The sequence below is a fragment of the Bradyrhizobium diazoefficiens genome (assembly GCF_016616235.1).
In the GTDB taxonomy this organism is placed as follows: domain Bacteria; phylum Pseudomonadota; class Alphaproteobacteria; order Rhizobiales; family Xanthobacteraceae; genus Bradyrhizobium; species Bradyrhizobium diazoefficiens_H.
This window is the reverse complement of sequence record NZ_CP067100.1, coordinates 1022485-1078467: the sequence shown is the minus strand read 5'-3', so window position 1 is coordinate 1078467 and position 55983 is coordinate 1022485. Positions and strand designations below refer to the sequence as shown.

Annotated in this window: 55 protein-coding genes, 1 tRNA gene and 1 pseudogene (2 of these 57 cut by a window edge); 25 read left to right on the top strand and 32 right to left on the bottom strand. The window is 64.1% G+C overall.

From position 1 onward, the window contains the following. Together JJB99_RS05100 and JJB99_RS05095 are read right to left on the bottom strand one after the other, a co-directional pair. Positions 1-581 carry the 5' portion of a hypothetical protein gene (locus JJB99_RS05100; protein ID WP_200497699.1) on the bottom strand. The gene continues 190 nt to the left of window position 1, outside the view, so 581 of the gene's 771 nt are visible here — the first part of the coding sequence; it begins with the start codon at positions 579-581; the stop codon falls past the left edge of the window. A 215-nt stretch (positions 582-796) separates the two neighbouring features. Next, positions 797-2374, bottom strand: coding sequence for a cation:proton antiporter (locus tag JJB99_RS05095; RefSeq protein WP_200497698.1), 1578 nt, complete (start codon positions 2372-2374; stop codon positions 797-799). Positions 2375-2442: 68 nt separating this feature from the next. On the opposite strand from JJB99_RS05095, the gene JJB99_RS05090 reads away from it, so the two are divergent. The 4 genes from JJB99_RS05090 to JJB99_RS05075 all read left to right on the top strand — a co-directional run bounded on the left by JJB99_RS05090 (position 2443) and on the right by JJB99_RS05075 (position 7538). Next, positions 2443-3207 (top strand): tetratricopeptide repeat protein, encoded by a 765-nt coding sequence (locus tag JJB99_RS05090; protein WP_200497697.1) that lies wholly within the window; start codon positions 2443-2445, stop codon positions 3205-3207. A gap of 244 nt (positions 3208-3451) precedes the next feature. Beyond that, positions 3452-4834 (top strand): tetratricopeptide repeat protein, encoded by a 1383-nt coding sequence (locus JJB99_RS05085; RefSeq protein ID WP_200497696.1) that lies wholly within the window; start codon positions 3452-3454, stop codon positions 4832-4834. 292 nt (positions 4835-5126) lie between these two features. Beyond that, positions 5127-7037: a propionyl-CoA synthetase gene (locus JJB99_RS05080; RefSeq protein ID WP_200497695.1), complete on the top strand. Its 1911-nt coding sequence runs from the start codon at positions 5127-5129 to the stop codon at positions 7035-7037. A 231-nt stretch (positions 7038-7268) separates the two neighbouring features. After that, positions 7269-7538: a hypothetical protein gene (locus JJB99_RS05075; protein ID WP_200497694.1), complete on the top strand. Its 270-nt coding sequence runs from the start codon at positions 7269-7271 to the stop codon at positions 7536-7538. Between the two features lie 222 nt (positions 7539-7760). Here JJB99_RS05075 and JJB99_RS05070 read toward each other — a convergent pair whose 3' ends face one another. Beyond that, positions 7761-8456: a DUF1013 domain-containing protein gene (locus tag JJB99_RS05070; protein ID WP_200497693.1), complete on the bottom strand. Its 696-nt coding sequence runs from the start codon at positions 8454-8456 to the stop codon at positions 7761-7763. Between the two features lie 255 nt (positions 8457-8711). Between JJB99_RS05070 and ispH the strand changes: the two genes are divergently transcribed. Genes ispH through rnhA form a run of 3 tightly spaced genes read left to right on the top strand, consistent with a single transcriptional unit; the run spans position 8712 to position 11143 of the window. After that, a complete protein-coding gene (ispH, locus tag JJB99_RS05065) occupies positions 8712-9680 on the top strand; it encodes a 4-hydroxy-3-methylbut-2-enyl diphosphate reductase (RefSeq protein WP_200497692.1) in 969 nt (322 codons plus the stop codon). A 6-nt stretch (positions 9681-9686) separates the two neighbouring features. Continuing rightward, a complete protein-coding gene (locus JJB99_RS05060; RefSeq protein ID WP_200497691.1) occupies positions 9687-10682 on the top strand; it encodes a homoserine kinase in 996 nt (331 codons plus the stop codon). Further along, positions 10679-11143 carry a ribonuclease HI gene (gene rnhA / locus JJB99_RS05055; protein WP_200497690.1) on the top strand — a complete coding sequence of 155 codons (465 nt, stop codon included), beginning with the start codon at positions 10679-10681 and terminating at the stop codon, positions 11141-11143. The genes JJB99_RS05060 and rnhA overlap by 4 nt, the downstream gene beginning before the upstream one ends. 178 nt (positions 11144-11321) lie before the next feature. On the opposite strand, the gene JJB99_RS05050 is transcribed toward rnhA, so the two are convergent. The 6 genes from JJB99_RS05050 to JJB99_RS05025 all read right to left on the bottom strand — a co-directional run bounded on the left by JJB99_RS05050 (position 11322) and on the right by JJB99_RS05025 (position 18965). Then, the gene (locus tag JJB99_RS05050; protein WP_200497689.1) at positions 11322-11807 is read right to left on the bottom strand and encodes a peroxiredoxin; all 486 of its coding nucleotides are present in this window, start codon (positions 11805-11807) and stop codon (positions 11322-11324) included. A gap of 108 nt (positions 11808-11915) precedes the next feature. Further along, the gene (locus JJB99_RS05045; RefSeq protein ID WP_200497688.1) at positions 11916-12470 is read right to left on the bottom strand and encodes a DUF924 family protein; all 555 of its coding nucleotides are present in this window, start codon (positions 12468-12470) and stop codon (positions 11916-11918) included. 12 nt (positions 12471-12482) lie between these two features. After that, on the bottom strand, positions 12483-14168 hold the full coding sequence (locus JJB99_RS05040; protein WP_200497687.1) for a long-chain fatty acid--CoA ligase: 1686 nt from the start codon (positions 14166-14168) through the stop codon (positions 12483-12485). Between the two features lie 192 nt (positions 14169-14360). Beyond that, complete coding sequence (locus JJB99_RS05035; protein WP_200497686.1) at positions 14361-15845, bottom strand: D-alanyl-D-alanine carboxypeptidase family protein; 1485 nt, start codon at positions 15843-15845, stop codon at positions 14361-14363. Between the two features lie 176 nt (positions 15846-16021). Then, the gene (locus JJB99_RS05030) at positions 16022-17818 is read right to left on the bottom strand and encodes a glucan ABC transporter ATP-binding protein/ permease (RefSeq protein ID WP_200497685.1); all 1797 of its coding nucleotides are present in this window, start codon (positions 17816-17818) and stop codon (positions 16022-16024) included. Between the two features lie 85 nt (positions 17819-17903). Continuing rightward, positions 17904-18965, bottom strand: a complete 1062-nt coding sequence (locus JJB99_RS05025) for an ABC transporter substrate-binding protein (RefSeq protein WP_200497684.1) — start codon at positions 18963-18965, stop codon at positions 17904-17906. A gap of 227 nt (positions 18966-19192) precedes the next feature. Here JJB99_RS05025 and JJB99_RS05020 point away from each other — a divergent pair, with 227 nt between their 5' ends. The 10 genes from JJB99_RS05020 (at position 19193) to JJB99_RS04975 (ending at position 27213) form a co-directional block, all read left to right on the top strand. Next, positions 19193-19564, top strand: a complete 372-nt coding sequence (locus tag JJB99_RS05020) for a hypothetical protein (RefSeq protein WP_200497683.1) — start codon at positions 19193-19195, stop codon at positions 19562-19564. Between the two features lie 128 nt (positions 19565-19692). Next, positions 19693-20097 carry a phosphoribosyl-ATP diphosphatase gene (hisE, locus tag JJB99_RS05015; protein ID WP_200497682.1) on the top strand — a complete coding sequence of 135 codons (405 nt, stop codon included), beginning with the start codon at positions 19693-19695 and terminating at the stop codon, positions 20095-20097. Between the two features lie 45 nt (positions 20098-20142). Next, a complete protein-coding gene (locus JJB99_RS05010; protein WP_200497681.1) occupies positions 20143-20745 on the top strand; it encodes a YqaA family protein in 603 nt (200 codons plus the stop codon). Between the two features lie 53 nt (positions 20746-20798). After that, positions 20799-21338, top strand: a complete 540-nt coding sequence (locus JJB99_RS05005; RefSeq protein WP_200497680.1) for a hypothetical protein — start codon at positions 20799-20801, stop codon at positions 21336-21338. A 28-nt stretch (positions 21339-21366) separates the two neighbouring features. Beyond that, positions 21367-22767, top strand: a complete 1401-nt coding sequence (locus JJB99_RS05000) for an aspartate ammonia-lyase (protein WP_200497679.1) — start codon at positions 21367-21369, stop codon at positions 22765-22767. Between the two features lie 256 nt (positions 22768-23023). Beyond that, positions 23024-23992 carry an NAD(P)H-dependent flavin oxidoreductase gene (locus JJB99_RS04995; RefSeq protein ID WP_200497678.1) on the top strand — a complete coding sequence of 323 codons (969 nt, stop codon included), beginning with the start codon at positions 23024-23026 and terminating at the stop codon, positions 23990-23992. An 11-nt stretch (positions 23993-24003) separates the two neighbouring features. Next, positions 24004-24777, top strand: coding sequence for a thioesterase family protein (locus JJB99_RS04990; RefSeq protein ID WP_200497677.1), 774 nt, complete (start codon positions 24004-24006; stop codon positions 24775-24777). Positions 24778-25314: 537 nt separating this feature from the next. Then, on the top strand, positions 25315-25563 hold the full coding sequence (locus JJB99_RS04985) for a hypothetical protein (protein WP_200497676.1): 249 nt from the start codon (positions 25315-25317) through the stop codon (positions 25561-25563). A 133-nt stretch (positions 25564-25696) separates the two neighbouring features. After that, positions 25697-26416: a hypothetical protein gene (locus tag JJB99_RS04980; protein WP_200497675.1), complete on the top strand. Its 720-nt coding sequence runs from the start codon at positions 25697-25699 to the stop codon at positions 26414-26416. 74 nt (positions 26417-26490) lie between these two features. Next, positions 26491-27213, top strand: a complete 723-nt coding sequence (locus JJB99_RS04975; RefSeq protein ID WP_200497674.1) for a hypothetical protein — start codon at positions 26491-26493, stop codon at positions 27211-27213. 168 nt (positions 27214-27381) lie between these two features. Here the strand turns inward: JJB99_RS04975 and JJB99_RS04970 are convergent, their stop codons facing one another. Further along, the gene (locus tag JJB99_RS04970) at positions 27382-27606 is read right to left on the bottom strand and encodes a cysteine rich repeat-containing protein (RefSeq protein ID WP_200497673.1); all 225 of its coding nucleotides are present in this window, start codon (positions 27604-27606) and stop codon (positions 27382-27384) included. 235 nt (positions 27607-27841) lie between these two features. On the opposite strand from JJB99_RS04970, the gene JJB99_RS04965 reads away from it, so the two are divergent. Next, positions 27842-28132: a hypothetical protein gene (locus tag JJB99_RS04965; protein WP_200497672.1), complete on the top strand. Its 291-nt coding sequence runs from the start codon at positions 27842-27844 to the stop codon at positions 28130-28132. Positions 28133-28267: 135 nt separating this feature from the next. Here the strand turns inward: JJB99_RS04965 and JJB99_RS04960 are convergent, their stop codons facing one another. From JJB99_RS04960 to JJB99_RS04940, 5 genes are all read right to left on the bottom strand, one after another. Then, positions 28268-30193 carry a sensor histidine kinase gene (locus JJB99_RS04960; RefSeq protein WP_200497671.1) on the bottom strand — a complete coding sequence of 642 codons (1926 nt, stop codon included), beginning with the start codon at positions 30191-30193 and terminating at the stop codon, positions 28268-28270. Next, positions 30190-30873, bottom strand: a complete 684-nt coding sequence (locus JJB99_RS04955; protein WP_200497670.1) for a response regulator transcription factor — start codon at positions 30871-30873, stop codon at positions 30190-30192. The genes JJB99_RS04960 and JJB99_RS04955 overlap by 4 nt, the downstream gene beginning before the upstream one ends. A 105-nt stretch (positions 30874-30978) precedes the next feature. After that, a complete protein-coding gene (locus JJB99_RS04950) occupies positions 30979-31212 on the bottom strand; it encodes a hypothetical protein (protein ID WP_200497669.1) in 234 nt (77 codons plus the stop codon). A 159-nt stretch (positions 31213-31371) separates the two neighbouring features. Then, positions 31372-31674, bottom strand: coding sequence for a hypothetical protein (locus tag JJB99_RS04945; protein ID WP_200497668.1), 303 nt, complete (start codon positions 31672-31674; stop codon positions 31372-31374). Between the two features lie 169 nt (positions 31675-31843). Beyond that, positions 31844-31928: transfer RNA gene (locus tag JJB99_RS04940), tRNA-Leu, on the bottom strand. A gap of 158 nt (positions 31929-32086) precedes the next feature. Here JJB99_RS04940 and JJB99_RS04935 point away from each other — a divergent pair. The 3 genes and pseudogenes from JJB99_RS04935 to JJB99_RS04930 all read left to right on the top strand — a co-directional run bounded on the left by JJB99_RS04935 (position 32087) and on the right by JJB99_RS04930 (position 33183). Continuing rightward, entirely contained in the window at positions 32087-32692 is a 606-nt protein-coding gene (locus tag JJB99_RS04935) for a disulfide bond formation protein B (RefSeq protein WP_246775145.1), read from the top strand. After that, positions 32620-32775, top strand: a pseudogene (locus JJB99_RS36065) (cysteine hydrolase); the annotation flags it as partial. The gene JJB99_RS04935 and the pseudogene JJB99_RS36065, both read left to right, overlap by 73 nt. A 93-nt stretch (positions 32776-32868) precedes the next feature. Next, positions 32869-33183 carry a hypothetical protein gene (locus JJB99_RS04930; protein WP_200497667.1) on the top strand — a complete coding sequence of 105 codons (315 nt, stop codon included), beginning with the start codon at positions 32869-32871 and terminating at the stop codon, positions 33181-33183. A gap of 33 nt (positions 33184-33216) precedes the next feature. Here the strand turns inward: JJB99_RS04930 and JJB99_RS04925 are convergent, their stop codons facing one another. The 17 genes from JJB99_RS04925 to JJB99_RS04845 form a co-directional block, all read right to left on the bottom strand. Further along, positions 33217-34488 (bottom strand): flavin monoamine oxidase family protein, encoded by a 1272-nt coding sequence (locus tag JJB99_RS04925; protein WP_200497666.1) that lies wholly within the window; start codon positions 34486-34488, stop codon positions 33217-33219. Between the two features lie 9 nt (positions 34489-34497). Continuing rightward, complete coding sequence (locus JJB99_RS04920; protein WP_200497665.1) at positions 34498-35220, bottom strand: RibD family protein; 723 nt, start codon at positions 35218-35220, stop codon at positions 34498-34500. A gap of 22 nt (positions 35221-35242) precedes the next feature. Further along, positions 35243-35902 (bottom strand): FABP family protein, encoded by a 660-nt coding sequence (locus tag JJB99_RS04915; RefSeq protein ID WP_200497664.1) that lies wholly within the window; start codon positions 35900-35902, stop codon positions 35243-35245. Positions 35903-36086: 184 nt separating this feature from the next. Further along, a complete protein-coding gene (locus JJB99_RS04910) occupies positions 36087-36767 on the bottom strand; it encodes a hypothetical protein (protein WP_200497663.1) in 681 nt (226 codons plus the stop codon). Beyond that, entirely contained in the window at positions 36764-37639 is an 876-nt protein-coding gene (locus JJB99_RS04905) for a hypothetical protein (protein WP_200497662.1), read from the bottom strand. Before JJB99_RS04905 ends, JJB99_RS04910 begins: the two co-directional genes overlap by 4 nt. A gap of 13 nt (positions 37640-37652) precedes the next feature. After that, positions 37653-40568: a patatin-like phospholipase family protein gene (locus JJB99_RS04900; protein ID WP_200497661.1), complete on the bottom strand. Its 2916-nt coding sequence runs from the start codon at positions 40566-40568 to the stop codon at positions 37653-37655. 297 nt (positions 40569-40865) lie between these two features. Further along, positions 40866-41114, bottom strand: coding sequence for a hypothetical protein (locus JJB99_RS04895; RefSeq protein ID WP_200497660.1), 249 nt, complete (start codon positions 41112-41114; stop codon positions 40866-40868). A 363-nt stretch (positions 41115-41477) separates the two neighbouring features. Continuing rightward, positions 41478-44081, bottom strand: a complete 2604-nt coding sequence (locus JJB99_RS04890) for a bifunctional diguanylate cyclase/phosphodiesterase (RefSeq protein WP_200497659.1) — start codon at positions 44079-44081, stop codon at positions 41478-41480. Positions 44082-44393: 312 nt separating this feature from the next. Beyond that, positions 44394-45173: a DUF2182 domain-containing protein gene (locus JJB99_RS04885; RefSeq protein WP_200497658.1), complete on the bottom strand. Its 780-nt coding sequence runs from the start codon at positions 45171-45173 to the stop codon at positions 44394-44396. A 51-nt stretch (positions 45174-45224) separates the two neighbouring features. Further along, positions 45225-45857: a DUF1326 domain-containing protein gene (locus tag JJB99_RS04880; RefSeq protein ID WP_200497657.1), complete on the bottom strand. Its 633-nt coding sequence runs from the start codon at positions 45855-45857 to the stop codon at positions 45225-45227. A gap of 455 nt (positions 45858-46312) precedes the next feature. Next, positions 46313-46852 carry a DUF4863 family protein gene (locus JJB99_RS04875; RefSeq protein ID WP_200497656.1) on the bottom strand — a complete coding sequence of 180 codons (540 nt, stop codon included), beginning with the start codon at positions 46850-46852 and terminating at the stop codon, positions 46313-46315. Positions 46853-46876: 24 nt separating this feature from the next. Beyond that, positions 46877-47626 carry a nitroreductase gene (locus JJB99_RS04870; RefSeq protein WP_200497655.1) on the bottom strand — a complete coding sequence of 250 codons (750 nt, stop codon included), beginning with the start codon at positions 47624-47626 and terminating at the stop codon, positions 46877-46879. A gap of 26 nt (positions 47627-47652) precedes the next feature. Further along, complete coding sequence (locus JJB99_RS04865) at positions 47653-48294, bottom strand: HD domain-containing protein (protein WP_200497654.1); 642 nt, start codon at positions 48292-48294, stop codon at positions 47653-47655. A gap of 186 nt (positions 48295-48480) precedes the next feature. Beyond that, on the bottom strand, positions 48481-49455 hold the full coding sequence (locus JJB99_RS04860; RefSeq protein WP_200497653.1) for a GlxA family transcriptional regulator: 975 nt from the start codon (positions 49453-49455) through the stop codon (positions 48481-48483). Positions 49456-49648: 193 nt separating this feature from the next. Then, a complete protein-coding gene (locus JJB99_RS04855; protein ID WP_246775287.1) occupies positions 49649-50047 on the bottom strand; it encodes a cupin domain-containing protein in 399 nt (132 codons plus the stop codon). A 131-nt stretch (positions 50048-50178) separates the two neighbouring features. Continuing rightward, positions 50179-50832 carry an HD domain-containing protein gene (locus tag JJB99_RS04850; protein ID WP_200497651.1) on the bottom strand — a complete coding sequence of 218 codons (654 nt, stop codon included), beginning with the start codon at positions 50830-50832 and terminating at the stop codon, positions 50179-50181. A 74-nt stretch (positions 50833-50906) separates the two neighbouring features. Continuing rightward, the gene (locus JJB99_RS04845; protein ID WP_200497650.1) at positions 50907-51896 is read right to left on the bottom strand and encodes an NADP-dependent oxidoreductase; all 990 of its coding nucleotides are present in this window, start codon (positions 51894-51896) and stop codon (positions 50907-50909) included. A gap of 823 nt (positions 51897-52719) precedes the next feature. Between JJB99_RS04845 and JJB99_RS04840 the strand changes: the two genes are divergently transcribed. From JJB99_RS04840 to JJB99_RS04825, 4 genes are all read left to right on the top strand, one after another. Then, the gene (locus JJB99_RS04840; protein WP_200497649.1) at positions 52720-54918 is read left to right on the top strand and encodes an ATP-binding protein; all 2199 of its coding nucleotides are present in this window, start codon (positions 52720-52722) and stop codon (positions 54916-54918) included. A 66-nt stretch (positions 54919-54984) separates the two neighbouring features. Further along, on the top strand, positions 54985-55650 hold the full coding sequence (locus JJB99_RS04835) for a PAS domain-containing protein (RefSeq protein WP_246775144.1): 666 nt from the start codon (positions 54985-54987) through the stop codon (positions 55648-55650). 28 nt (positions 55651-55678) lie between these two features. Then, positions 55679-55882, top strand: coding sequence for an ATPase domain-containing protein (locus JJB99_RS04830; protein WP_200497647.1), 204 nt, complete (start codon positions 55679-55681; stop codon positions 55880-55882). Further along, positions 55867-55983, top strand: partial view of a response regulator gene (locus JJB99_RS04825; protein WP_200497646.1) — the 5' end (the start) only. It continues 153 nt past the right edge of the window; 117 of the gene's 270 nt are visible here — the first part of the coding sequence; it begins with the start codon at positions 55867-55869; its stop codon lies off the right edge, out of view. Before JJB99_RS04830 ends, JJB99_RS04825 begins: the two co-directional genes overlap by 16 nt.

The window sequence follows — 55983 nt, the reverse complement described above, 5'->3', positions numbered from 1 at the left end:
GCGATCGTCACCGGAACCGGCGGCGGGCCGGGCGGTCCGGGAGGGGCGAGGAAGGTGAGGAACCAGCGCGCGATCGCGGCGTCGAGAATCGAAACGGCGGCGAGCAGCATCAGGCGCTTGTGAAGCTCGGGCCTGCGCGTATTGATGATCGCGAGCACGAAGACGATGGCGAAGAACGCGATGCCGCTCATCGGCACGATCGCGAAGGCGATGCCGGCATCCTTCTGTCCGAGGGCTGTGGAATGCTGCATCACATGCACGGAGGCGAGGAAGCCGAAGATCGTCATCGCGGTCGCAAGCGACACGCCGGCGATGCCGAGCGAGCGGTGATTGACCACGCGGCCCGAGGCCGCGAGCCAGGTCTGGAGCACGAAATAAAGCGTCCAGGTAAAGAACAAAAGTCCGTGAAAATGAATCACGGGGCTTGCGGAAAATGTCCGGTTGGCGAGCGGCACCCAATAGGTCGGTGCGAAGCCGAGGAATGCGGTGGCCGCACAGGCCAGCGCCATGTGGAGATAAAAATATCGTGCAGGCGACGCATCACGCGCGCGTACACGACGGTCGTCCATCAAGGTTGTCATCTGGGATGAGTCTGGAGAGATGGCGTTTGGTTCAATGCAGCGGTCGCACTCCCTCTCCCCGTTCTCACGGCGCCGCGACGAGCTTCGCTCGCGCTGCGAGGGTTGGGGTGAGGGCCTGTCTCCTCAAAAGTCGGCGGCAGTCGGATCCGCTGAAGCTCCCCCTCACCCGAATTCGACCTCTTCCCGCAAGGGGGCGAGGTGAGGTGAAGAAAGCATCATCCCCCCGCGCTCAATTCTGCGCGATCGAGCTCTTCCTCGAGCCGGTGAAACGCATCGTCGCCGATCACTTCGGTGGCGCGGAGGTCGAAGAGCGACTTGCGGGCGGCCGCGATGGCGCGGCGGCGCAGCGGATCGGCGGGCAGCTCGCCATTGGCGATGCCACCGTACGGGTCGTCGTCGGCCTGCATCAGGATGGCGCGATATTCGAGCCGCAGGATTTCCGCCTCCTCCGACGGATCGTCCTCGATCGCATCGAGCGCCGCGCGATAGGCAACCGCGCGGGCACGCGCGACCTCGGTGCCGACGGGATCGTCGTCCCTGAGGCCGAAGGCCAGGATCAGCGGCCGCAGCGTCAGGCCCTGGATCACCAGCGTGCCGAGCACGACCGCGAATGCCGAGAACACGATGAAGTCGCGATGGGGAAAGTTTTCCGGCAGGGCAAAGGCGGTCGCGAGCGTGACGAGGCCGCGCATGCCGCACCAGGAAATGATGAAGCCGCCCTTGGGAGAGGCGACGGCTTTCGGATCCTTCGGATGATAGACCCCGTAAGCGACGAGCACGCGCAGTGAGGTGCGGTAGAACGTCACCCAGGCGAGTCGCACCAGCACCACTGTGAGCAGGATCCAGGCCGCTGCCAGGCAATATTCCCAGCGCACGTCCGCATCGAGCCGGGTCCAGATCGGCCGCACCTGCAGGCCGATCAGCATGAAGGCGAGCACGTTGAGCACGAACACCGTCGTCTCCCACACCGCATAGGACGGCACCCGCAGCCGCGCCGGCATGCGCAGCCCCGCCCCGCGCGCCATCGTCATGGCATAGACGACGATGGTGAGGATGCCGGACAGCCCGAGATGCTCGGCGGCGATCCAGATCATGAAAGTGGTGGCGAACTGGACGATGATGGCGCTCGGCGCTTCGGTCACCCGCTCCATGATCGGCGGGATGAGGCGGGCTGCCAGAAGGCCGGCGACGACGCTGCCGATCAGCGCCAGCGCCATCGTCGGCGCGACCTGGCTCCAGGTCAGGTGCTCGGTGGCAACCGCGCCCACGGCGATGCGATAGATCAGCAGCGCGCTGGCGTCGTTGAGCAGGCTCTCGCCCTCCAGCACCTTGACCATGCGGTAGGGCAGCTTGACCTGGCTCAGGATCGCCACCGCCGCGGCGGCGTCCGGCGGCGCGACGATGGCGCCCAGCGCAACCGCGGCGGCCCAGGGCATGTCGGGCATCAGCCGGTGCGCGACATAGGCGACGCCGGCCGTGGTCAGGCCGACCGCGGCGACGACCAGGGTCGAGACCGGAACCCAGTTGTTGCGTAGATCCCGCAGCGAGGTGTCGAAGGCGGCATCCAGCAGCACCGGTGCGACAAAAAGCGCCAAGGCCAGGCCGGGGTCGAGCGTCCAGGACGGGCTGTTCGGCACCAAAGCGACCAGCGCGCCGCCAATGGCAAGAAAGGTCGGGTAGGGGACCTTGATCCGCCGCGCCAGCGCCGATAAGGCAACGGCGCCGAGCAGCAGCGCGATGATCCATTCGAATGTCGACACGAGGCTCCCCAAAACCGATTTGAGCGGCGCCATAGGCTAGCACCAATCCGGCCGTATGATGGATAGTACGGCCAAGGCAAGACCTTCCGACTGCAACAAGCATGCGTTTTCAAAAACTCATTCAACTGTCAGGCGCCGTTGTACTCTCCGCGTTCACGCTCGCCGCGGCCCATGCCGCGACCGGCGGCGAGCCGGCTGCGGTGCCGCAGGTCGATGTCGCGCCATGCCTTGCGGCGGCTGCGGCCGACGACATCGACAAGGCAGCCTCCGCCTGTACCGCCGTCATCGACGACGAGAAGTCGGCGAAGGCGGACCTGGTCAAGGCGCTGATCGCACGCGGCGCGCTCTATGCGCGGCACGACCAGATCGAGCGCGCGATCGCCGACGACAGCCGCGCGTTGCAGCTCGATCCCACGCTCGCCGACCTCTTCAATGCGCGCGGCGAGCTCTGGCTGAAGAAGGGCGACAAGCCAAAGGCGGTGCAGGATTTCGGCGCCGCGCTGAAGCTCGATCCGAACCACGAGAAGGCCAAGGCCAATCACAAGGCGATGGCGCGCGAGCTCGAGCGGATCGGTGCGCAGATGGCCGTCGCCGGCAAGCCCAGCTTCAATTGTGCGAAGGCCCGCCGCGCGGTCGAGAGAGCGATCTGCGGAAATCGCGAGCTGGCCGATCTCGATCGCGAGATTTTCGCGTCGAATGCACGCATCGTGCGGGACGCGCGCAATCCCGTGGACGCCAAGGCGCTTCAGCGCGAGCAGGACGAGTTCATCGCCCGCCGCAATGCCGGGTACGGGCGGCCGGGGTACGATCTGAAGAAGGCGATGCAGGAGCGGCTGCAGCGCATCAACGGCGTGGACGGATATTAGCGGCCTTCGCCTCTCCCCGCGTGCGGAGAGAGGCCGGAATTTGCGAAAGCAAATTCCGGATGAGGGGGCCTCTCCGCGATTCCGGCTCTCACCGTCTGCGTGGAGGCTCCCCCTCACCCCACCCTCTCCCCGTAAGCGGGGCGAGGGAGTGCGGAGGCCGGTGCGTCCCTTACCATGCCCGAATTGAACCAACCCCTCGTCCATCGCGACAATGGTGAAAACTTGATGTCACGGAGCCTTCCTGATGTGCGGCACGCCCTCTTCAGCGCAAACGTTGCCGTTTGCCAAACTCGCGCTTCGCGCCTTCCTGCTCGGCGCGGCGGTGAGCCTTGTCCTCGCAGCTCCGGCTTCGGCCGGCACCGATTGTGTGATGGGAAGCAAGGCGCCTCCAGCCGAGCTGATCGCCGCGTGCAGCACCGTCATTGACGAACCTGCGAACTCCGCCGCCGTTCGCGCCGCGGCGCTGGTGGTCCGTGCCGACGCCCGTGGACGGAGCTCCGGCGGGCAGGCCGATGCGCTCAGGGACATCGACCGCGCCATCGCGCTCGACCAGAAGAACGCGAGCGCCTGGCGGCTGCGCGGCGATCTCATGCGCCAGGCCGGCGGCGATCTCAACCGTGCCGCTGCCGATCTCAGCAAGGCGATCGAACTCGATCCACAGAGCGCGGAGGCTTTCGAGCTGCGCGGCGTCGTCTACACCAACCAGCATCGTTTCGATCGCGCCATTGCCGACTACGACCAGGCCATCAAGCTGAAGGCGGATTTCGCCCAGGCGTGGTCCGACCGCGGCGCCACCTTCTATCTGCGCGGCGACTACGACAAGGCCATCGCTGACCTCAGCGAGGCGCTGCGGCTCGATCCGAACCGGGCGCGCAGTTACACCAACCGCGGCGCCGCCTACAAGAAGCTCGGCGAGCTCGACAAGGCGATCGCTGACGACAGCGAGGCGATCCGGCTCGATCCAAAGGTGCCGGAATATTATGACAATCGCGGTCTCAGCTATGCCGCGATGAAGGAGTACGACAAGGCGATCGCCGATTACGATCAGGCGATCCGCCTCGAGCAGCGGGTCAACTTCCTGACGAACCGCGGCGATTCCTACCAGTTCAAGGGCGAGCTCGGTGCTGCGCTGTCGGACTACAACGACGCGCTGAAGCTCGATCCGAATTTCGCCAAAACCTACAACAACCGCGCCGTGCTCTACAAGAAGATGGGCGAGCGCAGGAAGGCGCTGGCGGATTACGAGGCGACCTTGCGGCTCGATCCCGGCAATGAGAACGCGCTCAGCGGCCGCCGCGCCATGATTGCCGAGATCGCAAAATTCGGCAGCGAGCCGCCCCGTGTCCTGAACGCCGCCGAGAGCGACCCGTCGTTCGACTGCGCCTCCGCCAAGCGCGAGGTCGAGAAGGTGATCTGCGCCGATCCGCAGCTCGGCGTGCTCGATCGCCAGATTGCGGAAACGTATGAGCGCGTGCTGAAATCCGCCGGCAAGCGCTCGGCGGATGCTCTGCGCAAGTCCCAGCGCGATTTCCTCGCCACCCGCGATGCCAGCTTCCGCCGCCCCGGCTATGATCTGAAGAAGGTCATGCAGGATCGCTTGCAGCGGTTGACTGCGATGGGGAGCTAGCTGCTCTTCGCCTCTCCCCGCGTGCGGGGAGAGGCCGGAATTTGCGAGAGCAATTCCGGGTGAAGGGGCTCTCCGCGAGTACAGTTGCCACCGATTTTGCGGATGCAGCCCCTCGCCCCAACCCTCTCCCCGTAAGAACGGGGCGAGGGAGCACACCGCCGGTGCGGCGAGCATGTGCCATTCCCCAAAAGGACCATCCCTTTAAGCTTGAACCGCGGCCCGTTCCCGGGACAATAGCCCTCAAACAAGGTCGGTAGTTGATCCGGCCAATACAGGGAACGGGAGCACGGGAATGAACATCCAGGGCAAGAGTCTCTATCACGAAATCCATGCGCGCTCGTTGGCCGATCCGGAGGGATTTTGGGCGGAGGCGGCCAAGGAGATCGACTGGATCGAGCCGCCGAAAAGGATCTTCGATCCGAACGAAGGCGTCTATGGGCGCTGGTTCACCGGCGGCGTCGTCAACACCTGCTACAACGCGCTCGATCGTCATGTCGAACGCGGCCGCGCCGGTCAGGTCGCGCTGATTCATGACTCGCCACTGACGAACAGCATCACCAAATTCACCTATGCCGAACTGCTTGGCGAGGTGCAGGCGCTCGCCGCCATCATGCAGGACTTCGGCGTCACCAAGGGCGACCGCGTCATCCTCTATATGCCGATGGTGGCGGAGGCCGTGGTCGCGATGCTCGCCTGCGCGCGCATCGGCGCGGTGCACTCCGTGGTGTTCGGCGGCTTTGCCGCAAAAGAGCTCGCCAGCCGCATCGACGATGCGCAGCCAAAGCTCATTCTCTCCGCGAGCTGCGGCATCGAGCCCGGCCGCATCGTCCAGTACAAGCCGCTGCTCGATGAGGCGATCAAGCTCGCGTCTTCGAAGCCGAAGGCCTGCATCGTGCTGCAACGCCCGCAGCTCACCTGCGACCTCACGCCGGGCCGCGACTATGATTGGGCGAGCCTGCGCCGCAAAGCGATCAACGATGGCAAGAAGGCCGCGTGCGTGCCCGTTGCCGCCACCGATCCGCTTTACATCCTCTACACCTCGGGCACCACAGGCATTCCCAAGGGCGTCGTGCGCGACAATGGCGGGCATCTGGTCGCGGTGAAATGGTCGATGTTCAATCTCTATGGCGTGAGGCCCGGCGAGGTCTGGTGGTGCGGCTCGGACATCGGCTGGGTGGTCGGCCACAGCTACATCGTCTACGGCCCGCTGCTGCACGGAGCGACCTCGATCATGTATGAGGGCAAGCCGGTCGGCACGCCCGATGCCGGCGCGTTCTGGCGCGTGATCTCAGAGCACAAGGCGGTCGCCTTCTTCACCGCACCGACCGCGTTTCGCGCCATCCGCAAAGAAGATCCGGATGGCAAGTTCATCCGGCAATACGACCTTTCCGGATTCCGCACGCTGTTCCTCGCCGGCGAGCGCGCCGATCCGCCGACGGTGGAATGGGCGGAGCAGCAGCTGAAGGTGCCTGTGATCGACCATTGGTGGCAGACCGAGACCGGCTGGTGCATCGCCGGCAATCCGGTCGGCCTCGGCATGCTGCCGGTGAAGCACGGCTCGCCGACGGTGCCGATGCCGGGCTACCAAGTCGACGTGGTGGATGAAGCCGCAAAGCCGGTCGGTCCCAACACCATGGGCTCGATCGTGATCAAGCTGCCGATGCCGCCTGGCTGCCTGCCGACGCTGTGGAATCAGGATGCGCGCTTCAGGGAGGCCTATCTCACCGAATTCCCCGGCTATTACAAAACCTCGGACGCCGGCTACAAGGACGAGGACGGCTATGTCTTCGTCATGGGCCGCACCGATGACATCATCAACGTCGCCGGCCACCGGCTCTCCACCGGCAGCATGGAGGAGATTCTGACGTCACACCCTGATGTTGCCGAATGCGCCGTGCTTGGCATCAAGGATGCGATCAAGGGCGAGGTGCCCTGCGGCTTCCTGGTGCTCAAGGCAGGCGTCAAGCGAGCGCCCGCCGAGATCGAGAAGGAGATCGTCGCGCTGGTGCGCGAGCGGCTCGGTCCCGTTGCGGCCTTCAAGCTCGCCATCACCGTCGGCCGCCTGCCCAAGACGCGCTCCGGAAAAATCCTGCGCGGCACCATCAAGAAGATCGCCGACGGCGAGCCCTGGACCATGCCGGCCACGATCGAGGATCCCAAGGTGCTGGACGAGATCGGCGAGTCGCTGAAGGGGCGGGTGTGAGGTTTGCTCTGCCGGTGAGGCGCGATGCCGTTGCCCCAACCTCCGCTGTCAGCACCCGCGAAAGCGGGTGATCCAGTACTCCGCGGCGCGCATTTGTTCACACGCTTCCCGCCGCGGCGTACTGGATTCCCCGCTTTCGCGGGGAATGACCGCGAGGGCGGGCAACGGTGTCCAGGGACTTACAATCTCCTCATTCCGCGCTAAACAGGGCCGGCTCACAGAGGACCTCGTATGCCACCCGCCGTCGCGCCGCGCCTGCTCGCAGCCATAGCTCTCGCCATCGCCCTCTCCGCCTGCTCCGCGCGCTACCAGACGCCGGTGGCGATGGGCGGCGACGATGACGATGCGGTGTGCCAGAGCCGCGGCTACGCGCAGGGCTCGCCCGAATACGTAGCCTGCCGCAAGGATCGCGACGTCCAGCGCAATGCCGCCACCGCCCGCGCCGACCGCCGCCAGCGCGATCTCGGCGAGTACATGCTGAACCATCCCGAGCGGCCGTAAGCGACTCCCAGCGTCGTCCCGGCGAACGCCGGGACCCATACCGCGTGATCTATCGATGGCGGGCGATAGACATACCGAACGACGAGTCTTCGCCAAACGCCTCCCTTTGGCTATGGGTCCCTGCTTTCGCAGGGATGACAGCGAGTGTGTGGATACAAAAGAAAAAACGCGGCGGGTTTCCCTGCCGCGCTTTTTGGTCGACGGTAAACGCAGAGAGGAGCGTTACTCCTCTTCGTCCTCGTGCTTCTTGCCACCGAGCGTTTTGAGCTTGGCGAACACGGCATCGACGTTGAGGTCGTCGCTTGAGCGCTCCGCCGGCTCGAACTCGTCCTTCTTGGTGGTCTCGGAGGCCGGCAGCAGGGTGGCGCCGCCATAAGCTGCGTCGATCGGCTTTTCCTTGGCCGCGCGCTGCACCTCGAAATCGAGCTCGATCTGGGAGCAGAGGCCGAGCGTGACCGGATCGATCGGGGTCAGCTGGGAGGTGTTCCAGTGGGTGCGGTCGCGCACGCTGGCGATCGTGCTCTTGGTGGTGCCGACCAGACGCATGATCTGGGCGTCCTTGAGCTCCGGATGGCTGCGCAGCAGCCAGAGGATGGCGCTCGGGCGCTCGTGGCGGCGCGACACCGGCGTGTAGCGCGGGCCCTTGCGCTTGGGCTGCGGCGGCAGCACCACCTTGCTCTCCTGGAGGCGGAGCCGGTAGTCCGGGTTCTTCTCGCCCTTCTCGATCTCCTCGCGGGTCAGCTGGCCGTTGGACAGCGGATCCATCCCCTTGATGCCCTGCGCGGCGTCGCCGTCGGCGATGGCGCGCACCTCGAGCGGGTGCATCTTGGTGAAATCGGCGACCTGGTCGAAGGTCAGCGCGGTGTTGTCGAGCAGCCAGACGGCGGTCGCCTTGGGCATCAGAGGTGCGTTGCTCATGGCAAATCTCCTTTGTGCTTCGCCCACCCCCTCAGGAGGCGAAGCCGGTGGTCATCAGCGATGACGGGAATTAACGCCTATATAAGCCGCCAGGGGGCAATGACGCAATGGTTCTGCTATAGATAGTGCCTTGACAGCGCCCGAAAGGGGGCCCAATTCCCTCCCAAGTCCCTGTCAGCCCGTGCCCCAGGCCCCATTCATCCATCGACCGCGTCCCGCCCATTTGGCGAGGTGATTCGGTCCCGAGATTGCTCAATGTCAGCCAAACCAGACCTCAAAATCGTGCTTTGTTCTCCCCGTGGCTTCTGTGCCGGGGTGGTCCGGGCGATCGACACCGTGGAACGGGCGCTCGATAAATACGGCGCCCCCGTCTATGTTCGCCATGAGATTGTGCACAACAAGTACGTCGTCGACGGGTTGAAGAAGAAGGGCGCCATCTTCGTCGAGGAGCTCGCCGAGATCCCAGAGAACACCACCGCTCCTGTCGTGTTTTCGGCCCATGGCGTGCCGAAATCGGTTCCGGCCGACGCGCAGTCGCGCAACCTGTTCTCGCTGGATGCGACCTGCCCGCTGGTGACCAAGGTGCACCGCGAGGCCGCGATTCACTTCAAGCGCGGCCGCGAGATCTTCCTGATCGGCCACTCCCACCATCCCGAAGTGGTCGGCACGCTCGGCCAGCTCCCGGCCGGCGCCGTCACGCTGATCGAGACCGCCGAGGACGCCAAGACCATCTCGCCGAAGGATCCGAACAATTTGGCCTTCGTGACCCAGACCACGCTCTCGATCGACGACACCGCGGAGATCGTTGCGCTCTTGAAGGAGCGCTTCCCGAACATCAACGGCCCGCACAAGGAAGACATCTGCTACGCCACCACCAATCGCCAACTCGCGGTGAAGAAGGTGGCACCGGTGGTCGACGCGCTCATTGTGGTCGGTGCACCCAATTCGTCGAACTCGCAGCGCCTGCGCGAGGTCGCCGAGCGCGAGGGCTGCAAGATCGCGGTGCTGGCGCAGCGTGCCGCCGACATCGACTGGACCAGGTTCGGCAACATCGCGAGCCTTGGCATCACCGCGGGCGCATCCGCGCCGGAGGTGATCGTCGAGGAGATCATGGACGCGTTCGCGGAGCGTTACACGCTGCATGTGGAGACGGTCTCGGCCGCGGAAGAGAACGAGTTCTTCCCGCTGCCGCGCTCGGTGCGCCCCGAAGCCGCCGCAGAGTAAATCTGCATGGCGGTCTATACCGACGTTGCCGCCGACGATCTTGCGGATTTCCTGAAGCAATACGATCTCGGCGAGTTGCTCTCCTACAAGGGCATTGCCGAGGGCGTCGAGAATTCCAACTTCCTGCTGCACACCAGCCAGGGGAACAAGCAAGTCTCGTTCATCCTCACGCTCTATGAGAAGCGCGTGGCGAAGAACGATCTGCCGTTCTTCCTCGCGCTGATGACGCATCTCGCCGAGCACGGCGTGAGCTGCCCGCTGCCGGTGAAGGCAAAGGACGGCGAGGCGCTGCGCGAGCTGGCGGGCCGTCCGGCCGCAATCATCACCTTCCTGGAAGGCGTCTGGCCGCGCAAGCCGAACGCCACCCATTGTGCCGGCGTTGGCGAGGCGCTTGCGAAGATGCATCTGGCCGGCGCCAATTTCGCGATCAAGCGAGCGAACGCGCTCTCGGTTGCGGGTTGGCGGCCGCTGTTCGATGCGGCGGCAGGGCGCGCCGACGAGGTGCAGCCGGGCCTGCGTGCGTTCCTCGCCACTGAACTTGACTATCTCTCGAGTGGCATCTGGCCGACCGATCTGCCCGAGGGCGTGATCCACGCCGATCTCTTCAACGACAACGTCTTCTTCCTCGGCGACAAGCTGTCCGGGATCATCGACTTCACTTTCGCCTGCAACGACATGCTGGCCTATGACGTCGCGATCTGCCTCAACGCCTGGTGCTTCGAGCCGGATCATTCCTTCAACGTCACCAAGGCGCGCGCCTTCCTCAACGCCTATGGCCGGGTGCGCAAGCTGAGCGAAGCCGAAGAGGCCGCGCTGCCGCTGCTGGCGCGCGGCGCTGCGATCCGCTTCCTGCTGACCCGGCTAGTGGACTGGCTCAACGTTCCGCCGGGGGCCCTGGTCAAGCCAAAGGATCCGCTGGAATATTTTCGCAAGCTGCGCTTCCACCAGAGCGTGTCGAGCGTGTGCGACTACGGGCTGATGCCGTCAGGACCGGTCGCGTGAGCGAAAAGCCCATCGTCACGATCTTTACCGACGGCGCGTGCTCAGGGAATCCCGGGCCCGGCGGCTGGGGTGCGATCCTCAAGTTCGGCGACAAGGAAAAAGAGCTGAACGGCGGCCAGGTGCACACCACCAACAACCAGATGGAATTGATGGCGGCGATCTCCGCGCTCGAAGCGCTGAAAAAGCCGTGCACCGTCGACCTCTACACTGATAGTCAATATGTCCGGCAGGGCATCACGGGGTGGATTCACGGCTGGAAGCGCAACGGCTGGCGCACCGCCGACAAGAAGCCGGTCAAGAATGTCGAGCTATGGCAGCGCCTCGACGCCGCGCTGAAGGCGCATGACGTGCGCTGGCACTGGGTCAAAGGCCACGCCGGTCACCCCGAGAACGAGCGCGCGGATCAGTTGGCGCGGGATGGGATTGTGAAGGCAAGACTGCAGCAAAGGGTGAGGGAGTAGCGGCGAGCGGCGTTGTTGGTGAACGCGCTGCGATGCCCTCCGCTGTCATCGCCCGGCTTGACCGGGCGATCCAGTACGCCGCAGCAGTCGTAATGAATCTCGAAGCCTCTGGAATACTGGATCGCCCGCCTTCGCGGGCGATGACAGTTGCGCGTGTGGCTGCGAGCGAGGCTGAAGCTTACAGCTGTCCCAGCAGCGTATCGCCGCCGGAGACCTCGACCTTGCCGGGCATCGCCTCAAGGTTCAGCTTCTTGACCACGCCGTCCTCGACCAGCATCGAATAGCGCTTGGAGCGGATGCCGAGGCCGTTGGCTGAGGCATCGAGCTCCATGCCGATCGCCTTGGTGAAATCGGCATTGCCGTCGGCGAGGAAGATCGCCTCGTCGCGCTGGTCGGTATCGCGCTTCCAGGCGTTCATGACAAAGGCGTCGTTGACCGAGACGATCGCGATGGTATCGACGCCCTTGTCCTTGATGGCATAGGCGTTGAGGAAGATGCTCGGCAGATGCATCTTGTGGCAGGTACCGGTGTAGGCGCCGGGCACCGCAAACAGCGCCACCTTCTTGCCCTTGAAGATGTCGTCGGTGGTCTTCACCTGCGGACCTTCCGCCGTCATCACGCGGAATTTCGCCTCGGGCAGCTTGTCGCCAATCTGGATCGCCATCGTCGTTCTCCCTGAAAATCGGTCCCGCTTTTTAGACCGTGGCGCGGGCCTGCACAATATTGCCGGCGGAGGAAGCCGCGTGGGCGGCGGCCCTTCACCGTGATGTCATCAGCCGGCGAAGCCGCCGCTGTCGAGGAAGGCCTGCTCCTCCGCGGTGGTGTCGCGGCCGAGCAGGCGGTTGCGGTGGGGAAAGCGGCCGAACCGCTGGATGATGTCGGCGTGCTCGCGCGCGTATTTCAGGTTTTCCGTATTGTCGGCGTTTTCAAACAGCGCGACGCAATGCAACTGGTCGGGCAGGTGCTCGGAATGCATGAAGGGCAGATAGAGGAATTCGAGCAGGACCGGATCGATCCTGCGATCGACGCCTCGGTCGATGGCGCGGCGGGCAACCTCGCGCGCCAGCGGATCGCTGGCGAAGGCCTCCGGCGTGCCGCGAAACATGTTGCGTGGAAACTGGTCGAGCACGATGACGAGCGCGAGCGCGCCCTCGTCGCTATCTTCCCATGGTGCCAGCTCGCCGGCGGCCGCCCTCTGCCATAGCGCCAGAAAGCGGCGCCTGATCTCCGCGTCGAACGCGTCGCTGCGCTGGTACCAGCGCTCGCGGCCGGCCGCGCGCCAGAAGGCGAGAATGCCGGCCGGGCTGATATTCCCGACGTCAGTCATGAACCAGACCGCTTACGCTGCCTCGGCTTTCTTCTCGTCACGCAGCTGCCGGCGCAGAATCTTGCCGACATTGGTCTTCGGCAGGTCGGCACGGAACTCGATATGCTTGGGCACCTTGTAGCCGGTGAGCTGCTCCTGGCAGAACTTGATGACGTCCTCGGCAGCGAGGTTCGGGTCCTTCTTCACGATGAACGCCTTCACCGCTTCGCCTGACTTGGAATCGGGAATGCCGATCACGGCGCATTCGAGCACGCCCGGATGGCTCGCGATCACTTCCTCGATCTCGTTCGGATAGACGTTGAAGCCGGAGACGAGGATCATGTCCTTCTTGCGGTCGACGATCTTGGTGTAACCCCTCTCGTCCATGATGCCGATGTCGCCGGTGCGGAAATAGCCGTCCGCGGTCATCACCTTGGCGGTTTCTTCCGGCCTGTTCCAGTAGCCCGACATCACCTGCGGACCCTTGGCGCAGATCTCGCCCGCCTGGCCGAGCGGGACTTCGTTGCCGTCATCATCGCGGATCGAGATCCAGGTCGACGGCACGGGAATGCCGATTGATCCGGAGAATTCGGTCGTGGTCGCGGGATTGCAGGTCAGCGTCGGCGAGGTCTCCGATAGGCCGTAGCCTTCGGCGATGAAGCAGCCGGTCACCGCCTTCCACTGCTCGGCGACGGGGCGCTGCACGGCCATGCCGCCGCCGTTGGAGATCTTCAGCTTGGAGAAGTCGAGCTTCTTGAAGTCGGGATGATGCATCAAGCCATTGTAGAGCGTGTTCACCGCCGGGAAGCTGTTGACCTGGTATTTCGCGAGCTCCTTAACGAAGCCCGCGATGTCGCGCGGATTGGGGATCAGGAGATTGCAGCCGCCGGCGCGCACCGCGAGCAGGTAGCAGGCCGTCAGCGCGAAGATGTGGTAGAGCGGCAGCGCGCAGACGATCAGGAGCTGGTCGATGTGCGGCGGCGCGGCGAGCGCCGGCTGCAGCCAAGCATCGTTCTGCAAGACGTTGGCGACGATGTTGCGGTGGAGCAGCGTGGCGCCCTTGGAGACGCCGGTGGTGCCGCCGGTATATTGCAGGAAGGCGACATCGCCGGGCGAGAGTTTTGGCTTGTTGAACGTCAGGCCGCGTCCGGCGGAGAGCGCGTCGTTGAAGGACACCGCGCCCGGCAGCGAGAACGCCGGCACCATCTTCTTGACGCGGCGGACGACGAGATTGACGATCATGCCCTTGAAGCCGAGCAGGTCGCCCATGCTGGCGACGATGACGTGCTTGACTTGTGTCTTGGCGATCACCTGCTCGACGGTGTGGGCAAAATTCTCCAGCACGATGATGGCTTCGGCGCCGGAATCCTTGAGCTGATGCTCAAGCTCGCGCGGGGTGTAGAGCGGGTTGACGTTGACCACAGCAAAGCCGGCGCGCAGCACGGCGGCGGTTGCGACTGGATATTGCAGCACGTTCGGCATCATGATGGAGACGCGGGCGCCGCGCTGCAGGCCGCGGCCTTGCAAGTAGGCAGCGAGCGCCAGCGACATCTGGTCGAGGTCGCGATAGCTGATCGACTTGTCCATGCAGATGAACGCCTTGCGGTCGGCGAACTTCTTGAAGCTCTCCTCCAGGAGGTCGACCAGCGATGCGTATTGCGTCGGCTCGATATCGGCGGGCACGCCGGGCGGATATTGCTTGAGCCAGATGCGCTCCATGGAAACTCCCCTCTCTTGCACCAGAGCCCGTTGTGTCTCGGGCTTGCCTCATTGCCGGCAGTATCGAGCCTGCCGGAACGGGTGGCAAGCGTCGTGGCTTAGGGCAAAGGCCGGGGAGTGGCTACCGGAATCATCGCAAACCACGCGCTGCCGCAACTGCGAAGCTGGGCGGATGTCTGATCCCGAACCGCGTTAACTGTTGTTGGCCGGCTTCGCGGGAGCTGGCTTGGTTGCGGCCTTGGGCTTGACCGGCTTTGCCGCCGCATCGCCGCTCGCCGCCGGCTTCTCGGCAGGTTTCGCCGCTGCATCCGGCTTGGCCGCGGCATGCCTGGCGCCGGCCGGTTTGGCTGCGGCCTTGCTGTCGCTGTTCGTATTTTTCTTCGCCTCGGGCTTGGCAGCATCCGGCTTCGCCGCCGCCGTCTTGGGCTCCTTCGGCTTGTCCGCCGGCTTGGCGGTTGCGTCGGGCTTCTTGGCGACGCGCGACTTCTTGCCACGCGGTTTGGGCGTAGCCTGCTGGTCGGCATCGGCCGCGACCGCCGCGATCAGAGCGGTGCCGCTGCGGGTCGGACCGGTATAGACCAGCACGGGCTCAGCCGCCGCCGGAGCCGAGGCCATCAGCTCGGAAGCCTTCATCAGCGGCGGCTGGAGGCTGGCGGTGAAGAAGGTGACCTGGGCTTCGCCGCCGGTGGCCGAGGTCGATCCGGCAGTGCCGCCATTGGTGGCGATCAGCGCATCGTCATCGTCGCTCGCCGGCCGCTTGCGGTGGCCGCCGCACATCTCCTCGCGCAGGTTCGGCGGCGAGGCATCGACCGGTACCAGCTTGTCGACGGTGCCGAGCGAGGGGCGCAGCCAGGTGAGATTGTCCTGGCTGAAGCCGCGCTCGAGCAGCTGCGCCGCCTTCACCGCACGTGCAGTGCCGGAGTTGGCGCCGAGCACGACCGCGATCAGCCGGCGGCCGTTGCGTGTGGCCGAGGCGACGAGATTGTAGCCGGAGGCGCAGATGAAGCCGGTCTTGAAACCGTCGGCGCCAGGATAGCGGCCGATCAGCTTGTTGAAGTTCGGCGTGATGCGCTTGCCGAAGCGGATCGCCGGGATGTGCACGAAGTATTCGTATTCCGGCAGGTCGCGCAGGAAGGAGCGGGCGAGAATGCCGAGGTCGCGCGCGGAGGTGATCTGGCCGTCGGCGGGCAGGCCGTTGGGATTGACGTAGCTCGTCTGCGTCATGCCGAGCCGCTGCGCGGTGTCGTTCATCATCGCGGAGAAGCCGTCGATCGAGCCGCCGACGCCCTCGGCGAGCACCACGGCCATGTCGTTCGCGGACTTGACCATCATCATCTTCAGCGCGTTGTCGACGGTGAGCTGCGTTCCCGGACGGAACCCCATCTTCGACGGCGACTGCGAGGCCGCGGTCGGCGACACCGTGAGCAGCGTGTCGAGCGTGAGCTTGCCGTCCTTGACCGCCTTCAGAGTCACATAGGCGGTCATGATCTTGGTGACGGAGGCGGGGTACCACGGGATCGTCGCGTTCTCCGCCTGCAGCACCTTGCCGCTGTCGGCTTCGATCAGCAGCAATGCTTCGGCGCTCGCCGCGCGCGGCGCAAGCAATGCAGCGCAGGCGAGCGTCGCAGCGAACAGGTTGAACAGCGATTTGCGAAGCAGCGGGCGAATGGCGTGCACTATCCGATTCCGGTCCTTGGAGACCCGCCTGATACGGACGGCTCTCGTGATCTGATGTTCGGTTCTGAAATCCGGCGCCGCCGCTTGCGGCGTCGCAAACCTATACCGGCTCGTGCGTCGGGAATAGGGGTTTCGGGCGCGTATTCCGCAATGAAATAGGCCGAATTTCGACGGTCCTATGGGGACTTGACCGCAGTCGCGGCAGCCTCGGCCGCCGTCACGCTGGCCCGCGCGTTTTCCTGAACCATGAACTGGGCCCTGGCGAGTTCGGCGAAATGGCCGCCCTTGGCGACGAGTTCATCGAAAGTTCCGCTTTCGATGACGCGGCCATGCTCGAAGACCAGGATCCGCGTGGCGTTGCGGATGGTGGACAGGCGATGGGCGATCACGAAGGTGGTGCGGCCCCTCATCACTTCATCGAGAGCGGCGTTCACCTTGGTCTCGGTGACCGCGTCGAGTGCGCTGGTCGCCTCGTCCAGGATCAGGATCGGCGGGTCCTTCAGCAGCGCGCGGGCGATCGACAGGCGCTGGCGCTCGCCGCCGGAGAGCATGCGGCCGCGCTCGCCGGCATTGGTGTCGAACCCGCCGCTGCGCTCGATGAAGTCGAGCGCCTGCGCGCGCTCGGCGGCCTTTCGCATCTCGGCCTCGGTCGCGTCCGGCTTGCCGACGCGAAGATTTTCCGCGATGGATCGGTTGAACAGCAGTGCCTCCTGGAACACGACGCCGATATTTCGCCGCAGCGAGGTCAGCGTGACGCCGCGCACGTCCATGCCGTCGATCTTGATGAAGCCGGATTGCGGATCAAAGGCGCGGTGCAAGAGCGCGATGGCCGTGGACTTGCCGGCGCCGGTCGGACCGACCAGCGCGATGGTCTGGCCGGGCAGCGCGGTGAAGGAGAGGTCCTCGACCGCCGGCCGCTTGCCGTCATAGGAGAAGGTGACGTCGTTGAACTCGACGAGGCCGGAGAGCCGTCCCGCATCGATCGCGTCTGGGCGGTCGTGCACCGCAGGCACCGCATCGAGCACGCCAAAGAATTCGCGCAGGCGCGGGGCTTCCATGAACACGTTGTTGATGAAGCTCACGACCTGCTCGAGCTTCTGGATCAGCAGCGTGGCAAAGCTCACGAACATCACGATCTCGCCGACCGAGGTCAGCCCCTGATCGTGCAGCGCGATGCCGAGCGTGAAGATCGCCAGCACCGTGATGGTGGTGGAGGCGCGCGTGATGATGGTGACGAGCGCCCACCACGACAGCACCGGCATCTGCGCGGCGAGCAGTTCGTCGGCGATGGAGCGCAATCCCTTCACTTCGGATTCGACGCGGACGAAACTCTGCACCAGCGCGACGTTGCCGAGCGCGTCCGAGGCGCGCGCGGAGAGTTCGCTATACTGCTCCTCGACCGCCATCTGCATGCCGAAGGTCTTGCGCACCACAAAGGTCGTCAGCGCGGTGAAGACGATGCAGAGCACGAACAGCAGGATCGCCAGCCGCCAGTTCAGATAGAGCGACAGCGGCAGCAGCACCACGACCGAAAGGATCGCCGCAAAGTGCTCGCGGAAGAAGCCGAGCCAGAGCCGCCACAGCGCGTCGGTGCCGTTGAGCATCACCTTCATCAGCCGGCCCGAATGAGTGCCGGAGTGGAAGGTCAGCGGCAGTTGCAGAATGTGCTCGAAATAGCTCGTCAGCACCGCCTGGCGCTGGCGATGCGAGAGCCGGTCGGCCTGCAGCGCCACCAGCGCGCTGCAGGCGATGGTGAACAGCCCGAACGCCACCCAGGCGCCCAGGAACGGCCAGGCCGAGCCGGAGCCGGCCACCGTCTTGCCGGAGAGCACGTCGACGATGCGGCCGAACAGCACGGGCTCGGCGAACTGCGAAGCTGCGAGCAGGAGATTGGCGACCGCGAGCAGCCAGCCGAGCCGCGCCTCCTTGCCGAGCAGTTCGAGAACACGGGTGTAGAGACGGAGCATCGACATGCGGGCAAGCAACTCGGGCGGCTGATGGTGCCCGCATTCTAAGCAGGGATCGCCCGCGAGATACAGCGGAAGCTTTCGGTTTTGCTCAATTGATGAGCCGGCCCGCGACCGGTGGCAGGAACTGGTCGTCGAAGATGTCGGCCGCTGCCGGGCGTTTGCGGAATTTGAAATCCTGCGCGATCTGGTCGATCGATCGCTCCAGGCGTGCCGGGTCGAGGCCACCGAGGCCGTTGCGCCTGACCTCGTCGGTCAGGATATTGTCGACGAGCACGGTCTTCAGGCGTTCTAGCTCCAGGCTGCTGTCGCCATCCTCGATGCGGCTCACGGCCTCGTCCGCCGCGCGGGCAGGCTCCTTGATTGTTGCGCGGATGCCCGCGATCAACGCGCGGACGAATCCCTTCACTGCGTCGGGCTGCGCCGCCGCGAAGGCGGGATTTGCCACTACGGCAAAGCCGTAGGCCTCGCAGCCATAGTCGGCATAGCGCAGCACGACGAGATCGCCGCCGGGCACGCCGCGGTCGCGCAGGTTGACCGCGGAGAGATAGCTGAAGCCGGCGACGGCATCGACTTGTCCTGCGGACAGGATCGGCTCGCGCACGGCTGCGCTGATCTTGTGGAATTTCACGCGCGATGCGTCGATGCTGTTCTGCTGCGCCAGCGCCGGCCACAGCCGCATCGACAGATCGCCGTCGGCAACGCCGACGGTCCTGCCGTCGAGATCGGGCAGCAGGTGGATGCCGCGGCTCCGGCGTGCGACGATCGCGTAAGGCGCGCGGTTGAACAGCACGAACACCGCCTTGACCGGCGCCGCATTGTCGTTGCCGCGAAAACGAATGAGCTCGTTGATATCGACGAGCGCGAGCTCGCTGTCGCCCTTGGCGACGCGCGCGAGCGCCTCCGGCGATCCGGCCGCGCTGTTGAAGGAGACGTTGAGGTGCTCGGCGCCGAATCCTCCGTCCTTTGCGGCCAGGAAGAACGGCGCCATGCTCGCATCGATCAGGCGATCGAATGTGAAGTGGACCGCAGTTGATGGCGTGGCCGTCTCGGCCGCCGTGACCTCGCGTGCAGGCAGCGTGACAAGCAAGATTGCGACGGCGAGCACAACGGCCGGCAGGTCGCGAAGAGCGAACGTCTTGAATCCTGACATCAGCGGCGCCGGTCCTGCATTGTTATGATTTCGTGACGCTTGCAGCGCCGGCTGGCAGCCACTCTGTCAGCGTCAACATGAACGGCCGATGAGCGGCGGTTGCGTCACGATTACGCAACCCCGTTCAGCTTGTGTTCGGGTTGGGGAACCCAACATGGGATGCGGGTGTTTGAGAGACATGAGCCTGTCTCGAGGCACCAATGAAGGTCCCAAGGAGGGTCCAGAACATGTTTGACAGATTTTCCAAGTCCGGCGGCCGCAAGGCCGTCCTTGCCACAGCCGCGGTGCTGGCGCTGACCACAGTCGCTCCGACCGCCTCTTACGCCGGCGGTCGCCACTGGCATGGTGGCGGCGGCGCGGCCTTCGCCGGCGCCGCCATTGCGGGCGCCATCGGTACCGGCCTTGCGATCGCCGCGACCCGCGATGCCTACGCCTATGACTACGGTCCGGGCTACGGCTATTACGGCGGTCCTGTCTATTACAGCGGGCCGGCCTATGGCCCCTATTACGGTCCGGGCCCGAACTACCAGTATCAGCGCTATGGCGGCTCGGCGCCGTCTGAGCTCTGCGGCCAGGGCTATTTTCAGAACTGCTACTGACCTTATACAGATCTTGGCTACCAAAGGTTGACCACAGCAGGCCGTCGCGGTTGCCGCCGCGGCCGGCTTTTTGCTTTTGCTGTCGTGCGTTAACGCGCTCGCCACCGGTTTAGGGTAGCTTCGCGTACATGAGTGATTCGCTTGAGCGGCTATATCTGGCTGTGCTCGCGGCCAGAGACCTTGATCCGGCAACATCGCGCACCGCGCGCCTGTTTCAGCGCGGCCCCTCCAAGATGGCGAAGAAGCTGGCCGAAGAGGCTATCGAAGTCGTGATCGACGCGGTCAACGGCGATAGCGAAGCCGTGGTCCGGGAAAGCGCCGATCTGCTCTACAATCTCACCGTGCTCTGGGCCTCGGCCGGCGTGCGCCCAGAGGACGTCTGGCGCGAGATGGCGCGGCGGGAAGACATGCTCGGCATCGCCGAGAAGCTGCCGAAGTCGCCGACGAAGCTGCCCAAAGTCGCCTCACCGCGCATCGCCGCCCGGCGGCCAATTGTCGCGCTGGAAGGGCGCGGCGCGCGCAAGCGCCACTAAATCACGCCGAATCGTCACAAAACTCGCGATGGACAAATCCGTCCCATGGTGCTTCATCGCGGCGCCATGCTGAAACGTATCTACGACTGGTGCATCGACGCCGCCCACAAGCCCTACGCGCTCTGGATCATGGGAGCCGTGGCTTTCGCAGAAAGCTCCTTCTTTCCGGTCCCGCCGGATGTGATGCTGATCCCGATGTCGCTGGCGCGCCCGCAGCGCGCCTGGGTCTATGCGGCGATCTGCACCGCGACGTCGGTGGTCGGCGGCCTGCTGGGCTACGCCATCGGCGCGCTGCTGTTCGATTCGGTCGGCCATTGGCTGATCCAGGTCTACGGCCTCGGCGACAAGGTCGATGCCTTCCGCGCCTCCTACGCAGAGTGGGGTGCCGTCATCATCCTGCTCAAGGGCCTGACGCCGATCCCCTACAAGCTCGTCACCATCACCTCGGGCTTTGCCGGCTACAATATCGGGCTGTTCATCCTGTGCTCGATCGTGGCGCGCGGCGGACGTTTCTTCATCGTCGCCATCCTGCTCAATCGCTATGGCGACTGGATCCGGGTCAAGATCGAGAAGCATCTCGGCCTCGTGGTGGCAGTGGGTGTCATCGTGCTGGTGCTCGGCTTCGTGGTGGCGATCAAGTTGATCTGATGCTTGGATCCGGAGCGCTTTGACGCCGCGTCGGCTTCGGCTACGTTGCCGGCATGATGGTTCGATCCGGCAATCCGGCCACGCGGCTCGGGACCCTGACGTCAGCAGCGCTGCTGCTCCTGCTCGGTTGTGGCGGCGCGGGATGGACGCAATCGGCGCCGCCGGTGCTCGGCGTGCAGGAGCAGAGACCGCAGGGCGCATCACCGCCAGCGATCCCACCTCCATCGGCGCCGCCGGCGCGCGAGGACAATCCCGGGCTGATCAACGGATTGAGCAACCTGTTCGACAAGGTGCCCTCCTTCCTGCCGCCGATCAAAAGCCCTGCTGAAACCATGAACGATCTGTCGCGGCTGGCGACGCCGTCGGCCATGGCCTCGGGGCGCGTGGCATGTCCGGCCTCGTCCAACGGCGCGCCCGACTGCAAGCTCGCGGCCGACCAGCTCTGCCGGAGCAAGGGCTACAGGGAAGGCAAGAGCCTCAACGCCGACTCCGCCGAAAAATGCTCGGCCAAGGTTCTCATTCCGGAGCGGCAACGCAAACCGGACGATTGCCGCACCGATACTTTCGTGACCAGCGCGCTGTGCCAGAATTGAAGGACGTCGCGCGACCAAAGGAGCGCCCATGAGCCGCTACGAGCAGGATTTCCTCGGACAGCGTGAGATCGCCGACGACATCTATTACGGCGTCCAGACCATCCGGGGGAAGGAGAACTTCCACATCACCGGCATTCCGATGAACCAGGAGCCTTACTTCGTGAAGGCGCTTGGTTACGTGAAGAAGGCCGCGGCCATGGCCAACCGCGACCTCGGTGCGATCGATGCCAAGGTGGCCGACGCGATCATCCTCGGCTGCGACCGCGTCATCGCCGGCGACATGATGGACCAGTTCGTCACCGACTTCATCCAGGGCGGCGCCGGCACCTCCACCAACATGAACGCCAACGAGGTGATCGCCAATCTCGCGCTGGAATCGCTCGGTTTTACGAAGGGCGACTATCAGCATGTCAGCCCCAACGATCACGTCAATTACGGCCAGTCGACCAACGACACCTATCCGACTGCCTTCCGCCTTGCGCTGATCCTGCGGCTCGAGAGCTACATGACGGCGCTGCGCCAGCTCCAGGAGGCGTTCTTCACCAAGGGCCGCGAGTTCGAGCGCGTGCTGAAGATGGGCCGCACCCATTTGCAGGACGCGGTGCCGATGTCGCTCGGTGCTGAATTCCGCGGCTGGGGCACCACGATCGGCGAAGAGGTCGACCGCATCTCGGAAGCGCGCGCGCTGCTGCGCGAGATCAATCTCGGCGCCACCGCGATCGGCACCTCCGTGACGGCCGCGGTCGGCTATCCCAAGCTTGCGGTCCGGCATCTGAGCGCGCTGACAGGCGTCGACTTCATCCTCGCAGGAGACCTGGTCGAGGCGACATCGGACACGGGGGCCTATGTGCAGCTCTCCGGCGTGCTCAAGCGCACCGCGAGCAAGCTGACGAAAATCTGCAACGACATCCGCCTGCTCGCATCCGGCCCGCGCGCCGGCTTCAACGAGATCAACCTGCCGCAATTGCAGCCGGGCTCCTCGATCATGCCGGGCAAGGTCAATCCCGTGATCCCCGAGGTCGTCAACCAGACCAGCTTCCTGGTCATCGGCCTCGACACCACGGTGACGTTGGCTGCTTCCGCCGGCCAGCTCCAACTCAACGTGATGGAGCCGGTGATCTCGTTCGCGCTGTTTTTCTCGATCCGCACCATGGAGCGCGCCGTCAACAGCCTGCGCGAGAATTGCGTCGTCGGCATCACCGCCAACGCGGAGCACACCCGCAACATGGTGCTGAACTCGCTCGGCATCGTCACCGTGCTGAAGCCGCTGCTCGGCTACAAGCAATGCGCCGAGATTGCGCGCGAGGGCTACAAGAGCGGCAAGTCGCTGCACGAGATCGTCGTTGTCGAGCGCAAGCTGCTGACGCAGGAGAAATGGGACGAGATGTTCTCGTTCGAGCGGCTGATCAACCCGGATTTGATTTCCTAGCACCGTCCGCTCCTCTCGCCTTCGTCTTTGCGAGGAGAGCCCCCGCGACAAAGCAATCCAGACTGTCTCCGCGTAAGGATTCTGGATGGCTTCGCTTCGCTCGCAATGACGGAGAGCGCGGCCGGAATTCCGCGCGTTGGAATTGTAGCAACGGCATCCGCTGCGGCGGCAAAACGCAATACTTGACAGTGGAAAGATTGCCTTGTTGGTATGGCTCCCAACTTCAGTTTGACCGCCAGAAGAGGACCGTTCCGCAATGTCCATGCCTGCCTTGTTCAAGGGGCGCCTGTCGATTCCCGTGATCGGCTCGCCGCTCTTCATCATCTCGGTGCCCGATCTCGTGATCGCGCAGTGCAAGGCGGGTGTGGTCGGCTCGTTTCCGGCGCTGAATGCGCGGCCGCCGGAGCTGCTCGACGAATGGCTGGCGCGGATCACCGAAGAGCTCGCGGCCTATGACCGCGCCCATCCGGACAGGCCCTCGGCGCCATTTGCAGTCAACCAGATCGTGCACAAGTCGAACAACCGGCTCGATCACGACATGCAGCTCTGCGCCAAGTACAAGGTGCCGATGATCATCTCCTCGCTCGGCGCGCGCGAGGAGCTCAACCAGGCAGTGCACGGCTGGGGCGGCATCGTCTTCCACGACGTCATCAACCAGAAATTCGCGCGCAAGGCGATCGAGAAGGGCGCCGACGGCCTGATCCTGGTCGCGGCCGGCGCCGGCGGCCATGCCGGCACCATCTCGCCGCTCGCCTTCGTTGCCGAAACGCGAAAGTGGTTCGATGGTCCCATCGCGCTGTCGGGCGCGATTGGCAATGGCAAGGCGATCCGCGCCGCGCGCATTCTCGGCGCCGACTTCGCCTATATCGGCTCGGCCTTCATCGCCACCAAGGAAGCCAACGCGGTCGAAAAATACAAGGAGATGATCGCAGGCTCAACGGCTGACGACATCGTCTATTCCAACCTCTTCACCGGCGTGCACGGCAACTATCTGAAGCCCTCGATCCTCGCCGCCGGCATGGATCCGGACAACCTGCCGACCTCCGATCCCTCCAAGATGAACTTTGGCACCGACGCCTCCGGCGAGCGCGCCAAGCCGAAGGCCTGGAAGGAAATCTGGGGCTCGGGCCAAGGCATCGGCAGCGTCGAGGGAATCGTGCCTGCCGCCGAGATGATTGCGCGCTTCAAGAAGGAATACGAGGAAGCGATCGACCTGCCGCTGTGATGGCACTTGCAATGACCGCCATCTATCGCGTCGACGGCAACAGCGTCGTCACCAGTCCGGATGCCGCGGGGCCCTGGGACCGGCGCATGCAGCACGGCTCGGCGCCGGCCTCGCTGGTGACCTGGGCGGCCGAACGCATCGCGACGCCCGTACCCATGAACATCGCGCGCGTCACCATCGATCTGATGCGTCCGGTGCCGGTGGCGCCGCTCACGATTGCGACCGAGGTTTTGCGCGAGGGCCGCAAGATCCAGCTCTGCGAAGTGAAGCTCCTCGCCGACGGCGTGCAGGTCGTGGGCGCCACGGTGCTCAAGATCAAGACTCAGCCGCAGACATTGCCGGACGACGTCGAGGAGCTGCCAGTCACGCTGCCTTCGCCGGAGGACTCGCTGGCCGAGGACGGTCACGCCGCCAGCAGTCCGTTCGTACGATCGGTCTCGATGCGTGCCGCGCGCGGCCGCTTCGGCCGGGCCGGTGCCGGCGCGATCTGGTTTCGCATCGACCATCCGCTGATCGAGGGCGAGGCGGTCTCGCAGGCGATGCGCGCCGTGGTCGCCGCCGACTTCTCCAACGGCACCGCCTCGACGCTCGATTTCCGCGCCTGGACCTACATCAATGCCGACCTCACCGTGAACTTTGCGCGCCAGCCGGTCGGGGAATGGATTCTACTCGACGGCGAATCCTGGATCGGCCCGGACGGTGCCGGTCTTGCGATGTCACGGCTCGCGGACAGGCAGGGTTACTTTGGCCGCGCGGTGCAGAGCCTAGTGATCGAGAAGCGGTGAGCGAGACGGCTTTCGCGGTGTGCAGTAGCGGCGCCGTTTGAATGGCAGGCTTCCGCCGCCGCGGAAGCGATGCCAGGTCGCGAACCTCTTCTTGTCCGGAGGCCTCTTGTTCGACGCCAGCGTCCTGCCAGTTCACACGCCGTAGAAGATCTTGATCTCCCAAAGCAGGACAACGATAGCCGTGATCAACGTGATCGCAGCCAAAGCACTTTCCAGGGAAGCGACTCTCATTTGATACTCCGCTTCCAGCCCCGTTCAGCGATCTAGTCGATTCGCCGATTCGCCGGCAATTGTGCACACACCACCTCGACACGCTCCGTGGCACGCTGTTGTTTGCCGGCCACAACAACCCGTAAAATCCCGGAGAGCGGATGCTGCCATGCGCCGGCTTTGGTGTGACATGTCTGGGGAGGGAGAGCGGGTTCCGCGCCCCGATTAATCCCGCATAGATCCGCAGCCCCGCGCTTAACTGCGGATTAACCATCCCCCGCCAACAATCTCCTCACGGCCGCCAATCAGGACCGAGAGGGACAGGCGATGGACTTCGATTTTCTCAACAGCAAGACAGCCGCGACGCTGGACGAGATCCGCGTGCGTGTGGCTCATGCGCTGGCCCGCCACCCGATGTGCCGCAACGTCCGCTTCGACATCGTCAGCGTTCCTCGCACCCGCCGGGGCGGCAACTGGACGGTGACGCTGCAATCGGTCGAGCCGCGCGCGGTATGGGAGGCCTCGGAGATCGTCGCCGACATCCAGGACGCCTACGATCTGGCCGCAGCCGCTTGATTTTCTTGGTTTTTCGAGGCGTGTCGCCGCAGGCAGGCCGATTGTCGCAACGAAGGCACACTCAAGCCTTAATTCGCGCCCTTTTCCTGGGCAATGTTAACAAACTCGTGAAGCGGACCTTCCGGAGAGACGTTTGTCCAGAGCCGTCACCATCACCGTGTTGATCTGTTTCCTCGTCCTCGGCGCCGCCACCACCGCCATTCTCGGTCGCGACAGCGTCCCCAGCGCCAGCGCCGAGATGATCGCGGAGGCGCTGCCCAAGCAGCTCACAACCAACCGCGCCGCGAAGGCCGACCGTCTCATCCCGACTCTGGCGCTGGCTTCGGCCGCGGTCGATCCGGTCCAGGTGCCCGCCGACAAGCTCTCGCAGGCGCCGGTGCTGACCGAGCCGCTGCGTCAGGCTTTTGCCGCCGCGACCCCGTCCGATTTCCCGATGCCCAACTCAGCTTCGTCGGCAAGCGCGCATGAGGCGCCCGCCGCGGCGGAGGTTCCTGCCGTCGAGGTTCCGGCAAAGCCGAAGGTCGTCGCCAAGCCGCAGCCGCAAAAGACCTATACGCTGCTCTCCGACGTGCAGATCGCGGGGATCCGGAATCGCCTGAAACTCTCGTCGTCGCAGGAATATTACTGGCCCTCGGTCGAGACCGCGCTGCGCAATGTCGCCCGCAAGATCTCGGCAAACAAGCTCTCCAATCCGAACGGGCCAAACGTACAGATCGATCCGAACTGCGACGAAGTCCAGCAGTTGAAATCGGCCGCGATGCCGCTGCTGTTCCAGCTGCGTGACGACCAGAAGGAAGAAGTGCGCAAGCTCGCCCGCATCATCGGGCTCGAGAAGGTCGCGCAGCAGATCTGAGGCGCGGTTCCGGCCGATATCAGGAACATCCGGCAATCCTCAGGCGTTGCCCGCTTCAAACAGGGAGTGGGACAATGCGCGCCTCGACAGCTTATTTCGTGGGTGCCGGAACGATTGTTGCTGCCATTGCCATTGGTCTCGGCGGCGGCATCGTCGCTGGCAATATCATGAACCCGATCGCGTCGAAGCAGGGACCGGACACCAGCAAGATGGCGCAGCGCGCTGAAGCGGCTGCACCCGCCAATACACCTGCTGCCACGAACGCGCCGTCCGAGCGCGTCCAATATCTCACCGGCACGCAAGCTTTCGGCGCGATGATCGCCGCGCCCGCCCAGGCGCAGGACGAAGCCAAATCTGAAATGAAGCCTGCTGAGACGAAACCCGAGACGCAGACGACCCCGGCGAAGGCTGAGCCGCCGGCGCCGCCTCCCTCGCGAGCCGCTGCCGTCGAGCCGTCCAGGGAACAGGCCAAGCCGGCATCGCATCCGCAAGCGGCAAAGCCTGCCGAGCAGCAGGCCTCAACCGAGCCATCCTCCACAGTCGACAATGCCTATGCCAAGGCGAGGGATTCCGACGTGAAGCGCGCCGCGTCCGAGCGGCGCCGGACGGAGCGGCGCGAGCGCTGGGCCGAACGTCATCGTTACGATTTCCGCGAGCAACGCGGCATGCGCGACCGTACCGATTGGGACGACGTCGCCCGCAGCATCCGCGAAGATTCCGATGCGCGCGAATACGCGAACCGTCCGCGCAGCGGCTTCCCGCAGATCAGGCTGTTCGGATCTGACGACGACGATTAGAGCATGATCCGGACCCGAAGGGCCGCGTTAGCGCAAAGTGTGCCGCGGTTTTCCATGCTCAAACGACAAACCTAAAGCGCAATGACGATTCATCCCGATCTCATCGCGCTCTAACCTGCCGGCGCGCTCAGCTGCTTGCCGAGCGCGCGACGTTCTCCCCGGAAGATATCAGCCGCCGTGCGACTCCACGACCTTGCGGCAGCTGTCGGAGAGCTTCGACTTGTTCTCGCGCAGGCACGCATTCATCTGCGGCGGCTTGCCGATATGCTCGGCGCAGAATTTGCTGGCGTCGCTGCGGCAGGCCATCTGCTCCTGCGGCGTCGGACCGGATTGCGCGGCAGCGGGCAGGATGGCGGCGGCGAGCAGCAGCGCGGCAAGAACCGAAGTCTTCATAAAACACCTCTCTGGCATTGTCGTTGGTCCCGCCTGGGATCAAGCGGGCCGGACCATCTCGCGAAGGCGCAGCGCCGGTCCATGCCATGTTCATGGCATCGGCTCGGCCCGATCGCCGCCGCACCCCCATCTTCATGGTATGTATCCGCGCGCGGTCTTTTGCCATTCACACCTGCACGTCGGCTGCCAAACCCGGTGATTGCACCGGGACGCCGGACGGGAGCAGGAGAGCAAGATGTCGAAAAAAGCGGGAGCGCTGAACGCCGGGCTGACGGTGATGATGCTGGCGGGTGCGGCGATGGTGTCGCTGGGCACGAGCCCGGCGCAGGCGGTGGTGTATTGCAAGACGGTCGGCGTGCCCAAGGGCTGCGTGGTGCGGCCGACCGCGGCGGTGGTGGCCGCGCCCGGGGCGCCGGTTGCCGCGGCAGCGGTGGCAACGCCCGGCGTCGGCGCGCCCGGTGTCGGCGTTCGCGCAGGCACGCCGATGAATCGCGGCGGTCCAGTCAATCGCGTCGGTGTGCGCTGACGATCTCGTTCGATTGAGTTGATTGCATCGTTTCGGGCAACGGAGCCCAGCGGACGAATCCCCCGTCCTCCGCAAGGCAGATAATCCGGCCCGTTCCCTCTCTCCGCGCGGCCCACACGCTCGGGGAGGGGGTTTTCAGCCGGTAGCGGCGTCGCTGTCGGGAAAGATTTGCGGCAATTGCAGCCGCACGCGCGTGCCGGAGCCCTCCGAGCTCAGATCGAGCACGGCGCCGCAGCGTGCGGCGCGGCTTCTCATGTTGCGCAGGCCCCGTGCGGTCTGAGTAGCGCCCGCGGCTGCGTCATTGCCGGCGAGCGCAAAACCGCAGCCGTCGTCCGTTACGCTGATCACGCCATAGGGTCCCTGACCAGTGTCGAGTGTCTCGATGGTCACGGTGATGTGGCCGGCGTGCGCGTGCTTGATGGCATTGGTCACGGCCTCGTCGAGGATGCGCACGATCTGGATGACGTGCCAGGGCCGCAGCTCGGGATGCAGCGGCAGGCCCTGCGGCGTCGCCACGCGCCAATCGAGCGCGATGTCGTGCGGCCGCAGTTGCGCCGTCGCGCGCTCGCGCCAGGAGCCGAGCGCGAGCATCAGGTCGCCGCCGATGTCGTCCATGGAATCGATGACGAGGCGCAGGTCCTTCAGCGCCGCACGCGCCGCATCGGTGATGGTCGCGCCTCCATGGCCGCGCTCGGATAGTGCAACGATGCTGATGAGCTGGCCGCCGAGGCCGTCATGCAGGTCGCGCATCAGGCGCGTGCGCTCGTTGGCGAGCGTGGCGGTGCGGGCGCGCGCTTCCTCGCGGGCAAAGCTCGCCTTCAGCCGGTCCTCGGCCTCGCGCACGCGAGTCACGAGCTGACCGGCGAAGCTGTCGACCTGGTTCAGCGCGCGGGCAAAGCGCCAGGTCAGGCCGGCGCCGATCGCCACCAGCATCGCCGAGTAGGACAGGCGCGAGACGAAGATGCGCTCGTTGGTCACAAGCTCGAACACCGACAGCATGTCGTGGACCCAGCAGGTCAGCACGATGGTCACGGCGCAGCCGATGGTGATGCTTGCCGCATCCTGCCGCCGCACCACCGCGGCCGCCGTGACGCAGGCCATCAGAAAGAGGCTGAGGCCGACCGTGGGGACGCCGAGCACCAGGAACAGAATGCGCGGCAGCGGCGGGCCCGCGAGCAGTCCGACCACGAACACGATCAGCCCCGGCGCGAACAGCAGCGCGCCGTAGCGCGGCCAGCGCCAGCCGAAGAACAGCACGCCGAAGGCGACGATCAGCGCGCTCTCGATCGGCGCAGACGCGAGCAGTACCGCGGCGAGCCGCGGCACGGTGGCCGGCGGTACCGGCGGCGGCATGAATGCCTGGATGACGCCGAGCACCATTGCAACGGCCAGCACGCCATAGACCGGTTCGCGTCGCCGCATCAGCCACATGATCGCGAGGATGACGGCGAGGATCGACTGCCAGGCGGAGAACACCACCTGCAGGGTCACGAACAGCAGCGTGCGTGTCTCATAGGCGGGACGCAAGGCCGTATCCGGTCCGATATAGACGGTGTCGAGAAACCCCTTCAGCGGTCCCCAGACGAACAGCCGCACGGCGATCTCGTTGCTGCCGTCGCGCAGCAGCGAGGCGGGAATGAGCGCGATCTGCGGCGTGTTGCGGTCCGGCCGGTTGGCGTTGGCATCGCGGCGGGAGTCGAGCACGATGACGCCATTGACGGCAACCTCCACCGCGTTGCTGAAGCGCGGCAGATAGACCGACCACCCCGACGCCGCATCGCCGCTTCTGAAGGTGAAGGTGCCGGTATAGAGCGGCGGGTCCGCCAGCGAATAGCGCGACGAGGTGAAATGCGGCAGCGTCACGGGACGCGTCACGCCGTCCTCCCGCAACGAGAAGGCAGCTACGCCATAATCGTCGGGATCGCTGGGCTGGAGCAGCCGCAGTCCGAGAATGGTGGCGACCACGATCAGCCCCTGGAGCAGCAGATAAGGCACGAGGCGCGCGGTCAGCAGCCGGCGCCGCGCGGGTTTGACCGGTGCCGTCGCCGCGACCTCGCTCACAGCTTGATCAGGCCCTGCTGCACCGCCTCGAACACCGCTTCGCTGCGCGTGTGCACCTCGAGCTTGCGATAGATGTTCTTGATGTGGCCGGGCACGGTCTGCCGGGACAGGCCGAGATGGCTGGCGATCTCGGCGTAGCTGAAGCCCTTGGCGATGCCCCAGAGGATGTCGATCTCCCGGGGCGTCAGTCTGGCCGTGTTGAGCACGGGTCCGGGCGGCGGCTCCGCCGAATTCTGCGCGGCACCTTGCGTTCTACGGACGATGAAACGGGCGATCGAGGCCGAGATCGGCGAATGGCCGGCGACGAGATCGCGCACGGTGGTGGCGATGTCGGTCGGGAAGGCGTCCTTGAGCAGATAGCCGGTGGCGCCGACCGTGATCGCGGAGATCACGCTTTCCTCGTCGCCGAGCGCCGAGATCACCATGATCTCGGTGTCGGGAAAGCGCTGCCTTGTCTCGCGGATCAGCTCGACGCCGTGACCGTCGGGCAGCCTGAGATCGGTCAGCAGCACCCGCGGTGCGCCGCCGTTCAGGGCCTGCCGCGCCTCGTTCAGCGTGCCGGCGCTGCGCACGTCGTAGCCGGCCTTGGCCAGCGCGTCCTGGAGCCGCCAGCAGGTCGGCGCGTCGTCCTCGACGAGGAGGATGGTGATGGCCTCACCCGTCTCGCCCTGTTCGCTCATGTCCATCGTCCCGCGACCCGCGTGTCCCCCGCGGCGCGAGGTGAGTTTATCCGCGGCGCGGATGCCGTGACACCCATAATCATGGGGCGGCGTTGCCAAACCAACTTAGGAAACGTCGAGTCGCGGCGGCGGATAGCGCCGGGCCAGCACCGATAGGGACAGATGCCGTTCGCCCTCCGGCAATTCCAGATAGGCCAGCACCAGCGGCCGCTTCCAGTTGCCAACGCCGAAATCCATCGCCATCCATTTCTGCGGCTCGGGGCCCTCGAGGCCCCGGACCCAGACGAAATAGCGCGGGAGGTCGTCGGCTTCCGCTTCCGTCGTGCGTCTCCTGGCCATCAAAACTGCTCACTGCATCGATACGGGCCTGTTGCAGGATATAGGGGCTGGCGCTGCGAAGTCGAACGCCTTGAACGGTCGTCCGTGCTGGTCAGCAAGCTTCCGCCTGCCGGCACACGGTGTCCGGCACTTCGATCCAAGGCGCGCGCTGCGCTCTCATCACCGCCACAACTCGCTCTCCGCCACGCGGTTGATGTCGGCAAGCCGGCGCTCGGCGTCGGCGTTCAGGTCGATGCTCGCGACCAGCGTCAGCAGGCGCTGATAGGCGCCATCGGCGACCTCGACCGGCAGCGGAGCCTCGTCATAGGCTTCGACATAGCTGCCGACGAGACCGCTCAAGAGGCGGCATAGGCCGCGCTGCTCAGGGTCGTCGCGACCGAGCGTCTCGAGCTTCTGCTGGAATGTCCGGAAGGTGCGCAGGCCGTGGTGTTGCTCTGAAAGCCTCGCGTGCAGGTCGTTCATGTGAGCTCCTTCGAGTTACGGAAGAAGCTACCGGCTTATACAGTGGGGATATGACAATTGCTAGGGAGGGGATGCTGCGGCGGCCCGTCTCCGCCAAGGGCTTCGCCGGGCAAGCCTTCGCCCTTTGCTCTCGCATGGCTGCGCCACGCGAAGCCCGAAGGGCGAAGCGTGGTGCCCCTGGCCGGAATCGAACCAGCACTCCTTGCGGAACTCGATTTTGAGTCGAGCGCGTCTACCAGTTCCGCCACAGGGGCCCTCGGTCGGCCCCTCCAGGGAGGGCGTCGCGAAGCCGGCGGACTATAGCCATGGACAAGGCGGGGTCAACCCGCGCCAAAGTGATCCCGGGCGTTCTCGACAGCCGCATGGGCCGGGGTTAGAGGCTTAAGAAAGCGACCCACACGAAGAGGCTGCCGTGACCACCCAGAGTGCCGCAATACCTGCATTCAGGCCTGCTGCGAGCGGTCCCGCGCTGACCGCCTCGGCGCTCGTCACGTTGATCGCCGCAGCGACCATCGCAGGCGCCTGGTTCTTCCAGCTCGTGCTGGAGATCCTGCCCTGTCCGCTGTGTCTCGAGCAGCGCTATGCCTACTATCTCGCGATCCCAGTCGGTGTGCTGACAGTGCTCGCGGCGCGGAGCGGCGCGCCGCGGTCGCTGCTGCTCGCAGGGCTCGCGATCCTCGCGCTGGCGACGCTCGCCAATGCCGGGCTCGGCACCTACCATGCCGGCGTCGAATGGGGTCTTTGGAAGGGGCCGACCGACTGCTCCGGTCCGGTCGTCAATCTCGGCAACGCCGCCGATCTGCTGTCGAAGCTGGACACCGTGAAGGTGGTGCGCTGCGACGAGGTGCAGTGGCGCTTCCTCGGCCTCTCGCTCGCTGGCTACAACGTGCTGGTCTCGCTGCTGATGGCCGCGATCGCCGCGTGGGGATTTGTGGCGACGGCGAAGATGCGACCTGGACCTTCGACCGCACCGGGCCGGACGGCGAGGCACATTCCGCCGAGGAGATCCACGCGATGACGCTGTCGAATCTGAACGGTGAATTCGCGCGCATCGTCACCACCGCCGAGGTGATCGATTGGCTTGCATCGGTGCGACAATAGATCGCGCGACGCGCGTCCATTCGCTTGCCCAGTCGGAACTGGTCTGCGTCGTTTCGACGCCCGCCCTCGACGGAACGCAGCCAAGGCCCATCCATGAAGTATCTTTTTGTCGCGATGGCGGTCGGGGCTGCGGCACTTGCCGGCGGATCGGCGGCGCAGGCGGCCGACAACACGAGCGCAAAGCAGAGCGCGCGAGGAAGCCAGGCGACCGATATCAGCGCGCAGCACCGGCGTCATTATCATGGCCACCGCCATCATCACTGGCGCCATCACCATGGCTATTATCGTCCGTACCACAGAAGCTACGGTTATTACCCGCGCCATCACGGCTATTACGGCGGTGGGCCGTACGGATATTACGGCGGTGGTCCCGGCGTGAGCTTCAGCTTCGGCAGCAGCCGCTGGTAACACCGAAGGCCCGCAGCGATGCGGGCCTCTTTCCTATCCCCGCAGGATCATCTCCGCCGTCTCCAGCCCGCTCGCCAGCGCCGCCTCGACCGTCCCCATGTCGCGGCCGCGATAGAGCGCTTCGCCGGAGAGCAGCACAGGCCCATCGGCGCGCGCGAGCATCGCCTGCGCCGCGCGCGTGCGTGGTGTCGCCCAGGAATAGGCGCCGCGGGCGAAGCAATCGTGCGCCCAGTTGGTGGCCGCGGCCGCCACGAGGTCGCGCGCGATATCCTCGCGCGACAGGCCGAAGATGGCGGCGAGCGACTCGATGCCCGCATCGATCAGTCCCTGCGGATCGAGGCTTTGCAGCTCCGCCGTGCGCGGGCCGCCGAACCAGCCGGTGAGCACCGGACGCTGATCCGGATATCGCGTCCACCACACCGGGACTGCCTCGTCCGAGAGCAGGAAGGTCATGTCCGCGAGATCCTGGTTGCGCTCGCGCCACCATGGCCGCGCAAACCGCAGAAGGATCTTGATGACGTTGCCGAAACCGATGTCGTCGGCAGCCGCAGCCTTCGCGCGTGCGGCTGCGGGCAGGGCGATGTCGCGCAGCAAAGGCAGCGGCACGGTGAGGATCACGCGATCGCAGCCATGCACGTCGCTGCCGGCGCAGCGAACCGCCACGCCGCCGCCCTTCTCTTCGATACCCGACACCACGCAGCCAAAGCGGATCGCGGCGCCGTCCTTGCGGCACTCGGCCGCCAGAAATTCGATCAGCGCGCCGTAACCGCCATTGATGCGCGCCTGCACGCGGCGCCCGCCATCCATCCATTCCTCGCGCAGCGCCAGGGTCGAGGCGCGCGCGGGGTCGGCAGCATCATAGCCCTCGACCATCCGTTCGACCGAATGGCGCAGCCGCGCATATTTGTCGCCGGCGAAATGGCGGCGCAGGAATTCGGCGAGCGTGAGGTCGTCCTTCAGCGCGCTGAGTACAGAATGAAGCTCCGCCTCATGCGGATCGTGACGATCCTCGCGCGAGAACTTGGCGCCGTCAAAGCTCCATTGCGTGCCTTCGATCTCCTGCAGCGACAGTCCGGCCTCACGCAGCAGCGCGCGCGTGACGTTCGCCTCGCCGTGGACGAATTCGGCGCCGCCATCGGCGGGGTAGCCGAACTCCGAGGCCGGCAGCGAATGAATGCGCCCGCCGCAGCGCTCGCGCGCCTCCAGGATCGTCACTGTCCGGCCCGCACGGGCGACCTCGCGCGCCGCCATTAATCCGGCCGCGCCGGCGCCGACGACGATGATGTGCTCCGGCTTGTCCGACATGCCGGCGCTTTACGTCGCCACGGCTTGCGGATCGTTCTTGATCAGATAGCGCAGCAGCAGGACGCCGCCGCCGAGCTCCCGCGTGCTCTCCAGCGTCATCGCCGTGATCGGTGCGCGCTTGTCGCCATCCGCGTCAGTTGAATCGAACACGAAGGGCGCGCCTGTCGCGCCATCGATCGCCGGGCTGAGGATCAGGTTGAATTCGTCGATCAGGCCCGCGCGCAGGAACGCGCCATTGGCGACGCCGCCGCCCTCCACCAAGAGACGCTTCACCCCAAGCTCGCGATTGAGGATGTCCAGCGTCAGCGTCAGGTCGATTTCGGACCTGCCAGCGAAGACGTAGGACACGCCCTCGCCGCGGAGCCCGGCCAGATGCGAGTCCGGCACGCCCTCGGTGAGCACCACGACGATCGGATCGCCGCCGATATCGGATCGCCCCCAGGCGATCTTGCCCTGGGCGTCGAGGACGACGCCATAGTTCTTCACATCCGGTTTCTCGGCATCGCCCCAGGCGAACCAGTGTTTGCGCGGAAACGTCTCGCCGGACGCCGGATAGGGCTTGCCCCTGGCGAACTCCGAGCCGGTGACGCGGCCGATCACCCAGGCATCCGCGCCGAGCTCATCGTGGATCTTCTCGAACCAGTCGGTGCCGGCGCCCTTCGGCCGCCAGCGGCTCGGATGGGTCCGGCCGTCCAGGCTGGAGTGCATCAGACAGATGACGTAAGGCTTCATGCAAATTCTCCGTAGCCGCGCATCAGGCCGCCGGCCCGCCCTTGGTGCGATCGTTGACGATCGCCGCGAGCGGATTGAGCTTGGGCGGCGCGACCAGCTTGAGCGTGTTGCTGTCGTGGTGATTGAACGGCGCACCGCGGACGAACAACTCGGTCTGGATCAGATAGGTCCAGCTTCCGTCCTCGTTGAAGGTGATGTCGCAACGATAGGCATCGGTACGAAACGCCTGTTCCAGGAAATCGGTCGAGCAGATCCCGTAGGCGGTGTCGCCGCGCTTGGCCGCGACGGAGATCGTCCTGTCACCCGGCCCGGCCTTGCCCGAGGCAAGCAGCACCTGCCCGCGCGGGATCGCCAAGGTCTGCATGATCAGCCCGGTCGCGGGCTCCCACAGCCAGTAGCCGACCTGGTCATGGAAGGTGATGTCCTCCTCGGGCGTGTTGATGTGGATGTGATAGCGCAGGCCATAGAACAGCTGCGGCCCGTTGGCTTGCGGATCGATCGGGTCCATCCGGATGTGCTCGATGAAGGTCCGCCGCTCCGGCCCCTCCGCCTTCGGATTGATGTCGATGCCCTTGTCCGCCTGCCAGGTGCCGGCAAGGCGCCGCAGCGGGCCGAGATTGGCAAGCCCGTCGGGCGAGACGTCCTCGGGCTCGGTGAAGATGTCGGCGGGAATGGGGAGCATGGGGGCCTCGCGGGAAGGTGCGCAGGCCAGCAATATCACAGGAAGACGCGGCGTGAATTCAACTCGTGCTCCCGCAATCGCCGGGGGCATTCGAGCCATGCGGTGATGCCCGTTGCGTCTCGTCGGCCGGCGGTCCGGCAGCATCCTGCAATATGCCACGAGACGGCGGGATTCGACGTTCCGGTCAGCCACCCGTCGTGATCAGCCACTGGAAGAACGCCATCAACATGGCGACCGCGATCGCCACGACGACGAGGTTCGGCTCCTGGAGCGGGCGGTAATCTTCGTTGCGTTCCGCCTTGATGCGGGCGCAGCCATGAATGAGCATCGTCAGCAGCACCGCGCCGGCGAGCGCATAGACGAAATAGACAAGCACGGGCTGCATCAATTCCGAGTCGCAGGCCTTCTTCATCCAGGAGACCGGTTCACGCGGGCACAGGAAATCCCTGACAACGTCATCGGGGCGGGAGGAGCGCCCTCCCGTGAGGCTGGACGAAAGGCACACCAGAGCCAGCGCAAACCCCCAGGTGCCGAGCATCGACGAGACCAGGGAGCGGGCGGCGTCGTAGTAATATTTCGAGCGCGGATACCCGATCGCGATCACCCCGGCAACGCAGACCATCGACGCCACCAGAACGATGACGAGGGCCGCCGACGGCAGGTAGCTTTCGAGGCCGAAACCGGCCGGCAATTGCTGCGCATAATAATATTGAAGCGGAACCACCAGCCACAGCAGTTTCGGGAAGATCTGCTGCATCCATTTGGTCTGAAGCAGCTTGTTGACCGGCAGCAAGCGCCATTCGAGCACGCGCCTCCAGCCGGACCTTGGCACCACGGGCATCGCGCTTCCTGCGTCCAGGCTCATCGGTCGGCCCAAGTGATTGTCTTCGATGTCAACGGAATCACCCGCCTTCCCTCGAGCCGCTTGATGACGAGCAGCGTCGATTTCGGCTTCCAGCCGGCGGCCGCCTGCATGGCGTCGTCATAGGCGTTGCTGAACCAGCCGCCGCGCGGCACCGGCCCGGTCGGAATCGGCGAGGCAAAGGAGACGCAGACGCCATTGGGCGTGTCGCGATAAGCGAACTGCGAGCTCAGCCCCTGGTAACTCGACGACGAGGCGTAGGCACGCGGCACCAGCGTCGTGGCGGCCTCAAACGCGGAGTCCAGGTCACGCCGATTCACACCGGAGAAGCCATATGTGCCGTTGAGATCGAAAGCCTTGTCGTCGTCGGTCCAGACGCAATCATTGGCCGCGACATCCTGGATCGGCATGTGGAACCGCCGACTGAGGCTGTATACCTTCTGGCGCGGGTGGTCCGGATCCGACAAATGGTGATCCAGATACGCCGTCAACGTCACCAGCCGGTCCCCTCCCTCGAATGCCGGAAGCTCATCGCGGGAGCAGCGCGTCTTGACCGGCGGGCGATAGACATAGGCCTTGTTCGCCCGCTTGCTCAGCTCGGCAATGGTCTGGGTCCGGACATGCCAAACGCCCTCGTAGTCGCGCCCCTGCCGGGGCGGCACCGGCGCCGTGATCAGGACGAAGCGCGCATCCCTGTCATAGGAAAGTGGCGTGCCGTTCACTGGCCAGTACTGGTATGGCGGCTGGCTGCGGGCGTAGAACAGCCCGGGCCTGTTGATGGCGGCACAGATCGCCTGCTCGTCGAATGTCTGCGCGAATATCGGTACTGCGGAGACCGGGAGGAGAAGTGCCGCAACAAAGAGTTTCATGCGCATGACATCATCCTCCTCAAGTGTCCAAAGTGCCGGTGTCGCGATCAGTCGCGGGCGGCTGTGCTGATGCCGGTGCCGCCTTGGCGGCGTGCGCCCTGATCTCCGTGACGAACGCGGTCACGTCCGGATAGGTCTTGCCCGGCGCACCATCGATATGGTCGATCGCAAAGCGGCCGAGCGCGCGATAGGCTTCGAATTGGGACTCGCCGAAGAACTGGTCCGCCGTGCTTTCGTGCGGGAATAACGTTGCCTTCAGGGCGTAGCTGCGAACCGAGATCGGCTCGATGCCCTGGAAGTTCGGCTTGATGTAGACAAGGATCCCCTCCTTGGCACCGGGATCGCGGTACTTGACCCTGGCGACCGCGAAATAGGGCCCTTCGACCGGCGGCGTCTTGCGGGAGACCATCTTCAGCGCCTCGAACTCGATGTCGATGTCCTGATCGATCGAGATCTTCCGGCACGCGTTGCCGAGATCCTCGAAGCCGAAATCCGGATCGCAACCGGCGTCGCTGATGATGATCAGCCGGCAGCGGCGCCGAACCATCTCGTAGAGACCGAGATTGTCGAAATGCCCACCGTCGGAAAGATAGACGTACCCCTTTGTCCCGTCGGTCAATCCCAGCGCCTCCTGGATCATCGGCCAGCCGGCGATCCTGGGCCCGGCGTGCCGCCAGGTGCTCTTTCCGGCAGTGTTGGGATTGCCGAGCCAGGCACCGAGACGGACATTGAAGAAAGTCAGTAACAGGCTGAGGGCGGGCGAGGAATGATAGCCCATGTTGGGGCTTGCGGCTGCGCCGGAGATCGCCATCGAGGTTCCGACGCTGATACCTCCACCATAGCTTTTCGCGGGCCGGTAGCAGCCCGAGGCGCCGGAGAGATCGGCGCGCATGACCTGCGATTCGCTGTTCTGGTCCCCGCACCCGCACCACCATGGCGTCACGACGAAGGACATCGCCTTGCGCTCCTGCCACGCCAGCTCGCGGGTCGCGATGATGTTCATCGCGATGTTCTGCACGAGATATTGCGGCGGAGTCTTCTCCTTGTCGCCGGACGTGGCGTTGGGCCAGAGCTCGCTCAGATTGAGGTTGTCCCTCTCGTAGAAATCCGTGAACGCATTGGGTTTGCGGTTCTCTTTCGAAGCCCCGAGAAACGTCCTGATCAGCCGGTTGCGATAGACACCATGAAGCGAGAAGCGGTTGGTGTTGACGAACCATGACGCGACTGCACCGACGAGGGCCGTCCAGAACAGCACCCAGAACAGCGGCCAGAGCACGGCGTGCTTTTCGTCGAACCAGAGCGCCTTGCGCTCGGGCAGGATAAGCCAGTCGACCGCGGTGGAAAGGACGCTCGTCAGGACGATGATGAACGCGGTCGCCGCCACCGCGAGGACGACGTTGAGCGATCGGCTGGCAAGGGTCGCATAGCCCTTCTTGAACACGGCCATGGTCGATGACGATTTGCCGACCAGGCTTGCGACCACGCCGGCCATCCCGCCGCTTGCAAGCAAGCCGCTGAGCGAGGTGACCGACTCCCTGTAGAGATAGTTGATGCCGTACGAACCAAGATAGACCACGGCAAACGCCAGCGACCAGAACACCGCCGCGCGGGCGTGATAGCCGGCCGCCCTGCCCAGCCACTCCCGCTCGGCATCGCCCCAGGACACCTTGCCGGTCAGCGCACAGTAAAGCAGCTCGGCGAGAAACACCGCGGTCATGAACACCGACGGTCCAAGGCACATCAACAGGAACACCTTGACCGGCGACACCGCCCCATCGGTCACTCCCGGCGACGGCGCACCGATGGCTTCGATGATTCTGGCAAGCAGCAGACCGACAAGGGCACCCGAGGCCGTCAGCGCCAATACGATCAATATGCCCCTGTGCAGGACGCCCTTATGCAGATCTCCTGTGCGGATATTCTCCGAGGTCGATTTGTCATCGTCCTTGCCGGCACGCGGCGGTGAGAAGGATAGGGCGAGTACCGCGGCAACGAAGTAGGTGCCGGCGGCGACCACCGAGACATTGCCGTACCATTTGAGTCCCGTCAGAAGCTTCAGCAGCCAGCTGCCGCCCTCGACGGCCGCATGAGCCTCCGATTGCTGATAGATCTTCAGTGCGGCAACGCTGATCAGCACCCCGGCGACAAGCGTCGGCAGCAGTTCGAGCACGAGGAAGCGCGAGCGGCTGGAGGATTCGTCGCCCCAGCCCGGCCGCTGTTGCAGGGAATCGACCATCGAGGTGCCGGCAAGAGCCACGGCCAACAGGCCGAACATCGCCACCTCCGTGGCGCCGGCCTCGAACGTCCAGGCCCATTGCGTCACCCATTTTAGCGCGATGATCACCGCCATCAAGATGGGAATCAGCACGAACCAGTTCAGCAGCAGGTTTCGAACATAGAGCGCAACCAGCGCCAGCATGTCGGTCGAGAGCAATCCTGCGCTCGGCGACAGGTAGCTGCTGTACCGGCGCAGATGCTGCAATGGGGAGATCGTCGCGTGGCTTTTGGGATGATCGACAAGTTCCTTCTCGACATCGTCGTAACCGGCGCGCTGCACCCAGGCCGTCAGCATGGCGCCGGTGTATCCGCCGCCAGACACCGTGGAGAGGTAATCGAATCTCCGCAGGATCTTGCGCGCGGCGAGCCCCTGCACCACGCCGAGCGCGAACGCAGCGCTGCGAATGCCGCCGCCCGACAGACACAGGGCCGACAAATCGAGGTCTGCAGCCTTGGCGACGAACGCCTCGAGCTTTTGGTCCAGCGGGGTGTCCGGAGCGTGCGCCGGTGCGTGGGCGGGCGGCGGCGCGCCGTCGGACGCCGCAAGCAGAGCGCGCCGCTGCTCGATCGCACGCAACTCATCCAGCAGCACATCGCCATTATCGGCAATATCCGTGCGAACCGGCTCAAGGGCTTCGGCGACAACGGGCGACGGCATGACCAAAAGTCCCTGCAAGGGTAGCTTCTGCCGGATCGAAGCCCGGCGAGCTCCGCTCGAAAATCAAGACATCATTCAAAAATCTCCCGCCAAGATTGCACGGAGTTTTTGGCCGGCGCCAGCACATTTTGGCTGAGGCGTGAGTTCATTCACGATGGATTCACGCGCCCCGGCCGCGGCCGCCCGCTGTCGGCACCTCGAAGCGCCGGCTTCCTCGTGTCCTAGAAGATGCCGCGGGGTCGATCGGGCCAGGCCGGCGAGACCGCCGGCGTTTTCCGGCCGCGCCGGAGACCGCGCTTAGGCCGCCTCCGACATTGACCTCGCACGCTGCTCGAGCACGCCGATCGTCGAGACCAGATTGTCGCGTCGCGCACGAAGGTTCAGCGCCAGCAGCGGATAATTCGGCTGCTGCACGTCCAAGACGCCGCTTCTCGCCTCTTCCTCGAGAATGTCGGTGTTGATGAGTCGAACGCGCCACCACAGATCGGCGATCAACGCATCGAGCCGGAGTTCGCCAGCAGCACCAGAACGGGACACTTCCTGCATCGCCTGCCTCAACTTGAAACGGCCTCTCCATCGAGGCCTGGCTTTGGTCTTGACTGAGCAAGGAGGGTGCCAGGGAGCGCGAACGGGCGGGCGAGATCCGGTTCCGGAAATCAACTGCGTGCGGCGTGACCGCTCAGGGCTGAACCTACGTCGGCGAAATGCTGCCAGAAGCCTACCTCTGGGCGCTCTGAGCCATTGACGACGCAGGACCTGGGGCGGCTGATCGAGGCCGGCGGCCGTCACGGTGCGGTCGGCGGTGACGTGCTGCCGGCACGTCGATCTTCAGCAGCCTGTCAGCCATGCCCAGCGCCAGGCAGCGGCGGGCGCGACATCGTCGACAGGCACCACGTTCTGATGCTCACCTCACGCCGCGGCAGGGCGCCGCCGCCGCGGGACCGGGCTTTTCAATGACAGGTTGGCCAGGGGCACGGGCCTGCTGAAGAAGTAACCCTGGCCGAGTGCAATTCCGAGCGAATGCACCCTTGCGACCTGTTCGGAGGTCTCGACGCCCTCGGCGACGATCGAGAGCTTCAACGTCCTCGCAAGCTGCACGATGGATTTGAGCACGGCGACGGTCTCGCAGCGGTCGATCCTGTCGATGAAGGACTTGTCGATCTTGACCTTATCGAACGGAAAGGCCGTCAGATAGGACAATGACGAATAACCGACACCGAAATCATCAAGTGCGATGGATACGCCGAGCGCCTTGAGGCGCTCGAGGGTCTTGAGGTTTTCCTGGGTATCGGCGAGAAACACGCTCTCGGTGATCTCGAGCTCAAGCCGGGATTCCGGAAGTCCGCTCTCCGCCAGCGCAAACGTCACGGAGTCGATAAGGTTCGTGCCGGCAAATTGCAGGGCGGAGAGGTTGACAGCGACCTTGACATCGCCCGGCATGGTTACCGCGTCGCGACACGCCTTGGCCAGCACCTGATTGCCGAGTTCAACGATCAGTCCGCTCGCCTCCGCAACCGCAATGAACTCGGCGGGAGGAATGAAGCCTCTGGTGCTGTGATGCCAGCGCGCCAGAGCCTCGACCGATTTCGCACGGCCCGTGCCGAGCTCGATCACGGGCTGATAAAACACGTCGATCTCCTCGCGCCAGATCGCCTCACGAAGCTCGATCTCGAGGACGTTGCGCTGATCCGCTTCAGCCTTGAGCTCCGCCGAGTAGATATGGAAGCAGTTTCGGCCCGCGTTCTTCGACTTGTAGAGCGCAAGATCGGCGTTGCGAAGGATCTCATCGACCCGGATGCCATGCTCGGGCGCCATGGCGACGCCGATGCTGCAGCCGATCACGACGGGATGGCCGTCGATGTGATATGGCTCGGAGATGGCCCGAACCAGCTGCGCCGCGAGCGTTGCGACATCCTGCATCGAGGCCTGGTGCGGCGCCACGATCACGGCAAACTCGTCACCGCCGATCCGCGCCGCCGTATCGACGTCACGGATCTGCGCCTTGATCCGGCTGGCAACCTGCTTCAGAAGCGCGTCGCCGCATTGGTGACCGAGCGCGTCATTGACGGATTTGAACTTGTCGAGGTCCAGCAGGAGCACTGCGAACGCAGCCTCCGGGCCGGGAGGTCTGGCGAGCGCTTCATCGATGTGCTCCTTAAACAAGTTGCGATTGGCAAGGCCGGTCAGGCTGTCGTAATGCGCGAGCCTCTCGATCCGGACCTCGGAGGCCTTGCGCTCGGTGATATCCTCATGCGTGGCGACCCAGCCGCCGCCCTCGCGCCGTCCGTAGGAGATATAGACAACCCGCCCATCCGGAAATTGCACGGTGTTCGAGATGCGCTCCGACTGGACAAGGCGGTTCTTCAGATCGACGAGATAGGCCTCGACGTCGAGCACGGCGGTCTGTTTTGCAAACACCTCGCGGAAATCCATGCCGATGCGAACCTCCTCCGGCACCAGCGCATAGAGTTCGAGCCATTGCCGGTTGAACGCGATCAGGCGGTCGCGGCCGTCGAACATGCTCAATCCTTGGGGCAGGTTTCTGAGCGCATCCTCGAACTTGCTGGCAAAATCGCGCAGCTCACGCTGGGCGCGGCCGAGCGCCAATTGTCGCCGCCAGTAGAACATCGTCGCGGTCAGGATGATGAAGGTGAGCAGCAGCGCGCCGCCGAGATAGACCTTCTGCCTGAAATCGGAGCGGGAATAGATCTCCTGCTCCGAAATGCCGGCGGTGAAGATCAGCGGAAAGGCGCGCGACCTGCGCGCGGTGATCAGCCTGTCGCTGCGGTTCGGCCGGTTCTCGTTCCAATATTGTGCATAGAAGCCGTCCCGCAACTCGCCTTCGACGCGGTTCGGCGCGCGCTGCCCCAGCACGGGGCCCTGGTCAATGCCCCGCGCAGCAAGCACGACGTGGTTCGCGTTTCTGAGCACCAGCGTTCCTCCGGCGCCCAGCTTTGCGGTGTCATAGAACTTGCCGATGACGTCGACGCTGATCGAGCCGACGACCACGCCGGCCGGATTCCTGGCGAGGTCGAACAGCTTTCTTCCGAGCTGGATGGTCCATCGGTGCGACACCCGCCCTCGAACCGGCTTCGCAACATAGAGGCGATCATCGGCTTGCGCCATGACTTCGATGAAGTGCTCGCGATCACCGAGATAGAGTGGCGGACCGGAATAGCCTGCCGTTGTATCGAGCATGTAGCCGTCCAGTCCGATCAGCGAGAACTGAACCACGTCGCCGGTCGCGATGCGGGTCTTGTCGGACCAGAACTTCAAGCTGAAGGTCAGTGGATCCTGGGCGTAGAGCGCGCGCACCACCAGCAGCGACTGATCGACACGCTCGAAGATGCGTTCGGTGTTCTCCTCGAACAATTCGGCGACGCTGTCGCCGTGCGATCTCGCCTGCTCGACGGCATCCGCCCGCTCCGACGACGTGATCGCTAAGTACCCGATCCAGACCAAGGGCAGGATGAACGATGCAATCTGCAGCGGAGCATTGCGCAGAACTGTCATCGCTACCTTGCGAACTGGTCTGGCGAAAATCACGAGGCGCGCTCCCACATCGGCCGCGGGGACAGGACAGTGCTGGTCGCCCAGAATGGCATCGCCTCTCTCCGCCTTGATTGCGGGGACGCCACGGCCGCAAGCCGGCACTGTCGTCATCCCGGAACGCGAGCCTAGAAGCGACAGCCTTAAGGTTCGGTTGGGAGAAGGCTCAATTATCCAGCCAACGGCCCCCGTAAGACCACGGAAGCCGGCTGGTTTGGCGGTATCGGCGTATTTGAAAATGGCATTCTCGCGGCGCCTGCCGTGCCACGGAGTTTCTCACATCGCGCGCGCGAGCATGATCGTGCCGGACAGGATGAGGACCCCGCCTGCCGCATGGCTCAGCCTTGGGCCGAACGGCAGCAGTTTCTCACCGGCGACATAGAGCGCGACGGCGATGATCCAGACGAGATTCATCACTCCGCTGACGAACAGCAGCGCCATCAAGAACCAGCAGCAGCCGACGCAATAGCTGCCGTGGCGAAATCCCATGTGGAGTGCCCCTCTCGTACCGGGCCGCCAATGCCGGTTGAGAAACATCAGCGGGCTCTCGCAGTAACGCAGACAGGCACGTTTGAGCGGCGTGAATTGGTAAAGCCCTGCGGCGAGCAAAATGAGGCCGGCCAAGATCGAGCTGGTGCTTGCCATCGCCATCGACAGCAACCCGAAGCGTTCGAGCGCCCACTGCACCAGCACCGCAACGACACTGAACCCCGCCCATGTCAGGAGATAACCGGCGAGAAATATCCAGGCGTCGATTGCGGCGCGGGATGCAGTCGCCTGCTTGCGCTTGACCGTCGCATACAAGAGCACGGTGGGCGCCGCGCTCGGCGCCATCATCGCGATCATCATCACCCACCACATCACGAACAGCAGTGCCGCGTACAACGGCGTCCACGGCATCGGCGCCATGTCCGGCATGTCCGCCATCATGTCGGTGTCCATGCCGGCGCCGCTGGCGAGATAGGCCCAGGCGATCGCCGCCACGGCAGCGGTCCCGATCAGAACGATCAGACGGTCGCGGTGAAGCAGGTGTTCCAGCGTGAAGTGCCCGTGCATGGCTTGCCCGCCCTGATGTGGCCGAGTTGACCTCTCGATTTCAGCGCAGCATCACGCCGCGACGCCGTCGGGCGTTTGAACGACGGTGGCAAGCGAGCTGTGCGTGTCCCGGGTTTCGAACGGAATCGCACCGGTCGAGCGGATGTTGGCGGACCCGATCTCGGCAGCCCTATGCTCAAAGCCCTCGGGCATCACGACCTGAATGCGGTGCGGAGTACCCGTCACGGGATTCTTGATCGGCTCGACCTCGGTCTCGAGCACGCTCCCGGCGACAAGCCGGGCGACGCGTCCGTCCTTGTCAAAGGAGAACTCGAACGGCGCAAACACCGGATCGTAGATCTTGGTGACGATCAGGCTGACGATCTGGAACAGCGTGCCCTCGGCAGAATGCTTGCCCGAAAAGATATCGAACAGCGCCTGGCGCTGCTCCGGCGTGGCGCGTTCGTCGATGATGGGTTGGATCGTCCCGTTGCCCTCATGCAGCGCTCCAGGAAAATCGACCGTGATCGCGAAGCAGAGACCGTCAAGCCTGGTCCCCTCGAAATGTCCCTTGGCGATGCGCATGGCGAACAGCCCCTTGCAATAGCCCTGGGTCGGCGGCGCGTTGAAATCGCAGGGGCAGCCGAATGCGCAGTTGCAATTCTTCATCCATTCGCCTTCGAGACGCCAGTCCGATGCAGCCATGGCACATCTCCCAATGTGAGGGGGGACGCGGCAGCCATGGACAATTTTTTAGCGTTATGTCGAAGCAATGCGTAGAACCGCGAGCGGGATCGAGATCCGATCAGAAGGCCGCCTCGCAGAAAAGTCGGTTGGCGAGCTGCCGTTTACCGTCCCAATGGCGAAAAGCATATCAGCCTTGGCCGGGGGCGTACAGCGAACGATTGCGGCGGAGCAGGTGGGTCTGCAGGACGTTCGACACTGAGAAGAATGGTACCCTGGGAGGGAATCATCCGTAACCACCGGCAGGAGGAACCGCTATTTGTGCTTAGTATGGGGGCCTGATGCTTCACTTCCGACTCAAACCGAATGGTGCACAGAGCGGCCGCCTCTGCGCCAACAGCGGCCGAATTGATGAGCATCTCGAATAGCCGGACACACGCGTGGCACGCCGCGTAGCGTCGCCTCGCAATCGATTGTCAGACGGGAGCCTTGAAATCGTACGAGATGCGTCCAGCCGGCAGGTAGAACAGCGCGATCACCGCGCCACCCCTGACCTCGGGATAGTGCCTGCTGCCTGGATCGGGCGCCGTCCAGCCCGGTCCTTGCCAGCCCTGCAATCCCTTCAACTCCGCGCCCTTATTCAAGGGCACCACAAGGTTGAGCTCGCCATAGGGGTGGCCGTGATACTGTCCGCGCAATACGTCGTGGTCGTCTCCATCCTTGAAGCGGCGCGGATCGGCGCTGTTCATGTAAACAGCGGTGATGCTGAACTGGAATGTTTCGGAAGTCGGCTCCATGATGCGGCTGCGCCGGTAATTGGGACCGTCCACCTCCTGGTTCGCCGCCCATCCCTCCTCGACCCCGATCTTGATCAGGCGAGCGAGATCCTGATAAAGCGCGCTCTCTTCGCCATATGTCTCGTTGAGCCAGCGTTCCATCTCACGTCCGGGGGTCATGTCCTTGACTTCTCGGAGAAACGGAATGCTACGCTGAATGAGTTCTTCCCGGCTTCCCATAGTGGTCTCCTCTTCGATTAAGTCTTACACTTCGAATCCCAGAAACGTGGCGAACTCATCAATGTCCGCCCGCGGCATCAATCTTTCCTGTGCATCGATCTTGGCCTTTCCGACGGAGATGCCGCATACCACCATCTGCTCCACCGGGATCGATAACAGACGGCGCAAGATCCGGTGATACTTCGAGAAGGTCTCCTGCGGACAGGACTGAAGCCCGCGCCCTGCCGCCGCGAGCATCACGTTCTGCACGAACATTCCGAGGTCGAGCCAGCTTCCGACTTCCAGGCGACGATCGATCGTCACGATCAATCCGACGGGTGCACCAAAGAATGTGTAGTTCTTCGCAGTTTGCCTGCTCCTCGCCTCGGAATCGGTTTGAGTGATTCCGAGCGAGCCGTAGAACAGTCGTCCAAATTCTTGTCGGCGCTTACCGTACGGGTCGGGTAAATCGCTGGCGTAGTATTTATATTCCGACACGTGCTCGTCGCGCGAGTTTTCGTGCGCATCCAGCAGCGCCGTCGAGACCTTCTCCTTGGCCGCGCCAGCCAGCACGTAGATGTGCCAGGGCTGGATGTTCGCACCGCTCGGCGCGAACCGCGCGACACGGAGGATCTCCTCGATCGTCCGTCGCGGGACCGGCGCGTTAGAGAATTCGCGGCACGCAAACCGGCTGGCCAAGATCTCATCGATCGGGCTCCGCGCAACGACACATTCCTCACGCCTGCCGATCACGGCTTCTTCAGGGCCCGATATCCTCGCATGGTTGATGCCCATCTCGGCTTCCTTTTGGCAACGAGGGGTCAATTCGGCCAGGCTGAGCCGAGGATGATCGAGCAGAAGTTCTGACGGACATAGCTCATGTCCTTCAGCGCCAGGACATCCGCCTTCACGTTTCCAAACGTCGTCAGCGGCTTTTTGATGATGCCGTTGGCGAAGTGATCGATGATGTTCTCCTTGAAGTTCGTCTCTCGCGGATGGTGGACGCAGACATGGTCGCGCTGTTCATGCGTGAAGTCGTGATAGGTGATGCCCAGCACGTCCATTTCCACGCCGGCGGTCACCAGCGCAATCGTGGGGCGCATATGCTCTGGGATACCGGGCGTGGTGTGGAGCGCGATTGCAGTCCAGACGTCCTCAATGTCGCGCTCGGGCACGCCGTAGCTCTTCATGAAGTCGCGTGCGGCATTGGCGCCATCGACCTCGAAGCGCAGATCGGGGCTCGAATACTTCTCGGTCAGGCCCATGTCGTGGAACATCGCGCCAAGGTAAAGCAGCTCCGGGTCGTACCTCAGGCCGCGGCGCTCGCCGGTCAGCGCGCCCCAGAGGAAGACGCGGCGACTGTGGTTGTAGAGCAGGTCGTCCTCGGTATCGCGCACGAGCTGCGTGGCTGCGCGCGAGATAGCACTGTCAGGCACGCGGATGCCGGCGATGATCTCGGACATGGAGCAATCTCCTCCGTTGGCTAAGTTAGGGCTGGTTGCTTGTTGTATTAGGCAGCAGAGCCCCAAGCCGGACAACGAGCAGGATGCTACGGATCAGGACGGCCGTACGTCGTTTCCTGACAACAGGCCTGTCGGAGCCCTCGCGGAAGCAGGAGACTGCCGTTTCGTCGTCAGGTGGCGCGCGATCTATTCCGATTCCGCCCGCCGGAAGCTGGCGCGATATTGCACAGGGGTCACGCCAAGACGGGAGCTGAAGACGATCCTCATCCGGTCCGCCGACCCGAAGCCGCAATCGAAGGCGACCGCCTTCAGCGGCCGGTCGCTTCCTTCCAACATCATGCGCGCCGCATCAACGCGGGCGCGCTCGATGAACTCGTGCGGCGTGGTCCCCGTTACCTGCACGAAATGTCGGGCCAGATTCCGGGCGCTCATGCCGACGACAGCGGCAAGCGACTCCAGCGTGTGGCGATCCCCAATATTGGCCATGACATGATCCTGGATGCGCGCGATTGGCGATTCCGGATCGGCAGGTGCTGTGAGATAGGGACTGAACTGCGACTGTCCGCCCTGGCGCTGGGCAACCACAACAAGCCGCTTGGCGACCTTGAGCGCCGTTTCCGCGCCGTGCCGCTGCCCGACGAGCGCCAGGCCCAAATCTATCCCCGCCGTCACGCCGGCCGCGGTGATCAGCCGTCCATCGCGGACATAGATCAAGTCCGGTTCGACTTTTGCTTTCGGAAATCTGGCCGCCAGCGCCTGCGCATCCTGCCAATGGGTTGTTACGCGCCGATCGTCCAGGAGACCGGCATAGCCAAGAACAAAAGCTCCGGTGCAGATCGATCCATAAACGCTCGAGCGCCAAGGCAGCTCCTTGATCCACTCAAGCAGGCACGATTCGGGCTCCGTTTCCGGTGGCGTCGGAGTGCCGGCCACCAGAATGATGTCGAAGCCGCCCACCGCCTCATCGAAGGTCAGGTCGGCGACCATGCGTATGCCGTTCGACGCGCGCAGCGGATTGCGATGAGCGGCAACCAATACTGTTTCATAGCGGTCCGCGCTGCCGAGGAACGTGTTCGCCTCGCTGAACACGTCCATCGGGCCCGCCACGTCCAGGGCCTGAACCCCCTCACAGACAACGATCGCGACAGCTTGTACCGGCACCTCTTTGCCTCTCCCGTATAGCGCCGTATTATGCAACTAGTTCGAGAGACTGGAAAAGGCCTGGCGCGATCTGCGAAGCATCGGGCCAGGGGCTATGGACTTCTACCGGACCCGTTCGCCGGCGCAGCCGTCAACCAAGCGGCCCTTGCAACTCCCAAGGACCGTCACGGCAAGGGGCAAGCTCGTCGCGCCATCATCGTGATCCCGGCGCCCTGTCTGGCGTGGTCAAGGGCTGGTCCTTGGAATCGACAACGAAGACCGCCAGTAGGCTGGCGGGCTCCTTGTCGCTCGCGTTCTCGCTGATGCTGTGATGTGCGCCCGGCATTTCGTAAAAGCTCTCACCTGCATGATAGACCTTCGCGGGGTCATTGCCGACTTGGCTGCGGATGGCACCGGACAGCACATAGGCGTAGATAAATGCCGATGCTGCGTGGTGATGAGCCAGCGATTTGGCGCCGGGAGGATAAGTCACCGTCACAGCAACCATTCTCTTTCCTTCGACATTCGGCAGTGCGTGCTCGAAGGCGACTTTCACCTGCTCCCGGTCCTGCGCGATCGACGGCGAAGGTCCCAAAATGATCGCTGCTGCCATCAGCGGAATGGCTGCGGCTCGCGTTACTCTCCTCAGTGCGTTTGCTGTCGTCCCATATGAGATCGACAGAGCACCAATTCCATAGGCGAATCCCATGATCGACGTCATCGCTATTCTCCTAACGAGCCTACTTAAACTATGGAATCCGGGAAGGGCGAAGCAGCGATCAAGTCGCAAGCGTTGGGGCTCTTGAATCCCGGGATGAAACGTTCGCAGACGGCGGCGTTGACGGTGCCATACGTCGTCGCTGGCTTGTGCGCAAAGCCGGCGAAATACTCCTGAATGAAGCCTTCTTTGAAATTTATGCGCGGGTACTTGGCCACGATTTCCTCGCGGACTTCCGCTGGGAACTGATCGAACCCCGCTCCGATGACATCGAGAAGCACACCGGAGTTGAGGAGCGCCACTTCGGGCCCCATATGCTTCGGGATGCCGGGGGTGGTATGCAGCGCAATTGCTTCCCAGACGGTCTGCACCTGATCTTCAGCGATGTTGTGGGTGCTAAGAAACTGTCTGGCGGCATTTGCGCCATCAACCTCGAAGCGCTCGTCCGGACTCGAGAACTTCTTGATCAGGCCGAGATCGTGAAATGCGGCGGCGACGTAAAGGAGCTCACGATCGAAGCGCAGATTCCTCTGACGACCCTGCTCCGCCGCGAACAGGTAGACGCGGATCGAGTGATTAAAAAGCAGATCGGTGGAATGTTCGCGCAGGATGTCTGTCGCCTCTTTCGCGAGCAAGGAATCGGGAATGACGAGTGCATGGGCGAGATTTGGGGTTGTCATTGTTGCGTCCCTCCAAGAGTTTCTGTTGAGCTTGGCTGCGCGTTGCGCACGAGCGGAGCTACGAAATTAATTGATCAACTCGCTCCGACGTCGAGCACGATCTTTCCTTTCGGCTGAGGCCGCACGTGTTCCAGCATCAAATGAGCCTCGCGTGCATCCGCGAGGGGTAAGACTGCCCCCACGGTTGCTCGTAGTTTTCCACCATCGATGAAACGAGCGATCTCCGTCAGATACTGGCTCGTGACGTTGACCAGAAAGAAGGTGGCTTCAACACCATAGCGCTTTGCAAGATCCTGATCCGGGCGGGACACTGCCGAAATCAGCTTGCCGCCGCGACGAAGGACCTGGAATGAGCCGGTTTGGGTTTCGCCGCCCACCAGATCAAGGACAGCGTCCGCCTCCCGTATTTCGTTCTCAAAGCGCTGGGTCCGGTAGTCGATCACCGTGTTTGCGCCGAGGTTACGCACGGCGGAAATATCGCCCGCCGATACGGTTGCGATGGTTTGCACACCCGCGTGATGGGCCAGTTGAACCGCATAGGATCCAACGTTACCGGCCGCTCCATGAACGACCACCGTTTGGCCTGCTTTGAGCTGGGCGTGATCAAACAATGCCTGCCATGCGGTGACGGCAACGACAGGAACGGAGGCGGCTTCGACGTGGGTTAGCGAAGTGGGCTTATTCGAAACCATCCCTGCGGACGCCACAGCGTACTCGGCATAGGCCCCGATAAACCGCGGATTCGTAACACCATAGACCTGATCTCCCGCGCGTAGTTCGGAAACCCCGGGCCCCATCGCGACGACTTCACCGGAAAGATCCGAGCCCAGAGTGAGGGGAAGCGGTTGCGGCAAAGCGCTTTTGCCTGACCTGATCCAGCCATCCCAGGGGCCAACTCCTGCGACCGCAACTTTGACCAGGACCTCGCCAGGACCTGGCGCGGGTCGCGGCACCCGCTCGAACTTCATGACCTCTGGTGACCCAAACTCGTGCACGCGCCAGGCCATCATTGTTGAATGAGTTCGCTTTTCGTTTGCCTGAGGAACAATGCTACTCGGGGTCATCTCATGCTCCTTGCGCTCAGCTCGTCGTCATTGCCGACGACCGCTCGTCGTTGTGCCGACGAGTCCCAGTTGGCCTTCCCGGCCAACCAGAGGCGACGCCTCGCTCATCCGCATATCGCAACGGGTCGTGCCCGGACAACGAACACGGTCCTGCGGATCAGGACAGCCGCGCGTCGTTTCGTGACAAGGCCCATCGGAGCCTTCACGGCAGTCGAAGCGGTTTCGTCGTCAGATGATCTCGATCTATTCGGTGGCATGAGCGCTGGTACGATGGCGGAAGTTCGCCATAGCGGACCTCACCTGAAGCAATGTGACGTCGACGCAAAGGATGAAGGCTCGGCCGCCCGCGCGCCATCCCAGCCCTCCGATAGATCTTGGATTGCGAAGCTAGTACGATGCCCTTGATGGCGGGTTAGACCATCGGCTCCGACGTAACAGGTCTCGTTGCAATCGTGACGGCTCACCAAGATGCCTTGGACAAACCACACACCTGCCGTTGATCTCTGATTGCTCCTTGCGTCCTGAAATCTCACAAGTAGAGCTCTCGTCGGCGCCGAGCGGCATGAGGATCAGGCTTCGCTGATGGGCAACCCGTTCAGCCGCGGCTGGCAGGCGGCGGGTGTCCTGGTCGCCTAGGGGCAGGAATTCGAATCCGGGCGCCGAGATCTCTTATAGTTTTTTGCTAAGCCGCCGATCCTGAATCTGGAACCGAGCCCCGCCTGGAGCGTTTGTGTGGGATTCGCTTTGGGGCCTTGTCACCAGTGTTTAAAAGAATTTGGCGCCGCACCTGTGCGCGGGGAGAACATCCCGGGAACGTACCGGCATGAACGACGCCAACTCCGAATTCAAGCCGGAGGCGATTAGCGCATCCGACTGGCGCCAGATTGTCCAGAGTGCAACCGATACGGCAATCATCACCACCAATCGGGCCGGGCGGGTGACGAGCTGGAACCAAGGCGCATATCGGCTGCTCGGCTGGACTGAGGAAGAAATGTTGGGCCGGACGCTCGATCGCTTGTTCGAAGATGAGAGCCAAATCGAGCGTGAATTCGAGGACGCCCGGAATCACGGCCTGGGCGGCGGGACCGAAGGTTGGCGGCTCAAGAAGGGGGGTGGCCGGCTCTGGGCAGTCGGCGAAATGACCCCCATTCGCACTCCGAGCGGCGAAATCAGCGGCTTCGTCAAGATCGTCCGCGACCGCACGCGGGCCAAGGCAGCCGAGGAAGAAGCCGCCGCAGAACGCCGGGCGCTCGAAATCCTCAACCGAGCAGGCTCCGGCCTGGCAGCGGAGACAGACCTACACAAGCTGGTGCAGATCGTCACGGATGCAGGCGTCGACCTGACGGGCGCCGAGTTCGGTGCATTCTTTTACAATGTGCTCGATGAGCAGGGTGAGAGCTACATGCTCTATGCCTTGTCCGGCGCGCCGATGGAGGCGTTCTCGAAGTTTCCGATGCCGCGCAACACGGAGGTGTTCGGTCCGACCTTCCGCGGCGAGGGTCTTGTCCGCTCAGACGACATTACCAAAGACCCGCGCTACGGCCACAACGCGCCCAACAAAGGAATGCCGGAGGGCCACCTCCCAGTGCGCAGCTACTTGGCTGTCCCAGTTGTCTCACGCATCGGGGAAGTATTGGGCGGACTATTTTTCGGCCATGGCAGACCGGGGGTGTTCGACGAGCGGTCGGAGAGAGGACTTGCCGGTCTGGCTGCCGAAGCCGCGGTGGCGATCGACAACGCAAGGCTCTCCCAGGCGGCCCAACGCGAAATCACCGAGCGCCGTCGCGCCGAAGAAGCTTTGCGTGAGCTAAACGCTACGCTCGAGCAGCAGGTTGCCGAACGGACGGCTCAGCTCAGGGTGAATGAGGAGGCGCTGCGGCAATCGCAGAAGATGGAGGCGATCGGCCAGCTCACCGGCGGGGTCGCCCATGACTTCAATAACCTGCTGCAGGTGATTATCGGCAACCTCGACACTATCCTGCGCAATGTTTCCGATGACGCGCCCCGGTTGAAGCGGGCCGCCAATCAGGCCCTCAACGGTGCGCGGCGCGCCGCCGCCCTCACCCAACGTTTGCTGGCCTTCTCGCGGCGTCAGCCGCTCGATCCGAAGCCGCTGAATGTGAACGGATTGGTGACTAGCCTCTCGGAGATGGTACACCGGACGCTCGGCGAAACTGTCGCGGTCGAGACCGTGCTGGCTGCCGGCTTGTGGCAGGTCGAAGCGGATGCCAACGAGCTCGAGGCAGCGATACTCAATCTGGCGGTGAATGCCCGGGACGCCATGCCGGACGGTGGCCGCCTCACCATCGAGACTGCGAATGCCCACATCGACGAGGCGTACGCCGCGAACTATGCCGAGGTAGCCCCTGGCCAGTATGTGTCCATCTCGATCTCGGACACCGGCAAAGGAATGGACGGGGAGACTATGGGCCGAGCGTTCGAGCCCTTTTACACCACCAAGCCGGTCGGCAAAGGCACCGGTCTCGGCCTCAGCCAAGTCTATGGCTTCGTCAAGCAGTCCGCCGGTCATGTGAAAATCTATTCCGAGCTCGGGCAGGGAACGACGGTCAAAATCTACCTCCCGCGGCTTATGGCCGCCGCTGCCGATAGTGAGAGCGGGACGGATGAGACCATCCCGGATGGCGATGGAGAGGAGACCATCCTGGTCCTTGAAGACGATGACGACGTCAGGACCTATTCCGTCGAAATCCTGCGGGAGCTCGGCTATCGCGTGGTCGAAGCTCATGACGGCCCATCCGCCCTTCGCCTATTGGAACGCCAGGGCCGCGTGGACCTGTTGTTTACGGACGTCGTGCTGCCGGGCGGCATGACCGGCGCCCAGGTGGCCGAGCAGGCTCGCGACTTGAAGCCTAATTTGAAGGTGTTGTTCACGACGGGCTACGCTCGCAACGCGATTATCCACCAAGGCCGGCTGGACAAGGGCGTGCGGCTGATCACCAAGCCCTTCAGTTCCGCTGACCTGGCCGCCAGAATTCGGGATGTGCTCGATGATCAGCGCTAGAAATTGCTGTTATTTCCTCGCGAGCCCACCTTACTTGATAGGGTGATCATGAAAGTAGGTGAGCCCATGTCGGACGCGATCGAGACTATGTTGGAGCGCGCGTTGGGCGCCGTGCTGGCCGGCGACCAAGTACTGCATGACGCGCTCGACGAACTCCCCGCCGCCATCTACGTCACCGATGCCGATGGGGTGATCACCTATTTCAACCCCGCATGCATCGATTTCACCGGCCGTCGGCCGGAAGTGGGCGCGGACCGCTGGTGCGTTACCTGGCGCCTCTACACCAACGCCGGCGAGTTCCTGCCCCATGCCGAATGTCCCATGGCGGTCGCGATCAACACCCAACGGCCGATCCGCGGGGTGACAGCCGTGGCAGAACGGCCCGATGGCACGCGCGTGGTCTTCCGGCCCTATCCAACTCCGATTTTCGACAAGGATGGCAAGTTCGCCGGCGCGGTGAACCTGCTCGAAGACGTCACAGACGAGGCACGTGCTGAGGATTTCCGGGCCCAAGCCCGTCGCTGCCGCCGACTGGCCAATGCCGTGGCCGACGATTTTGCGGCCGATACCCTAAGCCGCATGGCCGAGGAATATGAAGCGAAAGCGGCCGAACTACTCGGCCATAGGCGCTTCGCAAATAGCGGCGCTGATGGGAACGGAATACGTCCGGCGCCCGCCCCGGGTCCGAGTATCGATGGCCCAGACACCGTTGGCGGCGGCCCCCGTTTCTAGCGCGCGGGTCAAGAGGTGGAAAGCTGTGATGGCTGCTGAAGGCGTATCTATATCTAAAGGACTGGCAAGTTCGGGCGTGCCGGGGCTGGACGAGATCCTGATTGGCGGCCTGGAGCGCGAAAACCTCTACCTGATCGAGGGTACGCCAGGGTCTGGCAAAACCATCATGGCGATGCAGTTCCTCATTGAGGGTGCCCGCTATGACGAACACACAGTTTGCATCACGCTTTAGCCGAGACCAAGCCGGAGCGGTCGCTGGCCCCAAGCGAGTTCGCGCACAGCGGGCGCAAGGTGCTTGTCGTTGAGGACAACGACGATCTCGCCGAACTCGCG

Bases quoted from the DNA above. Each gene is read 5' to 3' on its own strand.
- JJB99_RS05095 (WP_200497698.1), bottom strand. From the start codon at position 2,374: ATGGCGCCGCTCAAATCGGTTTTGGGGAGCCTCGTGTCGACATTCGAA.
- JJB99_RS05090 (WP_200497697.1), top strand. From the start codon at position 2,443: ATGCGTTTTCAAAAACTCATTCAACTGTCAGGCGCCGTTGTACTCTCC.
- JJB99_RS05085 (WP_200497696.1), top strand. From the start codon at position 3,452: ATGTGCGGCACGCCCTCTTCAGCGCAAACGTTGCCGTTTGCCAAACTC.
- JJB99_RS05080 (WP_200497695.1), top strand. From the start codon at position 5,127: ATGAACATCCAGGGCAAGAGTCTCTATCACGAAATCCATGCGCGCTCG.
- JJB99_RS05075 (WP_200497694.1), top strand. From the start codon at position 7,269: ATGCCACCCGCCGTCGCGCCGCGCCTGCTCGCAGCCATAGCTCTCGCC.
- JJB99_RS05070 (WP_200497693.1), bottom strand. From the start codon at position 8,456: ATGAGCAACGCACCTCTGATGCCCAAGGCGACCGCCGTCTGGCTGCTC.
- ispH (WP_200497692.1), top strand. From the start codon at position 8,712: ATGTCAGCCAAACCAGACCTCAAAATCGTGCTTTGTTCTCCCCGTGGC.
- JJB99_RS05060 (WP_200497691.1), top strand. From the start codon at position 9,687: ATGGCGGTCTATACCGACGTTGCCGCCGACGATCTTGCGGATTTCCTG.
- JJB99_RS05050 (WP_200497689.1), bottom strand. From the start codon at position 11,807: ATGGCGATCCAGATTGGCGACAAGCTGCCCGAGGCGAAATTCCGCGTG.
- JJB99_RS05045 (WP_200497688.1), bottom strand. From the start codon at position 12,470: ATGACTGACGTCGGGAATATCAGCCCGGCCGGCATTCTCGCCTTCTGG.
- JJB99_RS05040 (WP_200497687.1), bottom strand. From the start codon at position 14,168: ATGGAGCGCATCTGGCTCAAGCAATATCCGCCCGGCGTGCCCGCCGAT.
- JJB99_RS05030 (WP_200497685.1), bottom strand. From the start codon at position 17,818: ATGTCGATGCTCCGTCTCTACACCCGTGTTCTCGAACTGCTCGGCAAG.
- JJB99_RS05025 (WP_200497684.1), bottom strand. From the start codon at position 18,965: ATGTCAGGATTCAAGACGTTCGCTCTTCGCGACCTGCCGGCCGTTGTG.
- JJB99_RS05020 (WP_200497683.1), top strand. From the start codon at position 19,193: ATGTTTGACAGATTTTCCAAGTCCGGCGGCCGCAAGGCCGTCCTTGCC.
- hisE (WP_200497682.1), top strand. From the start codon at position 19,693: ATGAGTGATTCGCTTGAGCGGCTATATCTGGCTGTGCTCGCGGCCAGA.
- JJB99_RS05010 (WP_200497681.1), top strand. From the start codon at position 20,143: ATGGTGCTTCATCGCGGCGCCATGCTGAAACGTATCTACGACTGGTGC.
- JJB99_RS05005 (WP_200497680.1), top strand. From the start codon at position 20,799: ATGATGGTTCGATCCGGCAATCCGGCCACGCGGCTCGGGACCCTGACG.
- JJB99_RS05000 (WP_200497679.1), top strand. From the start codon at position 21,367: ATGAGCCGCTACGAGCAGGATTTCCTCGGACAGCGTGAGATCGCCGAC.
- JJB99_RS04995 (WP_200497678.1), top strand. From the start codon at position 23,024: ATGTCCATGCCTGCCTTGTTCAAGGGGCGCCTGTCGATTCCCGTGATC.
- JJB99_RS04990 (WP_200497677.1), top strand. From the start codon at position 24,004: ATGACCGCCATCTATCGCGTCGACGGCAACAGCGTCGTCACCAGTCCG.
- JJB99_RS04985 (WP_200497676.1), top strand. From the start codon at position 25,315: ATGGACTTCGATTTTCTCAACAGCAAGACAGCCGCGACGCTGGACGAG.
- JJB99_RS04975 (WP_200497674.1), top strand. From the start codon at position 26,491: ATGCGCGCCTCGACAGCTTATTTCGTGGGTGCCGGAACGATTGTTGCT.
- JJB99_RS04970 (WP_200497673.1), bottom strand. From the start codon at position 27,606: ATGAAGACTTCGGTTCTTGCCGCGCTGCTGCTCGCCGCCGCCATCCTG.
- JJB99_RS04965 (WP_200497672.1), top strand. From the start codon at position 27,842: ATGTCGAAAAAAGCGGGAGCGCTGAACGCCGGGCTGACGGTGATGATG.
- JJB99_RS04955 (WP_200497670.1), bottom strand. From the start codon at position 30,873: ATGAGCGAACAGGGCGAGACGGGTGAGGCCATCACCATCCTCCTCGTC.
- JJB99_RS04950 (WP_200497669.1), bottom strand. From the start codon at position 31,212: ATGGCCAGGAGACGCACGACGGAAGCGGAAGCCGACGACCTCCCGCGC.
- JJB99_RS04945 (WP_200497668.1), bottom strand. From the start codon at position 31,674: ATGAACGACCTGCACGCGAGGCTTTCAGAGCAACACCACGGCCTGCGC.
- JJB99_RS04930 (WP_200497667.1), top strand. From the start codon at position 32,869: ATGAAGTATCTTTTTGTCGCGATGGCGGTCGGGGCTGCGGCACTTGCC.
- JJB99_RS04925 (WP_200497666.1), bottom strand. From the start codon at position 34,488: ATGTCGGACAAGCCGGAGCACATCATCGTCGTCGGCGCCGGCGCGGCC.
- JJB99_RS04920 (WP_200497665.1), bottom strand. From the start codon at position 35,220: ATGAAGCCTTACGTCATCTGTCTGATGCACTCCAGCCTGGACGGCCGG.
- JJB99_RS04915 (WP_200497664.1), bottom strand. From the start codon at position 35,902: ATGCTCCCCATTCCCGCCGACATCTTCACCGAGCCCGAGGACGTCTCG.
- JJB99_RS04910 (WP_200497663.1), bottom strand. From the start codon at position 36,767: ATGAGCCTGGACGCAGGAAGCGCGATGCCCGTGGTGCCAAGGTCCGGC.
- JJB99_RS04905 (WP_200497662.1), bottom strand. From the start codon at position 37,639: ATGCGCATGAAACTCTTTGTTGCGGCACTTCTCCTCCCGGTCTCCGCA.
- JJB99_RS04900 (WP_200497661.1), bottom strand. From the start codon at position 40,568: ATGCCGTCGCCCGTTGTCGCCGAAGCCCTTGAGCCGGTTCGCACGGAT.
- JJB99_RS04895 (WP_200497660.1), bottom strand. From the start codon at position 41,114: ATGCAGGAAGTGTCCCGTTCTGGTGCTGCTGGCGAACTCCGGCTCGAT.
- JJB99_RS04890 (WP_200497659.1), bottom strand. From the start codon at position 44,081: ATGACAGTTCTGCGCAATGCTCCGCTGCAGATTGCATCGTTCATCCTG.
- JJB99_RS04885 (WP_200497658.1), bottom strand. From the start codon at position 45,173: ATGCACGGGCACTTCACGCTGGAACACCTGCTTCACCGCGACCGTCTG.
- JJB99_RS04880 (WP_200497657.1), bottom strand. From the start codon at position 45,857: ATGGCTGCATCGGACTGGCGTCTCGAAGGCGAATGGATGAAGAATTGC.
- JJB99_RS04875 (WP_200497656.1), bottom strand. From the start codon at position 46,852: ATGGGAAGCCGGGAAGAACTCATTCAGCGTAGCATTCCGTTTCTCCGA.
- JJB99_RS04870 (WP_200497655.1), bottom strand. From the start codon at position 47,626: ATGGGCATCAACCATGCGAGGATATCGGGCCCTGAAGAAGCCGTGATC.
- JJB99_RS04865 (WP_200497654.1), bottom strand. From the start codon at position 48,294: ATGTCCGAGATCATCGCCGGCATCCGCGTGCCTGACAGTGCTATCTCG.
- JJB99_RS04855 (WP_246775287.1), bottom strand. From the start codon at position 50,047: ATGGCAGCAGCGATCATTTTGGGACCTTCGCCGTCGATCGCGCAGGAC.
- JJB99_RS04850 (WP_200497651.1), bottom strand. From the start codon at position 50,832: ATGACAACCCCAAATCTCGCCCATGCACTCGTCATTCCCGATTCCTTG.
- JJB99_RS04845 (WP_200497650.1), bottom strand. From the start codon at position 51,896: ATGACCCCGAGTAGCATTGTTCCTCAGGCAAACGAAAAGCGAACTCAT.
- JJB99_RS04840 (WP_200497649.1), top strand. From the start codon at position 52,720: ATGAACGACGCCAACTCCGAATTCAAGCCGGAGGCGATTAGCGCATCC.
- JJB99_RS04835 (WP_246775144.1), top strand. From the start codon at position 54,985: ATGTCGGACGCGATCGAGACTATGTTGGAGCGCGCGTTGGGCGCCGTG.
- JJB99_RS04830 (WP_200497647.1), top strand. From the start codon at position 55,679: ATGGCTGCTGAAGGCGTATCTATATCTAAAGGACTGGCAAGTTCGGGC.